Origin of the sequence: Streptococcus sp. SK643 (assembly GCF_000259505.1) — a bacterium.
GTDB lineage: Bacteria > Bacillota > Bacilli > Lactobacillales > Streptococcaceae > Streptococcus.
On record NZ_AJMM01000019.1, the window covers coordinates 1 to 55831 of the forward strand.

63 protein-coding genes, 2 pseudogenes and 2 other annotated features (1 of these 67 cut by a window edge) are annotated in these 55831 nt (G+C 39.2%); of the genes and pseudogenes, 54 read left to right on the forward strand and 11 right to left on the reverse strand.

Annotated elements, in window-relative coordinates:
• A pseudogene (locus HMPREF1117_RS12120) lies at window positions 1-88 on the forward strand (DUF6572 domain-containing protein); the annotation flags it as partial.
• 156 nt (window positions 89-244) lie between these two features.
• Here the strand turns inward: HMPREF1117_RS12120 and yidA are convergent.
• Together yidA and HMPREF1117_RS07140 are read right to left on the reverse strand one after the other, a co-directional pair.
• Window positions 245-1051: a sugar-phosphatase gene (gene yidA / locus HMPREF1117_RS07135; RefSeq protein WP_000023499.1), complete on the reverse strand. Its 807-nt coding sequence runs from the start codon at window positions 1049-1051 to the stop codon at window positions 245-247.
• A gap of 12 nt (window positions 1052-1063) precedes the next feature.
• Complete coding sequence (locus HMPREF1117_RS07140) at window positions 1064-2368, reverse strand: HD domain-containing protein (RefSeq protein WP_001003470.1); 1305 nt, start codon at window positions 2366-2368, stop codon at window positions 1064-1066.
• Window positions 2369-2439: 71 nt separating this feature from the next.
• Here HMPREF1117_RS07140 and HMPREF1117_RS07145 point away from each other — a divergent pair, with 71 nt between their 5' ends.
• Window positions 2440-2817, forward strand: a complete 378-nt coding sequence (locus tag HMPREF1117_RS07145; protein WP_007556979.1) for a DUF1934 domain-containing protein — start codon at window positions 2440-2442, stop codon at window positions 2815-2817.
• Window positions 2818-2844: 27 nt separating this feature from the next.
• Here the strand turns inward: HMPREF1117_RS07145 and HMPREF1117_RS07150 are convergent, their stop codons facing one another.
• Window positions 2845-3927 (reverse strand): DEAD/DEAH box helicase, encoded by a 1083-nt coding sequence (locus HMPREF1117_RS07150; protein ID WP_000850594.1) that lies wholly within the window; start codon window positions 3925-3927, stop codon window positions 2845-2847.
• The gene (locus HMPREF1117_RS07155) at window positions 3924-4901 is read right to left on the reverse strand and encodes a Gfo/Idh/MocA family protein (RefSeq protein WP_000915850.1); all 978 of its coding nucleotides are present in this window, start codon (window positions 4899-4901) and stop codon (window positions 3924-3926) included. Before HMPREF1117_RS07155 ends, HMPREF1117_RS07150 begins: the two co-directional genes overlap by 4 nt.
• Window positions 4902-5048: 147 nt before the next feature.
• On the opposite strand from HMPREF1117_RS07155, the gene HMPREF1117_RS07160 reads away from it, so the two are divergent.
• From HMPREF1117_RS07160 to HMPREF1117_RS07260, 21 genes are all read left to right on the forward strand, one after another.
• A complete protein-coding gene (locus HMPREF1117_RS07160) occupies window positions 5049-5735 on the forward strand; it encodes a YoaK family protein (RefSeq protein ID WP_001238351.1) in 687 nt (228 codons plus the stop codon).
• A 65-nt stretch (window positions 5736-5800) separates the two neighbouring features.
• Window positions 5801-5875: a sequence feature (ribosomal protein L21 leader region), on the forward strand.
• Window positions 5876-5910: 35 nt separating this feature from the next.
• Window positions 5911-6225: a 50S ribosomal protein L21 gene (gene rplU, locus HMPREF1117_RS07165; protein ID WP_000109141.1), complete on the forward strand. Its 315-nt coding sequence runs from the start codon at window positions 5911-5913 to the stop codon at window positions 6223-6225.
• Between the two features lie 15 nt (window positions 6226-6240).
• Entirely contained in the window at window positions 6241-6585 is a 345-nt protein-coding gene (locus HMPREF1117_RS07170) for a ribosomal-processing cysteine protease Prp (protein WP_000613707.1), read from the forward strand.
• 16 nt (window positions 6586-6601) lie between these two features.
• A complete protein-coding gene (gene rpmA / locus HMPREF1117_RS07175; protein WP_000916509.1) occupies window positions 6602-6895 on the forward strand; it encodes a 50S ribosomal protein L27 in 294 nt (97 codons plus the stop codon).
• A 318-nt stretch (window positions 6896-7213) separates the two neighbouring features.
• Window positions 7214-7618 (forward strand): DUF5301 domain-containing protein, encoded by a 405-nt coding sequence (locus HMPREF1117_RS07180; protein ID WP_000720924.1) that lies wholly within the window; start codon window positions 7214-7216, stop codon window positions 7616-7618.
• 272 nt (window positions 7619-7890) lie between these two features.
• Entirely contained in the window at window positions 7891-8799 is a 909-nt protein-coding gene (locus HMPREF1117_RS07185) for a LysR family transcriptional regulator (protein ID WP_001025699.1), read from the forward strand.
• Window positions 8796-9257: a signal peptidase II gene (gene lspA, locus HMPREF1117_RS07190; RefSeq protein WP_000745695.1), complete on the forward strand. Its 462-nt coding sequence runs from the start codon at window positions 8796-8798 to the stop codon at window positions 9255-9257. Before HMPREF1117_RS07185 ends, lspA begins: the two co-directional genes overlap by 4 nt.
• Window positions 9247-10137 carry an RluA family pseudouridine synthase gene (locus tag HMPREF1117_RS07195; RefSeq protein WP_000403185.1) on the forward strand — a complete coding sequence of 297 codons (891 nt, stop codon included), beginning with the start codon at window positions 9247-9249 and terminating at the stop codon, window positions 10135-10137. The genes lspA and HMPREF1117_RS07195 overlap by 11 nt, the downstream gene beginning before the upstream one ends.
• Before the next feature lie 109 nt (window positions 10138-10246).
• The gene (proB, locus tag HMPREF1117_RS07200) at window positions 10247-11356 is read left to right on the forward strand and encodes a glutamate 5-kinase (RefSeq protein ID WP_000875760.1); all 1110 of its coding nucleotides are present in this window, start codon (window positions 10247-10249) and stop codon (window positions 11354-11356) included.
• Between the two features lie 9 nt (window positions 11357-11365).
• Complete coding sequence (locus tag HMPREF1117_RS07205) at window positions 11366-12628, forward strand: glutamate-5-semialdehyde dehydrogenase (RefSeq protein WP_000255287.1); 1263 nt, start codon at window positions 11366-11368, stop codon at window positions 12626-12628.
• Window positions 12629-12631: 3 nt separating this feature from the next.
• Window positions 12632-13429: a pyrroline-5-carboxylate reductase gene (gene proC, locus HMPREF1117_RS07210; protein WP_000689688.1), complete on the forward strand. Its 798-nt coding sequence runs from the start codon at window positions 12632-12634 to the stop codon at window positions 13427-13429.
• Window positions 13430-13543: 114 nt separating this feature from the next.
• Window positions 13544-14182, forward strand: coding sequence for a dTMP kinase (gene tmk, locus HMPREF1117_RS07215; RefSeq protein ID WP_000033371.1), 639 nt, complete (start codon window positions 13544-13546; stop codon window positions 14180-14182).
• A complete protein-coding gene (locus HMPREF1117_RS07220; RefSeq protein ID WP_000808205.1) occupies window positions 14179-15069 on the forward strand; it encodes a DNA polymerase III subunit delta' in 891 nt (296 codons plus the stop codon). The genes tmk and HMPREF1117_RS07220 overlap by 4 nt, the downstream gene beginning before the upstream one ends.
• A 39-nt stretch (window positions 15070-15108) precedes the next feature.
• Window positions 15109-15426, forward strand: a complete 318-nt coding sequence (yabA, locus tag HMPREF1117_RS07225) for a DNA replication initiation control protein YabA (protein WP_000358230.1) — start codon at window positions 15109-15111, stop codon at window positions 15424-15426.
• Window positions 15427-15428: 2 nt separating this feature from the next.
• The gene (rsmI, locus tag HMPREF1117_RS07230) at window positions 15429-16307 is read left to right on the forward strand and encodes a 16S rRNA (cytidine(1402)-2'-O)-methyltransferase (RefSeq protein WP_001166909.1); all 879 of its coding nucleotides are present in this window, start codon (window positions 15429-15431) and stop codon (window positions 16305-16307) included.
• Window positions 16308-16441: 134 nt separating this feature from the next.
• Window positions 16442-17776 (forward strand): methylenetetrahydrofolate--tRNA-(uracil(54)-C(5))-methyltransferase (FADH(2)-oxidizing) TrmFO, encoded by a 1335-nt coding sequence (gene trmFO / locus HMPREF1117_RS07235; RefSeq protein ID WP_007557037.1) that lies wholly within the window; start codon window positions 16442-16444, stop codon window positions 17774-17776.
• 83 nt (window positions 17777-17859) lie between these two features.
• A complete protein-coding gene (gene pyrH, locus HMPREF1117_RS07240; protein WP_000070192.1) occupies window positions 17860-18597 on the forward strand; it encodes a UMP kinase in 738 nt (245 codons plus the stop codon).
• 8 nt (window positions 18598-18605) lie between these two features.
• Window positions 18606-19163 carry a ribosome recycling factor gene (gene frr / locus HMPREF1117_RS07245; protein WP_001262225.1) on the forward strand — a complete coding sequence of 186 codons (558 nt, stop codon included), beginning with the start codon at window positions 18606-18608 and terminating at the stop codon, window positions 19161-19163.
• A 59-nt stretch (window positions 19164-19222) separates the two neighbouring features.
• The gene (gene cvfB / locus HMPREF1117_RS07250) at window positions 19223-20077 is read left to right on the forward strand and encodes an RNA-binding virulence regulatory protein CvfB (RefSeq protein ID WP_001095459.1); all 855 of its coding nucleotides are present in this window, start codon (window positions 19223-19225) and stop codon (window positions 20075-20077) included.
• Between the two features lie 8 nt (window positions 20078-20085).
• Window positions 20086-20301, forward strand: coding sequence for a YozE family protein (locus HMPREF1117_RS07255; RefSeq protein WP_001232084.1), 216 nt, complete (start codon window positions 20086-20088; stop codon window positions 20299-20301).
• Between the two features lie 185 nt (window positions 20302-20486).
• Window positions 20487-21482, forward strand: coding sequence for a PhoH family protein (locus tag HMPREF1117_RS07260; protein ID WP_000658192.1), 996 nt, complete (start codon window positions 20487-20489; stop codon window positions 21480-21482).
• 55 nt (window positions 21483-21537) lie between these two features.
• Here HMPREF1117_RS07260 and ald read toward each other — a convergent pair whose 3' ends face one another.
• Window positions 21538-22650: an alanine dehydrogenase gene (gene ald, locus HMPREF1117_RS07265; RefSeq protein ID WP_000904694.1), complete on the reverse strand. Its 1113-nt coding sequence runs from the start codon at window positions 22648-22650 to the stop codon at window positions 21538-21540.
• Between the two features lie 170 nt (window positions 22651-22820).
• On the opposite strand from ald, the pseudogene HMPREF1117_RS12000 reads away from it, so the two are divergent.
• From HMPREF1117_RS12000 to HMPREF1117_RS07345, 17 genes and pseudogenes are all read left to right on the forward strand, one after another.
• A pseudogene (locus HMPREF1117_RS12000) lies at window positions 22821-22957 on the forward strand (GNAT family N-acetyltransferase); the annotation flags it as partial.
• Window positions 22954-23532: a hypothetical protein gene (locus HMPREF1117_RS07270; protein ID WP_000360253.1), complete on the forward strand. Its 579-nt coding sequence runs from the start codon at window positions 22954-22956 to the stop codon at window positions 23530-23532. The pseudogene HMPREF1117_RS12000 and the gene HMPREF1117_RS07270, both read left to right, overlap by 4 nt.
• Window positions 23529-24071, forward strand: coding sequence for a hypothetical protein (locus HMPREF1117_RS07275; protein WP_000760366.1), 543 nt, complete (start codon window positions 23529-23531; stop codon window positions 24069-24071). Before HMPREF1117_RS07270 ends, HMPREF1117_RS07275 begins: the two co-directional genes overlap by 4 nt.
• 11 nt (window positions 24072-24082) lie before the next feature.
• Window positions 24083-24646 (forward strand): hypothetical protein, encoded by a 564-nt coding sequence (locus HMPREF1117_RS07280; protein ID WP_000841645.1) that lies wholly within the window; start codon window positions 24083-24085, stop codon window positions 24644-24646.
• Between the two features lie 113 nt (window positions 24647-24759).
• The gene (locus HMPREF1117_RS07285) at window positions 24760-25773 is read left to right on the forward strand and encodes a hypothetical protein (RefSeq protein ID WP_000660857.1); all 1014 of its coding nucleotides are present in this window, start codon (window positions 24760-24762) and stop codon (window positions 25771-25773) included.
• Window positions 25760-26749, forward strand: coding sequence for a hypothetical protein (locus HMPREF1117_RS07290; RefSeq protein ID WP_000665663.1), 990 nt, complete (start codon window positions 25760-25762; stop codon window positions 26747-26749). Before HMPREF1117_RS07285 ends, HMPREF1117_RS07290 begins: the two co-directional genes overlap by 14 nt.
• A 190-nt stretch (window positions 26750-26939) precedes the next feature.
• Window positions 26940-27518: a GNAT family N-acetyltransferase gene (locus tag HMPREF1117_RS07295; protein ID WP_000443726.1), complete on the forward strand. Its 579-nt coding sequence runs from the start codon at window positions 26940-26942 to the stop codon at window positions 27516-27518.
• 58 nt (window positions 27519-27576) lie between these two features.
• Window positions 27577-28227, forward strand: a complete 651-nt coding sequence (locus HMPREF1117_RS07300; protein WP_000387307.1) for a helix-hairpin-helix domain-containing protein — start codon at window positions 27577-27579, stop codon at window positions 28225-28227.
• Window positions 28211-30451, forward strand: a complete 2241-nt coding sequence (locus HMPREF1117_RS07305) for a DNA internalization-related competence protein ComEC/Rec2 (protein WP_000942379.1) — start codon at window positions 28211-28213, stop codon at window positions 30449-30451. The genes HMPREF1117_RS07300 and HMPREF1117_RS07305 overlap by 17 nt, the downstream gene beginning before the upstream one ends.
• Window positions 30452-30522: 71 nt before the next feature.
• Window positions 30523-30654, forward strand: a sequence feature (ribosomal protein L20 leader region).
• A gap of 15 nt (window positions 30655-30669) precedes the next feature.
• Window positions 30670-31200, forward strand: a complete 531-nt coding sequence (infC, locus tag HMPREF1117_RS07310) for a translation initiation factor IF-3 (protein WP_000848180.1) — start codon at window positions 30670-30672, stop codon at window positions 31198-31200.
• A 32-nt stretch (window positions 31201-31232) separates the two neighbouring features.
• Window positions 31233-31433: a 50S ribosomal protein L35 gene (rpmI, locus tag HMPREF1117_RS07315; protein WP_001125943.1), complete on the forward strand. Its 201-nt coding sequence runs from the start codon at window positions 31233-31235 to the stop codon at window positions 31431-31433.
• Window positions 31434-31484: 51 nt separating this feature from the next.
• Window positions 31485-31844, forward strand: coding sequence for a 50S ribosomal protein L20 (gene rplT / locus HMPREF1117_RS07320; protein ID WP_000124833.1), 360 nt, complete (start codon window positions 31485-31487; stop codon window positions 31842-31844).
• A 173-nt stretch (window positions 31845-32017) separates the two neighbouring features.
• On the forward strand, window positions 32018-33682 hold the full coding sequence (locus HMPREF1117_RS07325; protein WP_000635021.1) for a molecular chaperone HscC: 1665 nt from the start codon (window positions 32018-32020) through the stop codon (window positions 33680-33682).
• Between the two features lie 13 nt (window positions 33683-33695).
• Window positions 33696-36329: a J domain-containing protein gene (locus tag HMPREF1117_RS07330; RefSeq protein ID WP_001028669.1), complete on the forward strand. Its 2634-nt coding sequence runs from the start codon at window positions 33696-33698 to the stop codon at window positions 36327-36329.
• A gap of 115 nt (window positions 36330-36444) precedes the next feature.
• Window positions 36445-36825 (forward strand): lactoylglutathione lyase, encoded by a 381-nt coding sequence (gloA, locus tag HMPREF1117_RS07335; protein WP_000157153.1) that lies wholly within the window; start codon window positions 36445-36447, stop codon window positions 36823-36825.
• Window positions 36826-37073: 248 nt separating this feature from the next.
• On the forward strand, window positions 37074-37874 hold the full coding sequence (locus HMPREF1117_RS07340; protein WP_001070088.1) for a dihydroorotate dehydrogenase electron transfer subunit: 801 nt from the start codon (window positions 37074-37076) through the stop codon (window positions 37872-37874).
• Window positions 37837-38823, forward strand: a complete 987-nt coding sequence (locus tag HMPREF1117_RS07345; protein WP_196793361.1) for a dihydroorotate dehydrogenase — start codon at window positions 37837-37839, stop codon at window positions 38821-38823. Before HMPREF1117_RS07340 ends, HMPREF1117_RS07345 begins: the two co-directional genes overlap by 38 nt.
• A 74-nt stretch (window positions 38824-38897) precedes the next feature.
• Here HMPREF1117_RS07345 and pavA read toward each other — a convergent pair whose 3' ends face one another.
• Window positions 38898-40553 carry an Rqc2 family fibronectin-binding protein PavA gene (gene pavA / locus HMPREF1117_RS07350; RefSeq protein WP_000006739.1) on the reverse strand — a complete coding sequence of 552 codons (1656 nt, stop codon included), beginning with the start codon at window positions 40551-40553 and terminating at the stop codon, window positions 38898-38900.
• Window positions 40554-40657: 104 nt separating this feature from the next.
• On the opposite strand from pavA, the gene ybeY reads away from it, so the two are divergent.
• From ybeY to HMPREF1117_RS07415, 13 genes are all read left to right on the forward strand, one after another.
• Window positions 40658-41155, forward strand: a complete 498-nt coding sequence (gene ybeY, locus HMPREF1117_RS07355) for an rRNA maturation RNase YbeY (RefSeq protein ID WP_000275149.1) — start codon at window positions 40658-40660, stop codon at window positions 41153-41155.
• A complete protein-coding gene (locus tag HMPREF1117_RS07360) occupies window positions 41136-41531 on the forward strand; it encodes a diacylglycerol kinase family protein (protein ID WP_000378162.1) in 396 nt (131 codons plus the stop codon). Before ybeY ends, HMPREF1117_RS07360 begins: the two co-directional genes overlap by 20 nt.
• Before the next feature lie 16 nt (window positions 41532-41547).
• Window positions 41548-42447 carry a GTPase Era gene (gene era, locus HMPREF1117_RS07365; protein ID WP_000143283.1) on the forward strand — a complete coding sequence of 300 codons (900 nt, stop codon included), beginning with the start codon at window positions 41548-41550 and terminating at the stop codon, window positions 42445-42447.
• Window positions 42448-42495: 48 nt separating this feature from the next.
• Window positions 42496-43320 carry a DNA-formamidopyrimidine glycosylase gene (gene mutM / locus HMPREF1117_RS07370; RefSeq protein ID WP_001114637.1) on the forward strand — a complete coding sequence of 275 codons (825 nt, stop codon included), beginning with the start codon at window positions 42496-42498 and terminating at the stop codon, window positions 43318-43320.
• Window positions 43320-43916 (forward strand): dephospho-CoA kinase, encoded by a 597-nt coding sequence (coaE, locus tag HMPREF1117_RS07375; protein ID WP_000516212.1) that lies wholly within the window; start codon window positions 43320-43322, stop codon window positions 43914-43916. Before mutM ends, coaE begins: the two co-directional genes overlap by 1 nt.
• Window positions 43917-43985: 69 nt before the next feature.
• Window positions 43986-44135: a 50S ribosomal protein L33 gene (gene rpmG, locus HMPREF1117_RS07380; RefSeq protein WP_033582123.1), complete on the forward strand. Its 150-nt coding sequence runs from the start codon at window positions 43986-43988 to the stop codon at window positions 44133-44135.
• A 39-nt stretch (window positions 44136-44174) separates the two neighbouring features.
• Window positions 44175-44408 carry a preprotein translocase subunit SecG gene (gene secG / locus HMPREF1117_RS07385; protein ID WP_000282514.1) on the forward strand — a complete coding sequence of 78 codons (234 nt, stop codon included), beginning with the start codon at window positions 44175-44177 and terminating at the stop codon, window positions 44406-44408.
• Window positions 44409-44495: 87 nt separating this feature from the next.
• Window positions 44496-46850 (forward strand): ribonuclease R, encoded by a 2355-nt coding sequence (gene rnr, locus HMPREF1117_RS07390; protein ID WP_000658725.1) that lies wholly within the window; start codon window positions 44496-44498, stop codon window positions 46848-46850.
• Window positions 46813-47280, forward strand: a complete 468-nt coding sequence (smpB, locus tag HMPREF1117_RS07395) for an SsrA-binding protein SmpB (RefSeq protein WP_001051750.1) — start codon at window positions 46813-46815, stop codon at window positions 47278-47280. The genes rnr and smpB overlap by 38 nt, the downstream gene beginning before the upstream one ends.
• 14 nt (window positions 47281-47294) lie before the next feature.
• The gene (gene tehB / locus HMPREF1117_RS07400) at window positions 47295-48155 is read left to right on the forward strand and encodes an SAM-dependent methyltransferase TehB (RefSeq protein ID WP_000413771.1); all 861 of its coding nucleotides are present in this window, start codon (window positions 47295-47297) and stop codon (window positions 48153-48155) included.
• Window positions 48156-48301: 146 nt separating this feature from the next.
• Window positions 48302-48943 carry an amino acid ABC transporter permease gene (locus tag HMPREF1117_RS07405; protein ID WP_000120836.1) on the forward strand — a complete coding sequence of 214 codons (642 nt, stop codon included), beginning with the start codon at window positions 48302-48304 and terminating at the stop codon, window positions 48941-48943.
• A gap of 9 nt (window positions 48944-48952) precedes the next feature.
• Entirely contained in the window at window positions 48953-49582 is a 630-nt protein-coding gene (locus HMPREF1117_RS07410; protein WP_000891751.1) for an amino acid ABC transporter ATP-binding protein, read from the forward strand.
• A 9-nt stretch (window positions 49583-49591) separates the two neighbouring features.
• Window positions 49592-50431, forward strand: coding sequence for an amino acid ABC transporter substrate-binding protein (locus HMPREF1117_RS07415; RefSeq protein WP_000182532.1), 840 nt, complete (start codon window positions 49592-49594; stop codon window positions 50429-50431).
• A gap of 60 nt (window positions 50432-50491) precedes the next feature.
• Here the strand turns inward: HMPREF1117_RS07415 and lysS are convergent, their stop codons facing one another.
• From lysS to HMPREF1117_RS07445, 5 genes are all read right to left on the reverse strand, one after another.
• A complete protein-coding gene (gene lysS, locus HMPREF1117_RS07420) occupies window positions 50492-51982 on the reverse strand; it encodes a lysine--tRNA ligase (protein WP_000102446.1) in 1491 nt (496 codons plus the stop codon).
• Window positions 51983-52270: 288 nt separating this feature from the next.
• Window positions 52271-52888, reverse strand: coding sequence for a histidine phosphatase family protein (locus HMPREF1117_RS07430; RefSeq protein ID WP_000780806.1), 618 nt, complete (start codon window positions 52886-52888; stop codon window positions 52271-52273).
• On the reverse strand, window positions 52885-53370 hold the full coding sequence (locus HMPREF1117_RS07435; RefSeq protein ID WP_001085892.1) for an aminoacyl-tRNA deacylase: 486 nt from the start codon (window positions 53368-53370) through the stop codon (window positions 52885-52887). Before HMPREF1117_RS07435 ends, HMPREF1117_RS07430 begins: the two co-directional genes overlap by 4 nt.
• Window positions 53370-54212 carry a DUF368 domain-containing protein gene (locus HMPREF1117_RS07440; RefSeq protein ID WP_000493313.1) on the reverse strand — a complete coding sequence of 281 codons (843 nt, stop codon included), beginning with the start codon at window positions 54210-54212 and terminating at the stop codon, window positions 53370-53372. The genes HMPREF1117_RS07435 and HMPREF1117_RS07440 overlap by 1 nt, the downstream gene beginning before the upstream one ends.
• Before the next feature lie 93 nt (window positions 54213-54305).
• A complete protein-coding gene (locus HMPREF1117_RS07445; RefSeq protein WP_001227598.1) occupies window positions 54306-55106 on the reverse strand; it encodes a GH25 family lysozyme in 801 nt (266 codons plus the stop codon).
• A 153-nt stretch (window positions 55107-55259) separates the two neighbouring features.
• Between HMPREF1117_RS07445 and glmU the strand changes: the two genes are divergently transcribed.
• A protein-coding gene (glmU, locus tag HMPREF1117_RS07450; RefSeq protein ID WP_000073748.1) for a bifunctional UDP-N-acetylglucosamine diphosphorylase/glucosamine-1-phosphate N-acetyltransferase GlmU crosses the window boundary here: on the forward strand, window positions 55260-55831 show its 5' portion. Its footprint extends 808 nt past the window's final position; 572 of the gene's 1380 nt are visible here — the first part of the coding sequence; it begins with the start codon at window positions 55260-55262; the stop codon falls past the right edge of the window.

The following is a 55831-nucleotide window of genomic DNA, read 5'->3' on the forward strand; positions in this document are numbered from 1 at the left end:
TGATAATGGACTAGCCTTTCTTGCAGCGGTTCAGAAGACATTGCATAATTCGGATATGAGTTTGAAGGTAGAATTGCCCGAGTTATAAAGTCTCCATTTGATATAACAGCTGTTCATTTTGTTTTTGTACTCTCAAGATTTTAGTGACTGTGCAACAGCCATTCAATTTATTAATTTACTCTTATTATGACATGTTCATACTAAAAACCGCTCAGCCGAGCGGTTTTCGTCTATTCTTACCTTTTTACAGTACCCATGTACGGATAGCATGGGCAACGCCAGATTCGTCATTTGTTTTAGTGATGTATTTGGCGATTTTTTTGATTTCTGGATTTCCGTTTTCCATGACTACAGGGTTGCCAACGACTTCCAGCATGGCACGGTCATTTTCCTCGTCACCGATAGCCATGGTTTCATCTTTGGTCAATCCTAGTTTTTCAGCTAAGTGAGTAATAGCTGAACCCTTATCTACATTCTTTTTAAGGAGTTCGAGGTAGAAAGGAGCTGATTTGTTGATAGAGTAGCGCTCGTAAAATTCGGCTGGTATCTTTTCAATTGCAGCATCCAGAATCTCTGGTTCATCGATAAACATACATTTGACAATTTCCTTGTCAGCCATTTCTTCAGGAGTGCGGTAGAAGATAGGCATGCTGACGAGGGTTGATTCGTGCACAGTGTATTTTCCGATATTTCTATTGGCAGTATAGATACCGTCCTTGGTAATAGCGTGCATGTGAACACCGAGTTTGCGACTGAGGAATTCCATATCCAGATAATCCTCATAAGTCAAGGATTCGCTGATAATCTCATGGCCGGTAGCAGTTTCTTGGACCAGGGCACCATTGAAGGTCACAACATAGTCACCCTCGTCTCTCAACCGCAAGTCGTCCAGAAGTTTGGCAACACCTGCGATAGGGCGGCCAGTTGCAATCACGATTTTGACACCAGCTTCTTTGGCATCTTGGATGGCGGAAAAGACTTCAGGAGTAATCTCCTTTTGACTGTTGACTAGAGTTCCGTCGATATCGACGGCGATTAGTTTAATACTCATAAATTTCCTCTTCTAGTTTTTATTTGGGGTAAAATGATCGTTCTCAATCAAGTGTAAAAATTGCTGGGTAATACTTGCAAAGATGCTGTTTTGATCCAACATTTCTTTTGGGAAATAGAAACGATTATCTCCGTGGCGACTACCAGCAAGGGATTGGACGATAGGAGATAGGCTAGAGAGTTCTGCCAGTTGACCATTTTTCTGTAAAATCTCAATCTGTGTCCGTGGATTTTCAGATTCGGGACGATAGATATCATAAGGGAGGTCAAAGTTCTTATGAATAGCAGTGTAGTAGGCAGGATCAAAGCCGATATCCTCAACCAATTTTCTCATGCTAGCGAGTTGGTCTTGATTCTCTTGTGAAAAGGTAATGGATTTAAAGACCTTGCGGTTGACAAAGCGTTGCGATAAGTCAGCTAATATCTTGTCAGGACTGGTCATCCAGAGTTGGAAGTAGGTGTTCATCACACCATCATCCAGAGCCAGATAGTCTGATAGAGTAACCTTTTTTTCAAAGAAAGGAAGGAGGTGCGGAGAAGTACGTGCAAAGAAGTCCTTGTTCGCAGGATAAAGTTCCTTAGCTCGTTTGAGGAGATTTTGAAGGAGGACCTCCATAGCGCGTGTTGCTGGGTGGAAATAAACCTGCATATACATCTGGTAACGACTGAGTACGTAGTCTTCGATGGCATGCATGCCGTTGTGCTGAAAGGCGATACCGTTTTCGACAGGACGAATGACTCGGAGGATTCGAGTCAGGTCAAATTCTCCATAGGATGCTCCTGTAAAATAGGAGTCGCGCAAGAGATAGTCCATGCGGTCCGCATCAATCTGACTGGAAATGAGCTGCACGACCTGCTTGTTAGGATAGGTATGGTCGATGACACTAGCTACTTTTTCCGGAAAATCAGGAGCTACTTGTAGCAGGACTTGGTGAATCTCTGTCTCAGGACTTTGAATAATCTCCTGAGTGATGGCTTCATGGTCTGTATCAAAGAGATTTTCAAAAGTATGGGAGTAGGCACCATGCCCAAGGTCATGTAGGAGAGCAGCGGTCATGGTCAAGAGAGACTCGGCAGGATCCCATTCATCTGGATATTTTTCTTCAAAAATCTCAGTGATACGTCGTGCAATCTCATACACTCCTAAACAGTGGGAGAAGCGGCTGTGCTCCCCACCGTGGAAAGTATAACTGGACGTACCCAGTTGCTTGATACGACGCAAACGTTGAAATTCTTTGGTATTAATCAAGTCATAGATGATATGATTATTGACATGGATGTAGTTGTGAACTGGGTCACGGAATACTTTTTCGTTCATATGACCATTATAGCAAAAAGCCAGAGTTTTTGGTAAAATAGTAGGACAAGAGAGAAGAAAGAGGACCTGATGTGAAGATTCGGATGCGAAATACCATTCAGTTTGATGAGCAGTTGGAAGTGATTGACCAGCTTTATGATGTAGAGTTAAGAGAAAAGGGCGATTATAGCTATCTACTTTTTTACAATGAAGAAAAGGAAAAAGTGGTACTCAAGTTTCATGAGGAAGAACTAGTCATGACTCGTTTTTCTAAACCCAATACCATCATGCGTTTTTTAAAGGGACAGGATAGTTTAGCCTATATACCGACACCGATGGGGGTTCAGGAGTTTATCATTGAAACCAGTCGCTATGAGCTTGAAGGGCAAAAGATTTACCTAGACTATCAACTGCAAAACAAAGAGGGGCTACCCTTTGCCAGCTATCGTTTAGAAATTACTTGGGGTTAATAAGAAAAAGGTTGGCGATAGCCAACCTTATTTGATATAGAGTTCTTGATTGTTTAAGATGATTTCACGTACACTTGTAAACTTCTTGAGTTTTTTTAGTTCTTCTGGATGAGTAATGAGAGTGATAACATAGCCGTCTTTACCCATACGGCCAGTTCGGCCAGCACGGTGAGTGTAGGTTTCCATATCTCTTGGGACGTCAAAGTTTATGACACATTCTAGGCTATCGATATCAATTCCACGTGCCAGAAGGTCAGTAGCAAGAAGTAGGGTTAGTTGCTTGTCCTTGAATTTCTCTAAAATGACTTTCCTGAACTTGACGTTGACATCACTCGCGAGAGAAACAGCCAAGACATCGCGATACTGCAGTTTTTCCTCTGCGCTACCAAGGTCGGACAAGCTGTTAAAAAAAACTAAACCACGGAAATCTTCAACATAAGCTAATTTACGGAGTAACTCAACACGGTTACGTTGTTCCACTTGCATGTAGAAGTGCTGGATATTGTCCAACTTTTGGTCAGAGAGGTCGATGGTGCGCGTGTTAGGTGCAATCTTTTCTTGATCAAACTTAGTTGTTGCACTCATGTAGACCAGTTGGTGGTCACGAGGTGCGTAGTGGGTAATTTTCTCGACAAAGTGAATCTGAGAATCATCTAGTAACTGGTCAAATTCATCCAGGATGATGGATTCCACATTCATCATCTTGATTTTTTTCAGTTTAATGAGTTCAAAGATACGGCCTGGTGTACCGATGAGAATTTCCGGTCCTTTTTTGAGGCGCTCAATCTGACGTTTTTGGCTGGAACCAGATAAGAATAGTTGGGGATTTAATCCGATAGCTTCTGCCCAAGTCTTAGTTACCTCAAAAATCTGTCCTGCAAGTTCAGTATTAGGTGCCAGAATAAGTAATTGTTGGGCTTTTTTCTTTGTCAGTCTGAGGAGACTAGGCAGGAGATAGGCTAAAGTTTTCCCAGTTCCAGTTGGACTCACTCCAAGAAGAGTTTCTCCTGCAAGGATAGGATCAAAAAGTTGGGTTTGAATGGGTGTGAATTCTTGGAATCCAAGTTGTTCACTTAGTTCCTGCCATTCGGTAGGTAGTTTGGTTTTCATTTTTCTGCCTCAAATCTAATGCCAGCTTTCTGGCGCATGCTATAAAGTAGGTGGTGGACATGTGCTGCATCGTTCAGCCAGTCTTGGTAGAGAGATTGATCAGGTTCTTTCATCATGTTTGCAAATGTAACGGCTTCCTCAATCATGGTGTGGGGTGCTTGCTGGATAGGAAGATGAATGTCATTTCCTTTATGGTCTGTAAAAATAGCAGAGCGGATATGCTCGATAGTGTTGAGGGTCAAGGTACCATCAGCACTATAAATCTCGCAAGGAAGATTAGAAGTGATATTTTTTCCAGTCTTGATATGAACTTGGAAGTTAGGGTAGAATAGAATCCCATCTCCGTTTAGGTCCATGCTGTTTTCAAGTTGTTGCCCTTGATAGGAGGTATCTAGAGCCTTACCAAATAGACGAACAGCTGCATAAATGGGGTAAATACCCAAATCCATGAGAGCACCACCAGCAAAACGGTCTGAAAAGACATTTGGGGTCTGTCCAGCTAACAAGTCAGGCATCTTAGAAGAATACTTGGCATAGTTAAAATCAGCCCCTAAAATTTGCTTGTCTGCCAAAAAGTTTTTGATAGTAGTAAAAGCTTTCTCGTGGTAATTACGAGCCGCTTCAAAGATGAAAGAGTGATGATCCTCGGCTGTTTGGACTAAATCTTGCCATTCTTCTGGTCTCGTAACAGCTGGCTTTTCAAGGATGATGTGCTTACCCATTTCAAGGGCGAGCTTGGCTTGAGCATAATGTAAAGAATTTGGACTGGCAATATAGACCACATCGAAGGAGCTAGCGAAAAAATCTTCTAGCTTGTTAAACAAGTGGACATTACTGTAGCGATTAGCAAATATTTCTGCAGTTTCTATCTTTCTAGAATAAACTGCGACAAGCTGGTACTCTCCACTAGCATGGGCAGCCTCTATAAAATGATGACTGATGGCACCTGTTCCAATAATTCCTAGTTTCAGCATTCTTTTCTCCTTTTTCTGGCAAATCCTTTCTTCATTATATCATAGAATAGATGGACTATCCAATTACTGAGGAAATATTTAAAATAGACTACGATTTTTTTTAGAAAATGGTAAAATAGAGAGATGACTAAATGAATTGGAGTGAAAATGAGATTATTACCAATAAGAAAAATATCTCGTCAGTCTAAAAGGCTAGCGCTTTTTTTGACCTTTTGTGCAGGATATGTGGATGCCTATACCTTTATCGTAAGAGGAAATACCCTAGTAGCAGGACAAACTGGAAATGTTGTCTTTTTATCTGTCGAGTTAATTCATAATAATGTATCAGATGTGAGAGATAAGGTGATGACACTGGTAGCTTTTATGATGGGGGTATTTTTCCTAACTTTTTATAAGGAAAAATTAGGAATTGTCAAAAAGCCAATTTTTTCTTTATTACCCTTAGCATTCTTGTCTATTATTATCGGCTTTGTTCCTTTGACAGTTGACAATATTTACCTAGTTCCTCCACTAGCTTTTTGTATGGGCTTGGTAACAACTGCCTTTGGTGAAGTATCGGGGATTGCCTACAATAATGCTTTTATGACAGGAAACATCAAACGGACCATGCTAGCTTTTGGGGATTATTTTAGGACCAAGCACACACCATTTTTACGTGAAGGGATTATCTTTGTAAGCTTGCTTTTGAGTTTTAGTTTTGGAGTCGTTTTTTCAGCTTATTTGACTATTTTTTATAATGAGAAGACTATCCTAGGTATTCCAATCATGATGAGTATTTTTTACTCTAGTATGCTTTTTGCGAATTGGAGAAAAAAGGTGAAAGAAAAAGAGTAAATTTAGGTTGTTTTTACTTGTATCAAATTAGAAGATATGCTATACTTGAAGAGTTGACTATGCACATTCCTGTGCAACCGCACGAACATCGTTTCTCTAAGTGGTTCGTCCCACGATGCTAGGCGAGTCTTCACAAAAAATACGGGGAAACCCCAAAAATCATAGGAGGTGCATAATGAGCACATACGCAATTATCAAAACTGGCGGAAAACAAGTTAAAGTTGAAGTTGGTCAAGCAGTTTACGTTGAAAAATTGAACGTTGAAGCTGGTCAAGAAGTTACTTTTAACGAAGTTGTTCTTGTTGGTGGTGAAAACACTGTTGTCGGAACTCCACTTGTTGCTGGAGCTACTGTAGTTGGAACTGTTGAAAAACAAGGAAAACAAAAGAAAGTTGTTACTTACAAGTACAAACCTAAAAAAGGTAGCCACCGTAAACAAGGTCACCGTCAACCATATACTAAAGTTGTCATCAACGCAATCAACGCTTAATTTTAAGGAGAACACATGATACAAGCAGTCTTTGAGAGAGCCGAAGATGGCGAGCTGAGGAGTGCGGAAATTACTGGACACGCCGGTAGTGGCGAATACGGCTTTGATGTCGTGTGTGCATCGGTTTCTACGCTTGCCATTAACTTTATCAATTCCATTGAAAAATTTGCAGGCTATGAACCAATCTTAGAATTAAATGAAGATGAAGGTGGTTATCTGATGGTAGAAATTCCAAAGGATATTCCTTCACACCAGAGAGAAATGACTCAGTTATTCTTTGAATCGTTTTTCTTGGGTATGGCAAACTTATCGGAGAACTCTTCTGAGTTCGTCCAAACCAGAGTTATCACAGAAAACTAACACGGAGGAAAACATTATGTTAAAAATGACTCTTAACAACTTGCAACTCTTCGCCCACAAAAAAGGTGGAGGTTCTACATCAAACGGACGTGATTCACAAGCAAAACGTCTTGGAGCTAAAGCAGCTGACGGACAAACTGTAACAGGTGGATCAATCCTTTACCGTCAACGTGGTACACACATCTACCCAGGTGTGAACGTTGGACGTGGTGGAGACGATACTTTGTTCGCTAAAGTTGAAGGCGTAGTACGCTTTGAACGTAAAGGACGCGATAAAAAACAAGTTTCTGTTTACCCAATCGCTAAATAAAAAGGTCCAGTGAACCTTTTTATCCCGAGCCTTAAAATATAAAGGCGAGGAAGCTAGAAGTAGCATAAATAAGGCTTTCCGAGTTTTCGGAGAGCCTGTTTTTTTGGTTTGGTATCCATATTGGTACCCATATTTTAAAACCTATGTAAGAAGCGAATTTGTCAGCTACTTTATCTGTTGTTGAAAAATTATAATCTAGTAGAATTTTTACAGTAATGAATTTTATAAGGGAATAAGATATTGCAAAAATTGCTGAGGTTTGATAGTATAATTATATCTTAGTAAGCTAGCAGAAATATGGAAAGGATGTGAACCTGTATGAAAAAAATTATCACAATTATAGTCTGTTCAATCTCCTTTCTTGTTCTATCTGCTTGTGTCAGTAAGAAAAAACTTATTCTTCCTGAACCTGAAACGATTTCTGTAATTTCTCTGCAGAAAAAAATCTCAGAAGATGTTAAAACAATAACCAAGGGAGAAGAAATTTCAAAATTGATTGAGGAGATACAGAAACAGTCAAAACCCACAACTTTAGAAAGTTTAAATGATCAACCGACAAATGATAAAGATTACATCATTATCAAATTCACTCATCAGAATGAAGAAAATGATAGTGTAGCCTATCTATATACTATGAAAGAAAAACAGTATATTGAACAACCTTATGTTGGGATCTGGGAGATAAGTCCAGATATAGCTAATAGGATTGAGGAGTTTTTCTAGTTGATTTATAGAATAAAAGAAATCTTTAGAGAGTTTTCTTGTATCAAATTATGGAAAATCGAATTTGTATCATGTTTTAAACGGTAAATCAAAAAGATTTGCTGTTTTTATTTGTTTGAAATGAAATGAGGACGGGAAAAAGATATCATTCTAATTCTTGTATTGGGTTGTTAGAGTCTCATTTGAGACTTGAAAAGTTCATGACTTTTTTCCTTTGTGGAAAGCTTCTGAAATATGATATAATGGACAGATAGAGAAGTTGGAGGTAGAAGATGAACATTCAACAATTACGCTATGTTGTGGCCATTGCAAATAGTGGTACTTTTCGTGAAGCAGCTGAAAAGATGTATGTGAGTCAGCCAAGTCTGTCTATTTCTGTTCGAGATTTGGAAAAAGAGTTGGGCTTTAAGATTTTCCGTCGGACCAGCTCAGGGACTTTCTTGACTCGTCGTGGAATGGAGTTTTATGAGAAGGCTCAAGAGTTGGTCAAGGGCTTTGATATTTTTCAAAATCAGTATGCCAATCCTGAGGAAGAAAAGGATGAATTTTCAATTGCCAGTCAACACTATGACTTTTTACCACCAACCATTACAGCTTTTTCAAAACGTTATCCGGATTACAAAAATTTTCGTATTTTTGAGTCTACTACCGTTCAAATTCTGGATGAAGTGGCACAAGGTCACAGTGAGATTGGGATTATCTATCTAAATAACCAAAATAAAAAAGGAATTATGCAACGGGTTGAAAAGTTAGGTCTTGAAGTCATTGAATTGCTTCCTTTCCATACTCATATTTATTTGCGTGAAGGTCATCCTTTGGCAAAGAAAGATGAACTGGTTATGGAGGATTTGGTTGATTTACCAACAGTTCGCTTCACTCAAGAAAAGGATGAGTATCTCTATTATTCTGAGAATTTTGTAGACACTAGTTCTAGTTCTCAAATGTTTAATGTGACGGATCGCGCTACCTTAAACGGTATTTTGGAGCGGACAGACGCTTATGCGACTGGTTCAGGATTTTTAGATAGTGATAGTGTGAATGGCATTACAGTTATTCGACTTAAAGATAATCTCGATAATCGCATGGTCTATGTTAAACGTGAAGAAGTCGAACTCAGTCAGGCTGGAACTCTTTTCGTGGAAGTCATGCAAGAATATTTTAATCAGAAGAGGAAATCATGAAAAAAAGAGGAATAGTAGCAGTTTTGATTTTACTCTTAATTGCCCTAGATCAGTTGGTTAAATCCTATATTGTCCAGCAGATTCCATTAGGTGAGGTTCGGACTTGGATTCCGAAACTTGTTAGTTTAACTTACCTTCAAAATCGTGGCGCTGCCTTCTCCATGTTACAAGACCAGCAGTGGTTCTTTGCTATTATTACATTGGTCGTCATGGTAGGTGCCATTTGGTATCTACATAAACACATGGAAGACTCAATTTGGATGGTGATTGGCCTAACCTTAATCATCGCTGGAGGTCTTGGAAATTTTATTGATAGGCTGAGTCAAGGCTTTGTTGTGGATATGTTTCACCTAGACTTTATCAATTTTGCGATTTTTAATGTGGCAGATAGTTATCTGACTGTTGGTGTGATTATTTTATTGATTGCAATGCTAAAAGAGGAAATGAATGGAAATTAAAATTGAAAGTGGTGGACTGCGTTTAGACAAGGCTCTGTCGGATTTGACAGAATTGTCTCGTAGTCTTGCTAATGAACAAATCAAATTAGGACAGGTCTTGGTCAATGGACAAGTCAAGAAGGCCAAGTACACTGTTAAAGAAGATGATATCATCACTTATCATGTGCCAGAGCCGGAGGTCTTAGAGTATGTGGCTGAGGAGATTCCGCTAGAAATTATCTACCAAGATGAGGATGTGGCTGTCGTTAACAAACCTCAGGGGATGGTTGTGCATCCGAGTGCTGGTCATACCAGTGGGACCCTAGTAAATGCCCTTATGTATCATATTAAGGACTTATCGGGTATCAATGGGGTTCTGCGTCCAGGAATTGTTCACCGTATTGACAAGGATACGTCAGGTCTTCTCATGATTGCTAAAAATGATGATGCGCATCTAGCACTGGCCCAAGAACTTAAGGATAAAAAATCCCTACGAAAATATTGGGCGATTGTTCATGGAAATTTGCCCAATGATCGTGGTGTAATTGAAGCACCGATTGGTCGAAGTGAAAAAGACCGTAAGAAACAGGCTGTGACTGCGAAAGGCAAGCCAGCAGTGACTCGTTTCCACGTCTTGGAACGCTTTGGCGATTATAGCTTAGTAGAGTTACAACTGGAGACAGGGCGTACCCATCAAATCCGTGTTCACATGGCTTATATTGGCCATCCAGTCGCCGGTGATGAAGTCTATGGTCCGCGTAAAACACTTAAGGGACATGGACAATTTCTTCATGCCAAGACTCTAGGTTTTACTCATCCGAGAACAGGTGAGACCATGGAATTTACAGTAGATATTCCAGAGATTTTTAAGGAAACATTGGAGAGATTGAGAAAGAATTAGACGTGATAAAAGGTTGAGATGACTTGTCTCGACCTTTTTCCTATCAACTCTTTTCTATTTCCTATCATTCATGTTATAATGGATAAATATGAAGAATCGGAGTGAGACTATGAAATACAAACGGATTGTCTTTAAGGTGGGGACTTCTTCTCTAACGAATGAGGATGGAAGTCTGTCACGTAGCAAAGTGAAGGTTATTACTCAACAATTGGCTATGTTACATGAGGCGGGCCATGAATTAATCCTAGTATCATCTGGAGCGGTTGCTGCAGGTTTTGGAGCCTTAGGATTTAAGAAACGTCCGACTAAGATTGCGGATAAGCAGGCTTCAGCAGCGGTAGGGCAAGGCCTTTTATTGGAAGAATACACGACCAATCTTCTCTTGCGCCAAATCGTTTCTGCACAAATCTTGCTAACACAGGATGATTTTGTGGATAAGCGCCGTTATAAAAATGCCCATCAGGCTTTGTCAGTTCTACTTAGCCGTGGTGCAATTCCTATCATCAATGAGAATGACAGTGTCGTTATTGATGAGCTCAAGGTTGGGGATAATGATACTCTAAGTGCCCAGGTAGCAGCAATGGTCCAAGCAGACCTTTTGGTCCTCTTGACAGACGTAGACGGTCTTTATACAGGAAATCCTAATTCAGACCCAACAGCTAAACGTTTGGAGCGAATCGAGACTATCAATCGTGAGATTATTGATATGGCCGGTGGAGCAGGTTCGTCTAATGGTACAGGTGGCATGCTAACAAAAATCAAAGCTGCCACTATTGCGACAGAGTCAGGAGTTCCAGTTTATATTTGCTCATCCTTAAAACCAGATGCCATGATTGAAGCAGCAAATGAAACTAAGGACGGTTCATTCTTTGTTGCTCAAGAAAAGGGACTCCGCACCCAGAAACAATGGTTGGCCTTTTATGCCCAAAGTCAAGGGTCCATCTGGGTGGATGAGGGTGCCGCAGAAGCTCTCTCTCAACATGGCAAGAGTCTACTTTTATCTGGTATTGTTGAAGCAGAAGGAGCCTTTTCTTACGGTGATATCGTGACAGTATTTGACAAGGAAAGTGGAAAATCACTTGGAAAAGGACGCGTGCAATTTGGAGCATCTGCTTTGGAGGATATGTTGCGTTCTCAAAAAGCCAAGGGTGTCTTGATTCACCGTGACGACTGGATTTCCATTACTCCTGAAATCCAACTACTCTTTACAGAATTTTAGAGGTAAACTATGGTAAGTACACAAGAACAATTTGAGCAGGTACAGGCTGTTAAGAAGTCGATTAATACTGCAAGTGAAACAGTGAAAAATCAGGCCTTGTTAGCTATGGCTGATCATTTGGTAAAGGCTACGGAAGATATCTTAGCAGCCAATGCTCTTGATATGGCAGCGGCTAAGGGTAAAATCTCAGATGTGATGCTGGATCGTCTCTATTTAGATGCAGGACGTATCGAAGCCATGGCAAGTGGGATTCGTGAAGTGGTGGTTTTGCCAGATCCAATCGGTGAAATTTTAGAAACCAATCAACTTGAAAATGGTTTGATTATTACCAAGAAACGTGTAGCTATGGGTGTCATTGGCATTATCTATGAAAGTCGTCCAAATGTGACGTCTGACGCAGTGGCTTTGGCTCTTAAGAGTGGAAATGCGGTTGTTCTTCGTAGTGGAAAGGACGCCTACCAAACTGCTCATGCTATTGTGAAGGCCCTAAAGAAAGGCTTGGAATCAACTACTATCCATCCAGAAGTGATTCAACTAGTGGAAGATACCAGTCGTGACAGTAGCTATGCCATGATGAAGGCCAAGGGCTATCTAGACCTTCTTATTCCTCGTGGAGGGGCTGGCTTGATTAATGCAGTGGTTGAGAATGCTATCGTGCCAGTGATTGAGACAGGGACTGGAATTGTCCACGTCTATGTGGACAAGGATGCAGATGAAGACAAGGCTCTGTCTATCATCAACAATGCCAAAACTAGTCGTCCTTCTGTATGTAATGCCATGGAGGTCCTTCTCGTTCATGAAGATAAGGCGGCAAGCTTCCTTCCTCGCTTGGAGCAAGTTTTGGTTGTGGAGCGTAAAGAAGCTGGGCTAGAACCGATTCAATTCCGTTTGGATGAGAAAGCTAGTCAGTTTGTATCTGGCCAAGCAGCAGAAGATCAAGACTTTGATACAGAGTTTTTAGACTATATTTTAGCTATTAAGGTAGTGGGCAGTCTTGAAGAAGCGATAGATCATATTGAAGCTCATAGTACTCACCACTCAGATGCAATTGTTACTGAGAATGCGGATGCGGCAGCTTACTTTACAGACCAAGTAGACTCTGCTGCAGTCTATGTCAATGCCTCAACTCGTTTCACAGATGGTGGTCAATTTGGACTTGGTTGCGAAATGGGGATTTCAACTCAGAAACTTCATGCGCGTGGGCCAATGGGCTTAAAAGAATTAACCAGTTACAAGTATGTTGTCGCTGGTAATGGACAGATAAGGGAGTAAGAAATGAAGATTGGTTTTATCGGTTTAGGAAATATGGGAGCTAGCTTAGCCAAGGCTGTTTGGAAAGCTAGAAATACTGACACGATTCTTCTTTCTAATCTAAGTCAAGATAAGGTTGATACTTTTATTGCTAGTTATGGAGGTCAGGCTTCTAGCAATGAAGAAATCTTTGCAGAAGCAGATGTGATTTTTCTAGCTGTCAAGCCAGCACAGATATCTTCTTTACTTACGGAATTTCAATATATTCTTGAAAAACGTCAGAGTCTGCTCTTGATTTCCATGGCAGCTGGTGTAAGGTTGGAAAAATTGGCTAGTCTTGTTCCAAGTCAGCATCGTTTCATTCGTATGATGCCCAACACTCCAGTTTCTATCGGTCAAGGAGTCATTAGTTATGCCTTGTCAGCTAACTGCCAAGTAGATGATAAGGAAGTCTTTTGTCAACTTTTACAACATGCCGGTCTCTTGTTTGAAATCAGTGAAGGCTTAATTGATGCTGCGACTGGTCTTGCAGGTTGTGGGCCAGCCTTTGTCTATCTCTTCATTGAAGCTTTAGCAGACGCAGGTGTTCAGACAGGATTACCACGAGAAACTGCTCTACAAATGGCAGCTCAAACAGTTCTTGGTGCAGGTCAATTGGTCCTAGAAAGCAAACAACATCCAGGTGTTTTGAAAGACCAAGTTTGTAGCCCTGGAGGCTCTACCATCGCTGGAGTAGCCAGTCTAGAAGCTCATGCTTTTAGAGGAATCGTGATGGAGGCAGTCAATAAAGCCTATAAACGAACTAAAAAATTAGGCAAATAAGAGGTGGAGAAATCTACCTCTTTTATGCTTCTTTGAAATCAGTGTCTAAAAAGATTTTCACAATATCTATTTTTTTGATAAAATAGAAGATAGTAAAAAAGAAATGAGTTTGTCATGTCAAAAGGATTTTTAGTCTCGCTTGAGGGGCCTGAAGGTGCAGGAAAGACCAGTGTTTTAGAAGCCTTACTGCCGATATTAGAAGAAAAAGGAGTTGAGGTTCTGACTACACGAGAACCAGGTGGAGTCTTGATTGGTGAGAAAATTCGTGAAGTGATTTTGAATCCAAATCATACGCAGATGGATGCGAAGACAGAGTTGCTTCTTTATATTGCTAGTCGCAGACAGCACTTGGTAGAAAAGGTATTACCGGCTCTTGAAGCAGGTAAGTTGGTCATTATGGACCGCTTCATCGATAGTTCCGTTGCTTATCAGGGATTTGGTCGTGGCTTGGATATTGATGCCATTGATTGGCTCAATCACTTTGCGACAGATGGCCTTAAACCCGATTTGACAATCTATTTTGACATCGAGGTGGAAGAAGGTCTGGCACGTATTGCCGCTAATAGCGATCGTGAGGTCAATCGTTTGGATTTAGAAGGCTTAGATTTACATAAAAAAGTTCGTCAAGGTTACCTTTCTCTTTTGGAGAAAGAAGGAGACCGTATTGTCAAGATTAATGCCAGTCTTCCTTTGGATCAAGTTTTGGAAAATACCAAGTCTGTCTTATTTGAAAGAATAGGATTACGTAAATGAAGCAAGAGCAACTAAAAGATTTGCAACCAGAGCAGTTTGACCGTTTTGTCCGTATCTTGGATCAAAATCAGCTCAATCATGCCTATCTGTTTTCAGGCTTATTTGGTGGCTTGGATATGGCAAAATTTTTAGCTAAAAGTCTTTTTTGTACTGATAAGGTAGGTGTTTTACCCTGTGAAAAATGCCGAAATTGTAAGCTGATTGAAGAGGGAGAGTTCCCCGATGTTACCATGATTAAGCCAATCAATCAGATTATCAAGACAGAACGCATTCGGGAATTAGTTTCCCAGTTTTCCCAAGCAGGGATTGAAAGTCAGCAACAGGTCTTTATCATTGAGCAGGCAGAAAAGATGCATCCCAATGCTGCTAATTCTCTGCTCAAGGTCATCGAAGAGCCTCAGAGTGAGGCCTACATTTTCTTCTTGACTAGCGATGAGGAAAAAATATTACCGACCATTCGTAGTCGGACCCAGATTTTCCACTTTAAAAAGCAAGAAGAGAAGCTCATCTTACTCTTAGAACAACTGGGACTGGTTAAGAAAAAAGCGACTCTTTTAGCTCAGTTGAGTCTATCTCAGGCTGAAGCAGAAAAGTTGATCAATCAGGCTAGTTTTTGGACCTTGGTCGATGAAAGTGAACGCCTGCTGACTTGGTTAGTGGCTAAGAAAAAAGAAAGTTATTTGCAAGTTGCCAAACTAGCTAGCTTGGCAGATGATAAGGAAAAACAAGATCAGGTTTTACGGATTCTTGAAGTTCTCTGTGGACAAGATATCCTACAAGCAAGAGTAAGAGTGATTTTACAAGATTTGTTAGAAGCCAGAAAGATGTGGCAAGCCAATGTTAGTTTTCAAAATGCCATGGAATATATGGTATTGAAAGAAATATAAACTCAAAAATGAACGATATAGAAAGGAAAGGGCTGATTTATGGATAAAAAAGAATTATTTGATGCACTAGATGATTTTTCCCAGCAATTATTGGTGACCTTGGCAGATGTTGAAGCTATCAAGAAAAATCTCAAGAGCCTGGTCGAGGAAAATACAGCTCTTCGCTTGGAAAATTCTAAGTTGCGAGAACGTTTAGGGGAAGTGGAAGCAAATACACCTGCCAAAGGAAAACATGTACGAGAAAGTGTGCGTCGGATTTATAAAGATGGTTTTCACGTATGTAATGATTTTTATGGACAACGCCGAGAGCAGGATGAGGAATGTATGTTCTGTGACGAGTTATTATACAGGGAGTAGGCATGCAGATTCAAAAAAGTTTTAAGAGTCAATCGCCCTATGGCAAGCTCTACCTTGTAGCAACGCCGATTGGTAATCTAGATGATATGACCTTTCGAGCTATCCATACCTTGAAAGAAGTGGACTGGATTGCTGCTGAGGACACGCGCAATACAGGACTTTTGCTCAAGCATTTTGATATTTCCACTAAGCAAATCAGTTTCCATGAGCACAATGCCAAGGAAAAAATTCCTGATTTGATTGGTTTTTTGAAAGCAGGGCAAAGCATTGCTCAGGTCTCTGATGCAGGTCTGCCTAGCATCTCGGACCCTGGTCATGATTTGGTCAAGGCAGCCATTGAGGAAGATATTGCAGTTGTCACAGTTCCAGGCGCCTCTGCGGGGATTTCTGCCTTGATTGCCAGTGGTTTGGCGCCACAACCACATATCTTTTACGGCTTTTTACCGAGAAAATCAGGTCAGCAGAAGCAATTTTTCGACTTGAAAAAAGACTATCCTGAAACACAAATTTTCTATGAATCGCCCCATCGTGTGGCAGATACGTTAGAAAATATGCTAGAAGTCTACGGTGACCGCTCGGTCGTCTTGGTCAGAGAATTGACTAAAATCTATGAAGAATACCAAAGAGGTATCATTTCTGAGTTATTAGAAAACATTGCCGAAACGCCTCTCAAGGGAGAATGCCTACTCATCGTTGAAGGTGTCAGTCAGGATGTGGAGGAAAAGGACGAGGAAGATTTGTTCGTAGAAATCCAAGCCCGCATCCAACAAGGAATGAAGAAAAATCAAGCTATCAAGGAAGTAGCTAAGTTTTACCAGTGGAATAAGAGCCAGCTTTACGCTGCCTATCACGAATGGGAAGAAAATCAAGAAAATGACTAAACAGGGAAGTTTGCCTTCTTCCCTTTTTTTGTTATACTAGTAGAAGAAAAAATTAGAAAGATTTGTGGGTGTCAAACAGTCCAGTGAGGTGTTTTGATATGGACTTACGTCCCACCCAAAGAGGTATTAGTGTCGTGTCTCAATCTTATATCAATGTTATCGGTGCTGGTTTGGCAGGTTCTGAAGCAGCCTACCAAATCGCAGAACGTGGTATTCCAGTTAAACTCTATGAAATGCGTGGAATCAAATCAACACCCCAGCACAAAACAGACAATTTTGCTGAGTTGGTTTGCTCCAATTCTCTTCGCGGTGATGCTTTGACTAATGCTGTTGGGCTTCTCAAGGAAGAAATGCGTCGCCTGGGTTCTATTATCTTGGAATCTGCTGAGGCTACACGTGTTCCTGCAGGTGGGGCGCTTGCGGTGGACCGAGATGGTTTCTCCCAAATGGTGACCGAAAAAGTAGCAAATCATCCCCTAATCGAAGTAGTACGTGATGAAATTACAGAATTGCCGACAGATGTTATTACAGTTGTGGCGACTGGTCCCTTGACTAGCGATGCACTGGCTGAAAAGATCCATGCCCTTAATGACGGCGATGGTTTCTATTTCTACGATGCGGCAGCGCCTATTATCGATGTCAATACCATTGATATGAGCAAGGTCTATCTCAAGTCTCGTTATGATAAGGGAGAGGCGGCCTACCTCAATGCCCCTATGACCAAACAAGAGTTCATGGATTTCCATGAAGCCTTGGTCAATGCGGAAGAAGCACCGCTTAATTCTTTTGAAAAAGAAAAGTACTTTGAAGGCTGTATGCCTATCGAAGTCATGGCTAAACGTGGTATTAAAACCATGCTTTATGGTCCTATGAAACCAGTCGGTTTGGAGTATCCAGATGACTACACAGGACCTCGTGATGGAGAATTCAAAACACCTTATGCGGTGGTTCAGCTTCGTCAGGACAATGCTGCTGGTAGTCTCTATAATATCGTTGGTTTCCAGACCCACCTTAAATGGGGAGAACAAAAACGTGTTTTCCAAATGATTCCAGGTCTTGAAAATGCGGAGTTTGTACGTTATGGTGTCATGCACCGCAATTCTTATATGGATTCACCAAATCTTCTTGAGCAGACTTACCGTTCTAAGAAACAACCAAATCTCTTCTTTGCTGGTCAAATGACGGGTGTGGAAGGCTATGTTGAATCAGCAGCATCAGGTTTAGTAGCTGGCATTAACGCGGCTCGTCTCTTCAAGGGAGAAAGCGAGGCTATTTTCCCAGAGACAACAGCGATTGGAAGCTTAGCTCATTACATCACCCATGCAGACAGCAAGCACTTCCAACCAATGAATGTCAATTTTGGAATCATCAAGGAGTTGGAAGGCGAGCGTATCCGTGATAAGAAGGCTCGCTATGAAAAAATTGCAGAGCGTGCCCTTAGCGACTTAGAGGAATTTTTAACGGTTTAATTTTTTTGAAAGAATTGCTCATGATACTATAAATATCTTAGAAATTGTGATAAAATAGGTAGGATAAAAGAAGGAGAGTGAAAATGTCGAATCCCAAGTATAAACGTATTTTAATCAAGTTATCAGGTGAAGCCCTTGCCGGTGAACGTGGCGTAGGGATTGATATCCAAACAGTTCAAACAATCGCAAAAGAGATTCAAGAAGTTCATAGCTTAGGTATCGAAATTGCCCTTGTTATCGGTGGAGGAAATCTCTGGCGTGGTGAACCTGCTGCAGAAGCAGGTATGGACCGCGTTCAGGCAGATTACACAGGAATGCTTGGGACTGTTATGAATGCTCTTGTGATGGCAGATTCATTGCAACAAGTTGGTGTCGATACGCGTGTGCAAACAGCTATTGCCATGCAACAAGTAGCAGAACCTTATGTACGTGGACGTGCCCTTCGTCACCTTGAAAAAGGTCGTATCGTTATCTTTGGTGCTGGAATTGGTTCACCTTACTTCTCAACAGATACAACAGCGGCCCTTCGTGCAGCTGAAATCGAAGCGGATGCTATCCTTATGGCTAAAAATGGAGTAGATGGTGTTTACAATGCCGATCCTAAGAAGGACAAGACAGCTGTTAAATTCGAAGAATTGACTCACCGTGACGTTATCAATAAAGGTCTTCGTATCATGGACTCAACAGCTTCAACCCTCTCAATGGATAACGACATTGACTTGGTTGTCTTCAACATGAACCAACCAGGCAACATCAAACGTGTCGTTTTTGGAGAAAATATCGGAACAACAGTTTCAAATAATATCGAAGAAAAGGAATAAGAAAGATTATGGCTAACGCAATTATTGAAAAAGCTAAAGAGAGAATGACCCAGTCTCACCAATCACTTGCTCGTGAATTTGGTGGTATCCGTGCAGGCCGTGCCAATGCAAGTTTGCTTGACCGTGTACATGTAGAATACTATGGAGTAGAAACTCCTCTTAACCAAATCGCTTCAATTACGATTCCAGAAGCGCGTGTTTTGTTGGTAACACCATTTGACAAGTCTTCATTGAAAGACATCGAACGTGCCTTGAATGCCTCTGATCTTGGTATCACACCAGCTAACGACGGTTCTGTGATCCGCTTGGTGATCCCAGCTCTTACAGAAGAAACTCGTCGTGACCTTGCTAAAGAAGTGAAGAAGGTTGGTGAGAATGCTAAAGTGGCTGTCCGCAATATCCGTCGTGATGCTATGGACGAAGCCAAGAAACAAGAAAAAGCAAAAGAAATCACTGAAGACGAATTGAAGACTCTTGAAAAAGATATTCAAAAAGTAACAGACGATGCTGTTAAACACATCGACGACATGACTGCCAACAAAGAGAAAGAACTTTTGGAAGTCTAAAAATAAACAGAAAAACTCAGTTGGCATTGCTGGCTGAGTTTTATTCGAAAGAAGGAAATATGAATACAAATCTTGCAAGTTTTATTGTTGGACTCATCATCGATGAAAATGACCGTTTTTACTTTGTGCAAAAGGATGGTCAGACCTATGCACTTGCCAAGGAAGAAGGTCAGCATACAGTAGGCGATACGGTTAAAGGTTTTGCCTACACAGACATGAAGCAAAAACTTCGCCTGACAACTCTGGAAGTGACTGCTACTCAGGACCAATTTGGTTGGGGAACTGTAACGGAAGTTCGTAAAGACTTGGGTGTCTTTGTGGATACAGGCCTTCCTGACAAGGAAATCGTTGTGTCACTCGATATTCTCCCTGAGCTTAAGGAACTTTGGCCTAAGAAGGGTGATCAACTCTACATCCGTCTTGAAGTGGACAAGAAAGACCGTATCTGGGGCCTTTTGGCTTATCAAGAAGACTTCCAACGTTTGGCTCGTCCTGCCTACAATAACATGCAGAACCAAAACTGGCCAGCCATTGTATATCGTCTCAAGCTGTCAGGAACTTTTGTTTACCTGCCAGAAAACAACATGCTTGGCTTTATCCATCCAAGTGAGCGCTACGCAGAGCCACGTTTGGGTCAAGTCTTAGATGCGCGTGTCATTGGTTTCCGCGAAGTAGACCGTACCTTGAACCTCTCCCTCAAACCACGTTCCTTTGAAATGTTGGAAAATGATGCCCAGATGATTTTGACTTACTTGGAAAGCAATGGTGGTTTCATGACCTTAAATGATAAGTCATCTCCAGACGATATCAAGGCAACCTTTGGCATTTCTAAAGGTCAGTTCAAGAAAGCACTTGGAGGCTTGATGAAGGCTGGTAAGATCAAGCAAGACCAGTTTGGTACAGAGTTGATTTAGGGAGACTTATGAGAAAATCATTTTACACTTGGCTCATGACTGAGCGCAATCCTAAAAGTAATAGTCCTAAAGCTATCTTGGCAGACCTAGCTTTTGAAGAGTCAGCATTCCCCAAACACACGGATGATTTTGATGAGGTGAGTCGCTTTTTGGAGGAGCATGCCAGTTTCTCTTTTAACCTAGGAGACTTTGACGCTATCTGGCAAGAATACTTAGAACACTAGCATTTATTCATTGGGATTGGGCTAGTAATTTCTCCATCCCTTTGCTATAATATAGTCATTCCGTTTATCTTTTATTACGTCGTTAACTTGCCTTGCCTAACCTTAGTTATGCCTACGACTCGTTGCCTAGTACTAAAAGCAAACGAAAAACTACTAAAAATAAAAGGATTAGAGAGGTTCTTTATTTGAAGGAACATTCAATTGACATTCAACTGAGTCATCCAGATGATCTGTTTCATCTTTTTGGTTCCAATGAACGCCATCTGCGTTTGATGGAAGAAGAGCTTGATGTGGTGATTCATGCTCGTACGGAGATTGTGCAGGTTTTGGGAGAAGAGTCTGCTTGTGAGGAAGCACGTCAGGTTATCCAAGCCTTGACGGTCTTGGTGAATCGTGGGATGACTGTTGGTACGCCAGATGTGGTGACGGCTATTACCATGGTTAAAAATGACGAAATCGATAAATTTGTCGCCCTTTATGAAGAAGAAATCATCAAAGACAATACTGGGAAGCCTATCCGCGTCAAAACCTTAGGTCAAAAACTTTATGTGGATAGTGTCAAACAGCATGATGTGACCTTTGGAATCGGACCTGCAGGGACAGGGAAGACCTTCCTTGCAGTGACCTTGGCAGTGACTGCCCTTAAACGTGGGCAGGTCAAGCGAATTATTCTAACTCGTCCAGCAGTGGAAGCAGGAGAGAGTCTAGGTTTTCTTCCGGGTGACCTCAAGGAAAAGGTAGATCCTTACCTTCGACCTGTTTATGATGCCTTGTATCAGATTCTCGGGAAAGACCAAACAACTCGTCTCATGGAGCGTGAAATTATTGAGATTGCACCCCTTGCCTATATGCGTGGACGTACCTTGGATGATGCCTTTGTCATTCTTGATGAGGCGCAAAATACGACCATCATGCAGATGAAGATGTTCTTGACGCGTTTAGGTTTTAATTCTAAGATGATTGTCAATGGAGATATCAGTCAGATTGACCTTCCGCGTAACGTCAAGTCCGGTTTGATTGATGCCCAAGAGAAACTCAAGAACATTCACCAAATTGACTTTGTTCATTTTTCAGCCAAGGATGTGGTTCGCCATCCAGTTGTTGCTCAGATTATCAGAGCTTATGAACCAGCACCAATTAAAAATGAAGAGCGTGAAGAAGTCCAAGAAGAAACAGAATAGCAAAAAAGAGCAGTTCAGGTGGAATTGCTCTTTCTTTTATCTGATAATTAGATTTTTATACTAGTTCATCAATTGGAGTATGGTTTTTATCAAGACCTTGGGCTACTGGAAGACTGGTTAAGTAACCTTGATAAGTAGTAACACCTTGGCGCAAGCCCTCATCCTCAGAGATTGCTTGTACAAAACCTTTACCAGCCAAAGCTTCGATATAAGGAAGAGTGACATTGGTTAGGGCAATGGTAGAAGTACGAGCAACCGCACCAGGGATGTTAGCAACGGCATAGTGGAGCACACCGTGTTTTTCATATACAGGCTCATCGTGCGTGGTCACACGGTCAGCTGTCTCGATAACGCCACCTTGGTCAACGGCAACGTCAACGATGACAGATCCTGGACGCATTTGTTGGACCATCTCATCTGTGACCAGTTTTGGAGCCTTGGCACCAGGGATGAGAACCGCTCCGATAACGACATCAGCATCTCGAACACTTGCTTCGATGTTGAATGAATTGGACATGAGAGTTTGAATTTGGTGGCCAAAGACCTCCTCTAAAAAGGAGAGACGTTTAGCACTGATATCAAGGATAGTCACTTGCGCTCCCAATCCTAAAGCGATGCGGGCAGCATGGGTTCCTACGACACCACCACCGATGATGGATACTTTTCCTTTAGGTACACCCGGTACACCGCCAAGTAGGACACCAGAGCCACCAGCTTGTTTGGTCAAGAAGTGAGCTCCGATTTGAACCGCCATACGACCAGCCACCTCACTCATAGGTACGAGGAGTGGTAATTGCCCTTGATCATCACGGACAGTTTCATAAGCGATACTTGTCGTTTTTGCTGCTAACATGGCTTCAGCCAATTTAGGAGCAGCAGCCATGTGTAAGTAGGTGAAGAGAAGCAGGTCGTCACGCAAGTAGGCATATTCAGAAGGTAATGGTTCTTTTACTTTCACGACTAACTCTGCAGCCCAAGCTTCACCAGCAGTAGCGACAATTTCAGCTCCTTGTTTTTTGTAATCTGTATCAGTAAATCCTGAACTGAGACCAGCATTTGTTTCTACAAGGACGCGATGACCGCGACCGACCAAACTATGAACACCAGCAGGTGTGAGGGCAACGCGGTTTTCATTATTTTTAATTTCTTTTGGAATTCCGATTAACATAAAGGTTAACTCTCTTTCTATAGATGCTAGGGGTTAAAGATAAGTGATCACATTTTTTGAAAAAATGTGATGATTTTATATGAAACCGCTTTAAATTGCAAGAAAAATTTATTTTAAGACCAATTTTATGCTATAATACTAGAAATATTTTTAGAAGTAGAGGTAAGAAAATGGAATCAATCTTTTTAAAACTAGCCAGTATCCAATAGTGGAGACTGTGCGTTTATTGCTTAGACCTGTAACTTTGGATGATGCGGAAGAAATGTTTGATTATGTCTCAGATAAGAAAAATAGGAGGTTCTCGTGGACAAAAATCAAATTATAAAGTTAAAGGACGTTGAATTTGTAGGAATTGCTAATTTTGAAGGGGAAACAGTGTTTTATGATAAGAAAACAGACAAGATGTTCTTAGGTCGTTCTAAAACAAAGTTTAAAGTGTCTCCTGTCGCTTTCTCGACAGGAGTAGCACTTATTCTTTATGTTCTTGTAAGAGAAGTAACAAAAGCTCAGGTATTCAGTGGTTTTTGGCCCTTGATTTTTGGTTTTTTTCTAATGATCATTGTCTCAAAACTCCTCTACAGACCAGCTTTGAATGAAGAATTAATTATTAGTCCTTTTGTGCTTTCAAACGTTGATATGATAACTTTTCTTAAAAATGAGAAGAAAAATATAGTTAAGAGCCATCTAATTATATTATTGGCATTCCTTCTTCCAGTGCTTTTTTCTATAGTTTATTTATTGACTTCTAATTTTTTGTTTTTGTTTTTAGCCATTTTATTTTTTATGTTCCCCCTATTGTTATTAAACACGAAACCAGTACAAAGATATAAAGTGATTCATATGTTAGACAAAAAATATTCCACTAAGGAAAAGGATTCATGAAAAAATATTTAAAAAATATGGTTCCGATAGGAACAATTGATAAAAATCCAGTTTATTTTGATAAAAAGGATTCTGGTTTATACATAGTAAGAAAAAAGACTTCTTTTTGGGAAACTGCTGGCAGTAGCTTGATCATGATTCTTTATGTCATAATTGGAAGAGTCAATTCCAAATACTATTTAACCATTCTGGGAAGATATCAATTTCTAATGATTGGCATCCTGATTTCCTTTATAATAGCCTTTGTTGTTTGTTATGTTACGTACCATCGTGAGAGGCAAGTTGAAAAACTTCAATTAGAGGAAAAAGCAATGAGAGACTTCGTGTTAAGAGAGCGAAAGAATGTCTTTTTTACCTATTTATCTCTTATCATATTCCCACTAATTATAATATTTTTTGCGAACCTCTTTATCACATATGGCAATCTTCCGTGGGGAGTTGTTTCAGTTTTATTTATGACTATGTATTTTATGTTCTTTTATAATAAAATATTCCAAAGAGGAAAAATCATAAATGGACTTTATAAAGCTTATAATTAAGAAAGATAATTATGAAAAGCAACACTAAAAATTTCGTTGCCCTAGGTATATATCAGGAAAAATCTGTCTACTATAACAATGAAAATCATCAACTTTTATATCCAACAAAGGATAAAGCTAATGGAGCAGCTACCATTACTGGTTACAGTTCAATTGCTCTTGTTTTATATATTGTTTTGAGAAGTATAAGTGAAGATGGGAAAGTACCAACAGATCTTCGTATACTGTCTTTAATCTTTGCTTATATTATCATTAGTATTGGTAGCAGTCTATTCCTTTATTATGTTTTAAACCGTGTCATTGAGTTAGAAGAATTTCGAATTGATTTAATAAACTATCAAAACTTTTTAAAGCAAGAAAAAAGGAATGTTTTAATATTATATATAACGATGCTCTGTTTTTTGATTATAGGAATAGTGACTGCTGCAATTTTTATAAGTTCGGGTAATTATATTAGTCTTGTATTAACTTTATCATCATATTTTATCGTATACACTATTTTAAATACCAAATTGATTAAACGCAGCATGATATTGAGACAGTTATACAAAGAATTAGAAAATAAAGATATTTGATTGGAAGATCGAGTTCTACAGATTTTTTTATTTATCGAATAATTAGAATAAGCTGATTAAGCTGTGTTTTTTAATTAAAAGGGCTTAAAGGTAGGTCAATTTAGGAGGTTAATGTGAAAGAAAAAACAGTGAAAGATGTTGAAGAATTAAATAAAGCATATTTTAAAAGTTTAGCGAATACTCGCGCATCTGCAAGTATGATGGTTATTTCATGGACAGGAGTATTTATATTATCTTTAATTATTTGGGTTTTTTCCTGGTATTTAAAAGAGGTTTTATCAATAAATCCATTAACTTATTGGTTTTTTGATCTTCTCATTTTCTTCTTACTTTATTTAATTGTTGCTTTTTTTATTCCATTAGCAGGAATGTTTGCATATAAAAGACAAATTTTAGCAACCTTTTCTCTGATGATGGTTTATATTGGAATATACTTTTCATTACAAATGATGATGCTGATAATTCTTGTAACATCAATCTCGACGAAGGAATTTTCGCTTGGATTCCCTAAGTATTCTCCAATTTTTATTCCATTTTTGTTAATTTCTACAGTTTGTGGCTTTATTTATCAATATTTCTGGTTAAAACGCCAGTTAAAAAAAGGTTTCTCTGTAAATAGGACAATGGGGAATTATTTTGCTAAATCTAATGCATATGGTAGAAACTCTCTTTACATCATTTTTGGACTTTCTATGTTGGCTGCCTTACTTTCAGGTAAATTGATACTTATTTTTGGAATTCTTGGAGCTCTTCTTTTCAGCTATGCATTTTCTCAATTGATTACAGAAGTCGCCTATCTTTTATATCTTAAAACTCAAAGCAAGGAATATTGGGAAGATGTACCTACGAAAAAAGAGACTTTTCGAGATTTATTTAAGGGTTTCAGTCTCAAGAAAGCTAAAATTCGTATTCCACTTGAGATTGTAGCTTTTGCAATATTATTAGGGATTATTAATTATAGTGGTTATTCAGATGAGAGCATTAAGCGACCTATTTGGCTTGTCTGGAGTGTCAAATTGTTCATCTATGCAATAGAACTGGATATTTTGGGAAGTTTTATTCTTTATGTTATAAAAAAAGTAAATACTAGATTCAAAAAAGGAAGAAAAAACAGTGAAAGAAGTTGAAGAATTAAATAAAGCATATTTTAAAAGTTTAGCGAATACTCGGGCATCAGCAAGTATGATGGTTATTTCATTTGCAGGAGCCTTCGCTTTGGAATTGTTTCTGCTTTTCCAATATTTTTATTTTGTTAAAGGCTACGGAATAAATCCTTTGGAAAATTACTTTTTTGATTTTGTTTTGATCTATGTTATTTATCTTGTCGTGGCAACCTTTATTCCGCTAGGAATGACATTTATTTATCGTAGACAGATTTTATCAACCATATTATTACTTTTATCTTATATAGGTATTTTTTTATCTTTGATACTTATATCTTATATTATTCTTGTTTATTCAGGGACTAATTTACAAGAATATAACGAACGTTCATTAAACGCCATTCCTTTTTTGTTAATCTGTACAGTTGTTGGTTTTGTTTATCACTATTTTTGGCTAAAAAGAGAGTTAAAAAAAGGTTTTTCTACCAATAGAACAATGGGTAATTATTTTACGAAGTCTAGTGCCCACAATAATAATTCTCTTCTCATTATTTTTACAGTTTCCATGCTAGGCGGTGTTCTTTCCGGTAAGTTTGCGCTAGTTTTAGGAATTCTAACAGCGGTACTTTTTAGCTATGGCTTCTCTCAACTCATCACAGAAGTCGCCTATCTTTTATGTCTAAAAACTCAAAGCAAGGAGTATTGGGAAGCAGAACCGGACGGAGAGGTCAGTTTTAGAAATTTATTCAGAAATTTATTTAAAGAATTTAGTCTGAAGAAAGCTAAAATTCGCATTCCTCTTGAAATATTTTTACTTCTTCTTATTATTTACATTGATGGGGGAAATGCCTACATCAATGTATTCATTAATCAAACACGTTGGCTGCTTTGGCTTATCAGACTATTTATAATCTTAATAGGATTGGATATTTTGGGAAGTTTTATTCTTTATGTTATAAATAAAGTAAATACTAGATTCAAAAAAGGAAAGAAAAAATGATGAATCTTCATTGTCAGTGGAACTCTGAATTATGTAATTATTGATTTTAAGAAACATTTAGAAATGCTTCCAAAGACCAGTACACTCTCTGCTCTAGAATCAGTTATCTGGTATTCTTTGTTCGCGCTTCTTGTTGTAACTTCTTTTTTATGCTAGGCTGGTAGAAAATATTTTTAAATGGAGGAGAAGTATGGAATCAATCTTTTTAAAACTAGCTCAGTATCCCATAGTCGAGACTGATCGTTTATTGCTTAGACCTGTAACTTTGGATGATGCGGAAGCAATGTTTGCCTATGCCTCGGACAGAGAAAATACGCGCTACACTTTTCCAGCTAATCAAAGTTTGGAAGAAACCAAAAATAATATTGCTCAATTCTACTTGGTCAATCCCTTGGGACGCTGGGGAATAGAACTAAAAAGCAATGGTCAGTTTATTGGAACCATTGACTTGCACAAGATTGATCCTGTTCTTAAGAAGGCAGCTATTGGCTACATTATCCATAAAAAGTATTGGAATCAAGGATTGACGACAGAAGCCAATCGTGCTGTGATTGAGCTAGCTTTTGAGAAGATAGGGATGAATAAGTTGATTGCCCTTCACGATAAGGACAATCCTGCATCTGGAAAGGTCATGGAGAAATCAGGCATGCGTTTTTCCCACGAAGAAGCTTATGCTTGTATGGATCAGCATGAAGAAGGCCGAATCATGACAAGAGTTCATTATGTCTTGACCAAGGAAGACTATTTTGCAAATAAAAAAAGCAGTTGAGAAGAAATTTTTGACTGTTTTTTCTTTCTCTTACGAATAATCTAAGAGAGGAGAAAAGATGGAAGCAATTATCGATAAAATCAAAGAGTATAAAATCATTGTTATCTGTACTGGTATGGGCTTGCTTGTCGGCGGATTTTTCCTGCTAAAGCCAGCTCCACAAACACCTGTCAAGGAAACGAATTTACAGGCAGAAGTTGCAGCTGTTTCCAAGGATTCATCGACCGAAAAGGAAGTGAAGAAGGAAGAAAAGGCAGAGCCACTTGAACAAGATTTAATCACAGTAGATGTGAAGGGGGCTGTGAAATCACCAGGGATTTATGACTTGCCGGTAGGTAGTCGGGTCAATGATGCTGTTCAGAAGGCAGGTGGCTTGACAGAGCAAGCAGACAGCAAGTCGCTCAATCTAGCTCAGAAAGTTAGTGATGAGGCTCTGGTTTACGTTCCAACTAAGGGAGAAGAATCAGCTAGTCAACAGGCAGGTTCTGGAGCGCCTTCTTCAACAAGCAAGGACAAGAAGGTCAATCTCAACAAAGCCAGTCTGGAAGAACTCAAGCAGGTCAAGGGACTGGGAGGAAAACGAGCTCAGGACATTATCGATCATCGTGAGGCAAATGGGAAATTTAAGTCGGTTGATGAACTCAAGAAAGTCTCTGGCATTGGTGCCAAGACCATAGAAAAGCTAAAAGATTATGTTACAGTGGATTAAGAATTTCCCTATTCCCCGAATTTACCTGAGTTTTCTGTTACTTTGGTTTTATTACGCTATTTTCTCAGCATCCTATCTTGCTTTATTGGGTTTCGTTTTTCTGCTAGTCTGTCTCTTTATTCAATTTCCGTGGAAACCTGCTAGCAAAGTTCTAGTGATTTGTGGAATCTTTGGTTTCTGGTTTCTCTTTCAAACTTGGCAACAGAGTCAAGCGAGTCAACATTTGGCGGATTCTGTTGAAAAGGTACGGATTTTGCCTGACACTATTAAGGTCAATGGTGATAGTTTGTCCTTTCGTGGTAAGTCTCGTGGACGCATTTTTCAAGTCTATTATAAACTCCAGTCCGAGGAGGAGAAAGAACAATTTCAAACTTTAACAGACCTTCATGACTTAGAACTAGAAGGAAAACTTTCGGAGCCAGAAGGGCAGAGAAATTTTGGTGGCTTTGACTACCATGCCTATCTGAAGACTCAGGGAATTTACCAGATTATCAATATTAAAAGAATCCAGTCACTTCAAAAGGTTAGCAGTTGGGATATAGGTGAAAACCTGTCCAGTTTACGCCGAAGGGCTGTAGTTTGGATTAAGACACACTTTCCAGACCCTATGAGTAACTACATGACGGGTCTCTTGCTGGGACATCTGGATACAGACTTTGAGGAGATGAATGAACTTTATTCCAGTCTAGGAATTATCCACCTTTTTGCCTTGTCTGGTATGCAGGTAGGATTTTTCATGGATGGATTTAAGAAACTTCTCTTGCGATCGGGCTTGACCCAAGAAAAGTTGAAATGGCTGACTTATCCCCTTTCTATTATTTATGCAGGGCTGACAGGATTTTCAGCATCAGTTATTCGCAGTCTTTTGCAAAAGTTACTGGCACAACATGGTGTTAAGGGCTTGGATAATTTTGCCTTGACGGTCCTTGTCCTCTTTATCGTCATGCCCAACTTTTTCCTGACTGCAGGAGGAGTCTTGTCCTGCGCTTATGCGTTTATCTTGACCATGACCAGCAAAGAGGGGGAGGGGCTTAAGGCTATTGCCAGAGAAAGTCTAGTCATCTCCTTAGGAATATTACCCATTCTATCCTTCTATTTTGCGGAATTTCAACCTTGGTCCATCCTCTTGACCTTTGTCTTTTCCTTTCTATTTGACTTTGTCTTTTTACCGCTCTTGTCTATCTTATTTGCCCTTTCCTTTCTCTATCCAGTCATTCAGCTGAATTTTATTTTTGAATGGTTGGAGGGAATGATTCGCTTTGTATCACAGGTGGCAAGTAGACCGTTTGTCTTTGGTCAACCCAATGCATGGCTTTTAATCTTATTGTTAATTTCCTTGGCTTTAGTCTATGATTTGAGGAAAAATATTAAAAGGCTAGCAGTATTGAGCATATTGATTACGGGTCTCTTTTTCTTGACCAAGCATCCACTGGAAAATGAAATGACCATGCTGGATGTTGGGCAGGGGGAAAGTATTTTCCTAAGGGATGTAACTGGTAAAACCATTCTCATAGATGTCGGTGGCAAGGCAGAATCTAATAAGAAAATCGAAAAATGGCAAGAAAAGGCGACGACCAGCAATGCCCATAGAACCTTGATACCCTATCTTAAAAGTAGAGGAGTAGCCAAGATTGACCAGCTAATTTTGACTAACACGGACAAGGAGCATATTGGCGATTTGTTGGAGGTGATCAAGGCTTTCCATGTAGGCGAAATTTTAGTGTCCAAAGGCAGTTTGAAACAGAAGGAATTTGTGGAAGAACTACAGGCAACTCAAACCAAGGTGCGCAGTGTGACAGCAGGAGAGAACTTGCCCATTTTTGGAAGTCAGTTAGAAGTCCTATCTCCTAGGAGAATTGGAGATGGAGGACATGATGATACCCTAGTTCTGTATGGGAAACTCTTGGATAAGCACTTTCTCTTCACAGGAAATTTGGAGGAAAAAGGAGAGAAGGATTTGCTGAAGCAATATCCTGACCTGGAGGTGGATGTTTTGAAAGCTGGCCAACATGGATCTAAAAAATCATCAAGTTCAACCTTTTTAGAACAGCTCAAACCAGAGATGACTCTCATCTCAGTTGGAAAGAGCAATCGGACGAAACTCCCCCATCAGGAAACTTTGACCCGACTGGAAACGATCAATAGCAAAGTTTTCCGAACTGACCAGCAAGGAGCTATACGCTTTAAAGGTTGGAATAGTTGGAAGATTGAAACGGTTGGCTAATGAGCAGAAACTTTTCAAAAAATAACTTTTTATGTTGACAAGGGCTAAAAAACTTGGTATCATATAAAAGTTGAGAAAAGCAGAAGTGAGAGCTTCTCGCCTTGTGACATTAAGTTGCCTGGCCCTACGGATGAAAAGTTTCTAAGAAACGCTATCATAACGTGCGGGCTTGTATATTTACGAGTCCGCTATTGTTTTTCTCTAATAAAACAAAAGAGGTGAAAACCATAGCAAAGCAAGACTTATTCATCAATGATGAGATTCGTGTACGTGAAGTTCGCTTGATCGGTCTTGAGGGAGAACAGTTAGGCATCAAGCCACTCAGTGAAGCGCAAGCTTTGGCTGATAACGCTAATGTTGACCTAGTGTTGATTCAACCCCAAGCCAAACCGCCTGTTGCAAAAATTATGGACTACGGTAAGTTCAAATTTGAGTACCAGAAGAAGCAAAAAGAACAACGTAAAAAACAAAGTGTTGTTACTGTGAAAGAAGTTCGTCTAAGTCCAACTATTGACAAGGGTGACTTTGATACAAAACTTCGCAATGCACGCAAATTCCTTGAAAAAGGAAATAAAGTTAAGGTATCTATTCGCTTTAAGGGTCGTATGATTACCCATAAAGAGATTGGTGCAAAAGTTTTAGCCGAGTTTGCTGAAGCAACTCAAGATATTGCAATCATCGAACAACGTGCTAAAATGGATGGACGTCAAATGTTCATGCAATTGGCGCCAGCAACTGACAAAAAATAATTGTCAGAAAGTTAAATAAAGGAGAAAAAATCATGCCAAAACAAAAAACACACCGCGCATCAGCTAAACGTTTCAAACGTACAGGTTCTGGTGGACTTAAACGTTTCCGTGCTTACACTTCTCACCGTTTCCACGGAAAAACTAAGAAACAACGTCGTCATCTTCGTAAAGCATCTATGGTGCATTCAGGAGATTACAAACGTATCAAAGCAATGCTTACTCGCTTGAAATAATAGCTTGACTGTAAGTAAACAATTCTAGGAAATATTTGGAGGAAATAAAACATGGCACGTGTTAAAGGTGGCGTTGTATCACGCAAACGTCGTAAACGTATTCTTAAATTAGCAAAAGGTTACTATGGAGCTAAACACATCTTGTTCCGTACTGCAAAAGAACAAGTAATGAACTCTTACTACTATGCATACCGTGACCGTCGTCAGAAAAAACGTGACTTCCGCAAATTGTGGATCACTCGTATCAACGCGGCAGCTCGTATGAACGGACTTTCATACTCACAATTGATGCATGGTTTGAAATTGGCTGAGATCGAAGTTAACCGTAAAATGCTTGCTGACTTGGCTGTTAACGATGCAGCAGCTTTCAAAGCTCTTGCAGATGCAGCTAAAGCAAAACTTGGTAAATAATAATTGATTGTTTCATTTTGCCTTATGCGGTGTTTACCGTAAAAGGCAGGATGAAACTTTTTTATTTTTCAATTAAACTTCCTTTTTAATGAAAGGATGACAGAAATTTTAAAAGAAAATAGAATATTTCATGTATAATAAGTTTATATAGAAATGTTTGGAGTTGTTTGAAAATGATAGTTGGTATTGATTTGGGAACGACTAATTCGTTAGTGGGTATCTATCAAGATGGTCAGGTTAAGTTGATTCCTAATGCTTTTGGTGAGTTTTTGACTCCTTCTGTTGTAGCCTTAGATGATAATGATGAGATTATTGTTGGAAAAATAGCTAAGGAACGCTTGGTTACTCATCCTGATAAGACGGTTTCACAATTTAAACGTTTTATGGGAACGAAACATGAATTAAAGCTAGGGAGTCGTACTTATAAGGCTGAAGAATTAAGCTCTTTTATAATAAGAAAATTGATAGATGATGTAGAAACCTATCTTGGAAAGGAAGTTGACGAAGTCATTGTAAGTGTACCAGCCTATTTTAATGATGCTCAACGCTATGCAACAAAACTTGCTGGGCAATTTGCAGGGGTTAAGATTGATCGTATTATTAATGAGCCTTCAGCAGCTGCTCTTGCTAAAAGATCAATGCTCAATCAAGAAGACCAATCGCTTATTGTCGTCGATTTTGGTGGTGGGACTCTGGATATTTCTGTTGTCGAGCTTTTTGATAACATTGTAGAGATTGTCTCTATCGCAGGAGACAATCGCTTAGGAGGAGAAGACTTCACGTCAGTCATTGCTGAGGAATTTTTAGTCGCCAACCAATTGAACAAGGAGGCAATTTCCCGTGAATTCTACGGTAAAGTCTTAGTCCAAGCTGAGAAGGTGAAATTAGAACTAAATAGCAAAGAAGAAGTGCAGATGGTAGTTCTTGATGAGGAAAAGGAATTTTCTTTAGTCTTAACTTATCAGCGTTTTTATGAACTATGTAAACCATTGCTAGTACGTGTTAAATCAGTGTTGGATCGCGCTTTATTAGATGCGAATAATAGTTATGTGACATCTAATCATTTTGTTCTTGTTGGCGGCACTTCAAAACTACGCTTGGTTCAAGATTTTCTATCCTATTGTACCAAACAAATTATGGAGGTATCTGTGGATCCTGATCTAATAATTGCTCGTGGTTGTGCTCTTCTAGCTGGAATAAAGGAACGTCAGGGAGAAATACGTGATTTGTTGCTTTCTGATATTTGTCCGTTTACTCTCGGTATTGAGATAGTTGGAGACCATTTTTCACCAATTATTGAGCGAAATTCTAGCTTGCCAGCTTCTCGTATTGAATATTATTCTACTTCTTATTTAGGACAGAGTCAGGTCAAAATAAGGATTTATCAAGGTGAGATGATGAAAGCATCACAAAACTTGTTCTTGGGTGAATTGGATGTTCCAGTACCTATTAATCATCAAATAAATGAAAGTTTTACAGTTCGATTTACATATGATTTAAATGGAATTTTGGATGTAGAAGTTAAAATTGACTCAACTCAGAAAGTCTTTAGTCGGGCTATCCTACAAGATAGTATTACTTTGACAGAACAGGAAATCAAGATTAAACAAGCTGAATTGTCTCGTTATAAGATTAATGCTCAAGAAACGGAGATTTACCAATTTTTGGTTGAGAAATCAAATCGTTTGTATGCTATGCTCTTGGGAAAAAGACGTAATGAATTAATGACAGCAACAATACAATTTGAAGAACAAGTAAATCAAGCTTCTATGTATCATCTTCCGAAAATCTACCAATCGTTCTCTCGTTACTTAGATCAAGTAGAGAGAGGACTATAAAAAGGGAGATACTATGAATATATGGGAAACCTTAGGTATAGAAGTAACTTCTGATATTAAGGTCATTCGAAAACGCTATGCTGAATTGGTTCGGCTTTATCATCCAGAAGACCAGCCAGAAATTTATCAACAAATTGTTGAAGCTTACAAAGAAGCTTTGATTTTTGCGAAATCTAGAAAAATTAGGTCTCAAAATAGTCATAGAAAAATAAGCACTATTCAAGAAGAAATATTGATTAATAAAGAAAAGCCAGAAACGTATAAGGCTACTCTTGATTTTGACAGCTTCAATGATACATTAAAGAATGACATAGAAGGGTCTAAAAAAACTAGTCTTAATTTCAGTGATTATAATGAATCAACCCTTATTTTTAAAAATACTTTAAACTTAGAAAATCTTCAATCAGATTATAAGAAAACAAAGCTTGATCTTGACTTTAGTGCCTTTAATGAAACAAATTATCTGATTCAAAATGCGATTGAAAGTATTATAGGAAATAAATCCTATACTTTTGAGGAGCAAGAATATCTGTGGTTCCAGTTATTTCATGACTTCAAATATGATCTGTTTACACTAAAAAGTGTCTTGGAAGAAATGAATGTTTTTATTTTTGAGAGACCTGAACAATTATCCTTGATCAAATTTTTAGTTGAGGAGTATATTCCTGATTTCCTTTATTGGCCTTACTATTATAGACTAAAGTATTGGAGAGTGAAGAGAGCCACTGTTAAAGATCAAGATATTTTATTTGAAGATGCTTTAAGCAAAAAGGAAAAGTTCTACGCTTCCTATCGTTTATGTCAGGCAATACTTGATAATCTGCAAAAAGCAAATCAAATCAAAACTTGGGTAGATTTTTTTAAGGAGCCTTTTTCTACAAGTACATTACTATGGCAATTAAATGATCGACATCAGATTTTTGAGAATGTTTTAGTACTTAGGTATATTTTAGAGAAAATAAGACCAGCATTGAGTGATTCAGACTATGAGTCCTATTATATGCTAGTTACACACTTAGAGGTATTGGAAAAAGACTTTTCTAAAACTACCAACATTTACCAATATTCTCTAGATAGTAGCGATGAGGTTGAAGTTGCTTTTTATCAGTTGATTTACTCTTGTAATCAGGATGATTCTATTCTTTTAGAAGATTTGACATATTTTTTTAAAAAAGTAAAAAACACATCTCTTATACTAGGTTTTCTAAAGAAAGTGGATGTTTATTCTTTAATCAATCGAAAAGCCTTATCCATCATTCTCCAAAATGTAGATTATCATAGTGTGACAGATTCCAATGAATGCTTGAAAAAATTAGAAATTTGGTCCAGAGTTCAGTCTTATTCTTCAATTGTGAAGGAGTGTGATTTAAATAATAAAGAAAGATTTGAACATTGGTATGAGGAAGTTTATCTATTTGTCGAAAATGTAACAACTAGTGATGAGCTTATAAATAATTGGAACATATGGAAAACATACCTTAATAAAAAAAACTATATTCTAGAGATTTTATTTGAACAGATATATAAAGCATATCATCGATTCACAGATGGAAAAGTTTTAAGGGAAGTTCTTAAAACTTTTCCTAGCTCTAAAATGGCTCCTCATATGATGACAGAAGAAACAGATCAAAAATTAGAAGAGATGTTAGTCTATGCTTTTGAAATCAATCGTCCAAAATCTCAATTATCCTATTCCTCTTGGAAGAAACGGCAGTTTATTATCAATAAAATTCTTCAGTTTGTCTTTGCTATTTTTACATTTTTTTGTTTGATTCAAAGCATCTACGATCAACCTGGATCAAATATCTGGGTAAATGCTGGTACAGTATCTCTTTTTTACTTTTATTTGATAAGTTTGAAACAAACACCTATAGATGAAGGAGTTTCTATATATGGAGTGACATCACCCCCATTATTAAATTTAAACATGTGGGGCATTGGAACATTATTCCTTGTTTTAGCTATTCCATCGTCACCTTTGGGCACTTTAGCTACTTTATCTTTCATTACTTTCTTTTCGCTCATTGACGGTTTTAAGATAAATCAAGGGATTGTTTGGACCTATTCCTTAAATAAACTGATTCCTGTTGGAATTTGTTTTTCTAGTGGTTTTCTTGTAGCTCTAGCAATTCGAAGTCCGCTAATTTCTGAACTAGTGATGAAGTATGTATTTTTTCTAATAATAGCTCTCGGCCTACTTACTTTTACAAAATATAGTCCAGGTTTTTCTCCTTTACTTAAGAAAATTTTCTTTTCCAGTATGATTGGTATCATAGTCTTTCAACTATTTCCTCTTACATATAGTCGTCTAAAACTCTTTAATCCTCTTACTTTAGGACATGAAACTCTTTTTTTAACAGTCATTATTTTAATAAATGCCATTGCCTTATCTTATTTTAGAAAGGAACAAAGTTTAATCATTGGAGTAAAAAAAGTTTTTATCATTTATGGATTACAGTTATTCATTTTTTTAGGACGGCTACTTAGGATTTTATTTGCACCTATATCTCCGTATAGTAAGGTTGACTTTGATAAAGATTTGTTGATTATAAATACTGAATATAACTTTTTCTTTCTTGAGGTCTTATTTATATTGATGATGTTTTTCCTAATTCGCAATATTTTAAAGGAAAGAAAAGTAAGTTAAGAGATAGTTTTATTTTTTGTTAGATTTGATAAGGATATTAGTTACGATCTAATTTCTAGATAAAGGATCAGAAAAAGGGTATAATAAGAAAATCAAAATGAAATAGGAGAAAAATATGGCTTCAAAAATGCTACACACTTGCTTGCGAGTAGAAAATCTTGAAAAATCAATTGCATTCTATCAAGATGCTTTTGGTTTTAAAGAATTGCGTCGCAGAGATTTTCCAGATCATGCCTTCACGATTGTCTATCTGGGTCTTGAGGGCGACGACTATGAGTTGGAGTTGACTTATAATTACGATCACGGTCCTTATGTGGTTGGAGATGGATTTGCTCATATCGCTCTAAGTACACCTGATCTTGAGGCTCTTCATCAAGAGCACAGTGCAAAAGGCTATGAAGTGACTGAGCCAAATGGTCTACCGGGAACTGCACCTAACTATTACTTTGTCAAAGACCCTGATGGATATAAGGTCGAAGTTATTCGTGAAAAATAATCTCATGAAGTCAAGTAGAATGTTCGTCTTCTACTTGACTTTTTTAATTTGAAAGAGTATACTAATAAAAATTTAACCTTTAAGGGGAGTCCAGAGAGACTCACAAGGTGTCAGATAAAAGAATAGTACAATTTTCTAGAGGAGACTTTTTGAGTGTGCTCTCTTGTGTTGTACGATTTTAACTGAGGCCTTGCAATAGCAAGGTCTTTTCTTTATCTGGTCCCCTTAAAATTTAAGGAGGAAAAGTCATGAATCCCACATGCAAAAAACGTTTGGGTGCCATTCGTTTGGAAACCATGAAGGTGGTTGCACAAGAGGAAATCGCGCCAGCGATCTTTGAATTAGTCCTAGAAGGGGAAATGGTTGAAGCTATGCGAGCAGGCCAATTTCTTCATCTGCGTGTGCCTGATGATGCTCATCTCTTGCGTCGCCCTATTTCAATTTCGTCTATTGATAAGGTTAATAAGCAATGTCGTCTCATTTATCGGATTGAGGGAGCTGGGACTGCTATTTTCTCAGCATTAAGTCAGGGAGATACTCTTGATGTGATGGGCCCTCAGGGAAATGGTTTTGACTTGTCTGACCTATATGAGCAGAGCCAGGTACTCCTCGTTGGTGGTGGGATTGGTGTTCCGCCCTTGCTTGAGGTGGCTAAGGAATTACATGCGCGTGGTGTGAAAGTAGTGACAGTTCTCGGTTTTGCTAATAAGGATGCTGTTATTTTAGAGACGGAATTGGCTCAATATGGTCAGGTTTTTGTGACGACAGATGATGGTTCTTATGGCATTAAGGGGAATGTTTCTGTTGTCATCAATGATTTGAACAATCACTTTGATGCTGTATACTCATGTGGGGCGCCTGGAATGATGAAGTATATCAATCAAACCTTTTATGACCACCCAAGAGCCTATCTATCTCTGGAATCTCGTATGGCTTGTGGAATGGGGGCTTGCTATGCCTGCGTCCTAAAAGTACCAGAAAGCGAGACGATCAGTCAACGCGTCTGTGAAGATGGCCCTGTTTTCCGCACAGGAACAGTTGTACTATAAGGAGAAAATTATGACTACAAATCGTTTACAAGTTTCTCTACCTGGATTGGATTTGAAAAATCCGATCATTCCAGCATCAGGTTGCTTTGGTTTTGGACAAGAGTATGCCAAGTACTATGACTTAGATCTTTTAGGTTCTATTATGATCAAGGCGACAACCCTTGAACCACGCTTTGGCAATCCAACTCCAAGGGTGGCAGAAACACCTGCTGGTATGCTTAATGCAATCGGTTTGCAAAATCCTGGTTTGGAAGTTGTTTTGGCTGAAAAGTTACCTTGGCTGGAAAGAGAATATCCAAATCTTCCTATTATTGCTAATGTGGCTGGTTTTTCAAAACAAGAGTATGCGGCTGTTTCTCATGGGATTTCCAAGGCGGCTAATGTAAAGGCTATAGAGCTCAATATTTCTTGCCCCAATGTAGACCACTGTAATCATGGACTCTTGATTGGTCAAGATCCAGATTTAGCTTATGATGTGGTGAAAGCAGCGGTGGAAGCCTCTGATGTACCAGTTTATGTCAAACTAACACCTAGTGTGACGGATATCGTCACCGTCGCAAAAGCTGCAGAAGATGCGGGAGCAAGTGGCTTAACTATGATTAATACTCTGGTTGGTATGCGCTTTGACCTCAAAACTAGAAAACCAATCTTGGCTAATGGAACAGGTGGGATGTCTGGTCCAGCAGTCTTTCCAGTAGCCCTTAAACTCATCCGCCAAGTCGCCCTAACGACAGACCTGCCTATTATTGGAATGGGAGGAGTGGATTCGGCAGAAACTGCACTAGAAATGTATCTGGCTGGAGCATCTGCCATTGGAGTTGGAACAGCTAACTTTACTAATCCATATGCTTGTCCTGATATTATTGAAAATCTGCCAAAGGTTATGGACAAGTACGGCATTAACAGTCTAGAAAATCTACGCAAGGAAGTCAGAGAGTCTTTGAGATAAGTTGCAATCAATCTGTTCTTGATTGTTTTCAGATTGTTAAGAAAGTAAACTAAAAATCCTGATTTCAAGTAAAATCAGGATTTTTTCATGGATGCAATTTTTTCTGGGTCTGGTGTGACACGGAGGGTCTTTTGTCCTGTGTAGGTTACAAAACCGGGTTTTCCACCAGTTGGTTTGTTGAGTTTTTTAACTTCAATCATATCAACTTGAACTAGGTTTGAAAGTCGGCCTTTAGAGAAATAAGCAGCTAGTTCAGCAGCATCCGTCTTGACTTCATCAGAAGGGGTGAGGTTGCCTGAAATTACCACGTGGCTTCCGGGAATGTCTTTGGCGTGGAACCAAAGTTCTTCCTTGCGAGCCATTTTAAAGGTTAATTCCTCATTTTGCAGGTTATTTCGTCCAACATAGATGATAGTTTTACCATCACTCGCTAGATATTGTTCTGGTTTTTTACGTTTCTGGATTTTCTCCCGTTGTCTTCTGCGGATAAAACCTGTTTGAATTAATTCTTCACGGATTTCAGCGATTTCTTCCAGTCCAGCTTGGTTGAGGACGGTTTCTACACTTTCCAGATAGAGAATGGTTGCCTTGGTTTCCTCAATCAGATCAGTCAAGTATTTGACAGCTTCTTTGAGTTTCTGGTACCGTTTGAAATAGCGTTGGGCATTCTGGCTGGGAGTCAAGGCCTTATCAAGCGCAATCATGATCGGTTGGTTGGTGTAGTAGTTGTCTAGGATAACCTGGTCTTGGTCGTTTGGCACTTGATGAAGGAAGGTTGTCAGCAATTCTCCTTTTTGGCGAAATTCTTCCGCGTTGTCTGTCGCCAGTAATTCTTTTTCTTGTTTTTTCAGCTTATGTCGATTTTTTTGAAGTTCATTTTCAACACGACGAATGAGTTCACTGGCTTGCTGTTTGACGCGGTCGCGCTCAGCCTTATCCTTATAGTAGGTGTCCAACAAATCAGAAAGACTGGTAAAAGGCTCTCCCACCTGATTTGCAAAAGAAACTGGACTGAAGGAAGTCTCAGTCAAGCATGGCTTAGTTTCTTGATTGAAAAAGTTACGGAAAGTAGATAATTTCTCACTAACCAGAATATTTTCTAATTCATTTGCCGTATCACGTCCCAGACCTTGAAAGAGGCTTTGAAGGTTTTTAGCTGTTGTTTCCTGTGTTTGCAGGGTTTCAAAGAGCTTTTCATCCTTGATCGTGAAAGGATTGAGAGATTCCGTGCTTGGTGGAGCGATATAGGTCGACCCAGGAAGCAAGGTGCGGTAGCTATTTTGTGAAAAACCAACGTGTTTAATAACTTCGAGGATTTTGTGACTGCTTTTATCGATCAGTAGAATATTGCTATGTTTCCCCATAATTTCGATAACAAGAGTAGCTTGGATATGGTCCCCAATCTCATTTTTATTGGAAACGGTGACTTCCACGATACGGTCATTTTCCACTTGCTCAATCGACTCAATCAGGGCACCCTGTAAATATTTTCTTAAAACCATGATAAAAGTCGAAGGTTGAGCCGGGTTTTCAAAGGTGGTTTGGGTCAACTGGATGCGTCCGAAAACTGGATGAGCAGAAAGGAGCAGGCGATGACTTTGGCGATTGCTACGGATTTGTAAGACCAACTCTTGATCGAAAGGTTGATTGATTTTCTGAATGCGACCATTGATTAACTCTCTTTGTAATTCTTTAATCATATGGTGTAAAAAAAATCCGTCAAATGACATCGTACTCTCCTTGTAATTGTATTCCATAGTATTATATCAAAAAGGTAGAATAAAATCATGGAAATATGGTATAATAAAGCCAAGTAAAGAGAATCGAGAAGCACATGTATATTGAAATGGTAGATGAAACTGGTCAAGTTTCAAAAGATATCTTGCAACAAACCCAAGAAATTTTGGAATTTGCAGCTCAAAAATTAGGAAAAGAAGGCAAGGAGATGGCAGTTACCTTTGTGACTAATCAACGTAGCCATGAACTCAACCTAGAGTACCGTGATACAGATCGTCCAACGGACGTCATCAGCCTCGAGTATAAGCCAGAATTGGACATTGCTTTTGATGAAGAAGATTTGATTGAAAATCCAGAATTGGCAGAGATGATGTCTGAGTTTGATGCCTATATTGGAGAGCTATTCATCTCTATCGACAAGGCTCATGAGCAGGCCGAAGAATATGGGCATAGCTTTGAGCGTGAAATGGGCTTCTTGGCAGTACACGGCTTTTTACATATTAACGGCTATGATCACTACACTCCGGAAGAAGAAGCGGAGATGTTCGGTTTACAAGAAGAGATTTTAACAGCCTATGGACTCACAAGACAATAAACGAAAATGGAAAAATCGTGACCTGATTTCCAGTTTAGAATTTGCTTTGACAGGTATTTTTACTGCTATCAAGGACGAACGTAATATGCGAAAACATGTAGTGACATCCCTTGTGGTTATCCTTGCAGGTTTTGTTTTTCAGGTTTCACGAATCGAATGGCTCTTTCTACTGTTAAGTATTTTCTTGGTGATAGCATTTGAAATTGTAAATTCAGCTATCGAAAATGTAGTAGATTTAGCTAGTCACTATCACTTTTCTATGTTGGCAAAGAAAGCCAAAGATATGGCAGCTGGTGCTGTGCTTGTAGTGTCGTTTTTTGCAGCAGTTACGGGTGCCCTTATCTTTCTCCCACGTATTTGGGATTTACTATTTTAAGAATTAAGAGGAAATTATGACATTTAAATCAGGCTTTGTAGCCATTTTAGGACGTCCCAATGTTGGGAAGTCGACTTTTTTAAATCACGTTATGGGGCAAAAGATTGCCATCATGAGCGATAAGGCGCAGACAACGCGCAACAAAATCATGGGGATTTACACCACTGAGAAGGAGCAGATTGTCTTTATCGATACCCCAGGGATTCACAAACCTAAGACTGCTCTTGGAGACTTTATGGTCGAGTCTGCCTACAGCACCCTTCGTGAAGTAGATACCGTTCTCTTTATGGTTCCAGCTGATGAAGCGCGTGGTAAGGGAGATGATATGATTATCGAGCGCCTTAAGGCTGCCAAGGTTCCTGTGATTTTGGTGGTGAATAAGATCGATAAGGTTCATCCAGACCAGCTTTTATCTCAGATTGATGATTTCCGCAATCAAATGGATTTCAAGGAAATTGTTCCTATCTCAGCCCTCCAAGGAAATAACGTTTCTCGTTTGGTAGACATCCTAAGTGATAACCTAGAGGAAGGTTTCCAGTATTTCCCAGCTGACCAAATCACTGACCATCCTGAGCGCTTCTTGGTTTCAGAAATGATTCGTGAGAAAGTATTGCACCTAACTCGTGAAGAGATTCCGCATTCTGTAGCAGTAGTTGTTGACTCTATGAAACGAGACGAAGAGACAGACAAGGTTCACATCCGTGCAACCATCATGGTCGAGCGTGATAGCCAAAAAGGGATTATCATCGGTAAAGGTGGCGCTATGCTTAAGAAAATCGGTAGCATGGCCCGTCGTGATATCGAACTTATGCTAGGAGACAAGGTCTTCCTAGAAACCTGGGTCAAGGTCAAGAAAAACTGGCGCGATAAAAAGCTAGATTTGGCTGACTTTGGCTATAATGAAAAAGAATATTAACCAGAGGTGGGCTCGTGCCTGCTTCTTGTTTTTAGAGAAGGAGGACTTATGCCTGAATTACCTGAGGTTGAAACTGTTCGTCGTGGTCTAGAAAATTTGATTCTTGGAAAAAAGATTTCTAGCATTGACATTCGCTATCCCAAGATGATTAAGACAGATTTGGACGAGTTTCACAAGGAAGTGTCTGGTCAGATTATTGAGTCAATGGGACGTCGTGGTAAATATTTGATTTTCTACCTGACAGACAAGGTCTTGATTTCCCATCTGCGGATGGAGGGGAAGTTTTTTTACTATCCAGACCAGGTGCCTGAACGCAAGCATGCCCATGTTTTCTTTCAGTTTGAAGATGGTGGGACGCTTGTTTATGAGGATGTACGCAAGTTTGGTACCATGGAACTGTTAGCACCTCAACTCTTGGAAGCTTATTTTGTTTCCAAAAAATTGGGACCAGAACCAATGGAAGAGGATTTTGATCTGCAGACCTTTCAAGCTGCACTATCTAAATCTAAAAAGCCTATCAAGTCTCATTTGCTAGATCAGACTTTGGTGGCTGGTTTAGGGAATATCTATGTGGATGAGGTTCTTTGGCGGGCTCAGGTCCATCCAGCTAGAACTTCTCAGAGTTTAACAGCTAAAGAAGTGACGGCCCTTCATGATCAGACCATTGCCGTTTTGGGGCAGGCTGTTGAAAAAGGGGGATCAACTATTCGGACCTATACCAATGCTTTTGGAGAAGATGGGACTATGCAGGATTTTCATCAGGTTTATGGGAAGACGGGACAGCCTTGTGCTCGATGTAGTGCGACTATTGAAAAAATCCAGTTAGGTGGACGCGGCACTCATTTTTGTCCTCAATGCCAAAGGAGGTACTGATGGGAAAAATCATTGGAATCACAGGTGGAATCGCCTCTGGAAAGTCAACTGTGACAAACTTTCTGAGGCAGAGAGGCTTTCAAGTAGTGGATGCTGACGCTCTTGTCCACCAACTACAGAAACCTGGTGGTCGTCTGTATCAGGTTTTGGTCAATCATTTTGGTCAGGACATTGTATCAAAAAATGGAGCACTCAATCGACCTCTCCTAGCTAATCTCATCTTTTCAAATTCTAAAGAGCGAGAATGGTCTAAGCGAACTCAAGGAGAGATTATTCGTGAAGAGTTAGCATCTTTACGAGACAATTTAGCTCAGCAAGAATCCATTTTTTTCATGGATATTCCTCTGCTTTTTGAGCAAGACTATAGTTCTTGGTTTGACGAGACTTGGTTAGTTTATGTGGATAGGGATGTCCAATTAAAACGTTTAATGAAAAGAGATCAACTATCAAAAGAATTGGCTGAAGCCCGTCTTTCAGCCCAGTGGCCGTTAGAAGAAAAGAAGGGCTTGGCAAGTCAGGTTATCGATAACAATGGAAGTCAAGACCAATTGCTAGCTCAGGTTAATTCTCTTCTTGAAAGAAGTGAGCAAGATTAAATCCATTTGTTTAATAAGTTTTTTTAATATAGTTGAACCAAAAATAAGGATAAGAGTAAAGGAAATCTCGTGCGTGTAAAAATTAATCTCAAATGCTCCTCATGTGGAAGCCTCAATTATCTAACTAGTAAAAATTCAAAAACCCATCCAGACAAGATTGAGGTTTTAAAGTATTGTCCCAAGGAAAGAAAAGTAACCCTACATCTTGAATCTAAGTAGATTTTATGGTAAAATAATAGGGATTTTAAGGAGTTTGATATGTATAACCTATTATTAACCATTTTATTAGTATTATCTGTTGTGATTGTGATTGCGATTTTCATGCAACCCACTAAAAACCAATCTAGCAATGTATTTGATGCCAGTGCAGGTGATTTGTTTGAACGAAGTAAAGCGCGTGGTTTTGAAGCCGTGATGCAACGTTTGACAGGGATTTTAGTCTTTTTCTGGCTAGCCATTGCCTTAGCATTGACGGTATTATCAAGTAGATAAGAAAAGAATGGGCAGGACTAGGTCTTTGCCTGTTTTTATTTTAAAATGATTATGGTTTACGCCAAATAAAAAATCTAGAAAGAAAACATGAAAGAAATTATAAAAGAATATTTACAAGATAAGGGACGAGTAACTGTAAATGAACTTGCCCACGAGCTCGGAAAGGACGGATCCAAGGATTTTCGTGAGTTGATTAAAACCTTGTCCCTCATGGAAAGAAAGCACCAGATTCGCTTTGAGGAAGATGGAAGTCTGACCTTAGAAATTAAGAAAAAACATGAAATCACCCTCAAAGGAACTTTCCATGCCCACAAGAATGGTTTTGGCTTTGTTAGTCTAGAAGGGGAAGAGGACGACCTCTTTGTTGGTAAAAACGATGTTAACTATGCTATTGATGGTGATATCGTTGAGGTTGTCATCAAGAAAGTTGCTGACCGTAATAAAGGAACAGCAGCGGAAGCTAAAATTATTGATATCCTAGAACATAGTTTGACAACCGTTGTCGGTCAAATCGTATTGGATCAGGAAAAACCAAAGTATGCAGGATACATCCGTTCGAAAAACCAGAAAATTAGTCAACCGATTTATGTTAAGAAACCAGCACTTAAACTAGAAGGAACCGAAGTCCTTAAGGTTTTTATCGACAAGTATCCAAGTAAGAAACATGATTTTTTTGTAGCTTCTGTTCTTGATGTAGTTGGACACTCGACAGATGCAGGGATTGATGTCTTAGAAGTTTTAGAGTCTATGGATATTGTCTCTGAATTTCCAGAAGCAGTCCTAAAAGAAGCTGAAAGTGTGCCTGATGCTCCGTCTCAAAAGGATATGGAAGGTCGTCTGGATCTAAGAGATGAGATTACTTTTACCATTGACGGTGCTGATGCAAAGGACTTGGACGATGCGGTGCATATCAAGGCCTTGAAAAATGGGAATCTGGAGCTTGGTGTTCACATCGCAGATGTTTCCTACTATGTGACTGAGGGTTCTGCCCTTGACAAGGAAGCCCTTAATCGTGCGACCTCAGTATATGTGACAGACCGTGTGGTGCCAATGCTACCAGAACGCCTTTCAAATGGTATCTGCTCTCTCAATCCTCAAGTTGACCGCTTGACTCAGTCTGCCATTATGGAGATTGATAAACATGGTCGTGTAGTCAACTACACCATCACACAAACGGTTATCAAGACTAGCTTCCGGATGACCTACAGTGAAGTCAATGATATCCTAGCAGGCGACGAGGAAAAGATACAAGAATATAAGAAAATTATTCCAAGTATCGAACTCATGGCCAAGCTTCATGAAACACTAGAAAGTATGCGTGAAAAACGTGGAGCCCTCAATTTTGATACCAACGAAGCAAAGATTTTAGTGGATAAACAAGGTAAGCCTGTTGATATCGTTCTTCGTCAGCGTGGTGTTGCAGAGCGCATGATTGAGTCCTTTATGCTGATAGCTAACGAAACAGTTGCAGAGCATTTTAGCAAGTTGGAGTTACCTTTCATTTATCGTATCCATGAGGAGCCTAAGGCTGAAAAGGTTCAAAAGTTTATTGATTATGCTTCAAGTTTTGGTATTCGAATCTATGGGACTGCTAGTGAAATGAGTCAAGATGTTCTCCAAGACATCATGCGTACTGTTGAGGGAGAACCTTATGCAGATGTATTGTCTATGATGCTTCTTCGCTCCATGCAGCAGGCTCGCTATTCGGAGCACAATCACGGCCACTATGGACTAGCAGCAGATTACTATACTCACTTTACCAGTCCGATTCGCCGTTATCCAGACCTTCTTGTTCACCGTATGATTCGGGATTACGGCCGTTCTAAGGAAATAGCAGAGCATTTTGAACAAGTGATTCCAGAGATTGCGACCCAGTCTTCCAACCGTGAGCGTCGTGCTATCGAGGCTGAGCGTGAAGTCGAAGCTATGAAAAAGGCTGAGTATATGGAAGAATACGTGGGTGAAGAGTACGATGCAGTTGTATCAAGTATTGTCAAATTCGGTCTCTTTGTTGAATTGCCAAACACAGTTGAAGGCTTGATTCACATCACAAATCTACCTGAATTTTATCATTTCAATGAGCGGGATTTGACCCTTCGTGGAGAGAAATCAGGTATTACCTTCCGTGTCGGACAGCAGATTCGTATTCGAGTTGAAAGAGCGGATAAAATGACTGGAGAGATTGATTTTTCATTCGTACCTAGTGAGTTTGATGTGATTGAGAAGGGCTTGAAACAGTCTAGTCGCAGTGACAGAGGGCGTGGTTCAAGTCGTCGTTCAGATAAGAAGGAAGACAAGAGAAAATCAGGACGCTCAAATGATAAGCGTAAGCATTCACAAAAAGACAAGAAGAAAAAAGGAAAGAAACCTTTTTACAAGGAAGTAGCTAAGAAAGGAGCCAAGCATGGCAAAGGGCGAGGGAAAGGTCGTCGCACAAAATAAAAAGGCGCGCCACGACTATACAATCGTAGATACGCTAGAGGCAGGGATGGTTCTAACTGGAACTGAAATCAAGAGTGTACGAGCAGCTCGAATCAATCTCAAGGATGGCTTTGCCCAAGTGAAAAATGGAGAAGTTTGGTTGAGCAATGTTCATATCGCTCCTTACGAAGAGGGCAATATCTGGAACCAAGAACCAGAACGTCGTCGAAAACTCCTGCTCCATAAAAAGCAAATCCAAAAATTGGAACAAGAGACCAAAGGGACAGGAATGACCCTGGTTCCCCTAAAAGTCTATATCAAAGATGGTTATGCCAAGCTCCTTTTAGGCCTAGCTAAAGGGAAGCATGACTATGACAAACGGGAGTCTATCAAACGACGTGAGCAAAACCGTGACATCGCGCGTGTCATGAAAGCAGTTAATCAGCGATAAAAAGAGGAATGAAGATGGAAAAACTAGTTGCCTATAAACGCATGCCCTTGTGGAATAAACAAACTATGCCTGAAGCTGTTCAGCAAAAGCACAATACCAAGGTTGGGACTTGGGGGAAAATTACTGTCTTGAAGGGAACTCTCAAGTTTATTGAATTGACAGAGGATGGCGAAGTTCTAGCTGAGCATCTCTTTGAAGCGGGGACTGACAATCCAATGGCACAACCACAAGCTTGGCACCGAGTGGAGGCTGTAACAGACGATGTGGAATGGTACTTGGAATTTTATTGTAAACCTGAGGATTATTTCCCTAAGAAATACAATTCTAATCCTGTTCATTCAGAGGTCCTAGAGGCAATGCAGACAGTAAAACCAGGGAAAGCCTTGGATTTGGGTTGTGGTCAGGGTCGAAACTCTCTCTTCTTAGCACAGCAAGGTTTTGATGTGACAGCTGTAGATCAAAATGAATTGGCCCTTGAAATTTTGCAAAGCATTGTGGAGCAAGAAGATTTGGACATGCCTGTTGGTCTCTACGATATCAATTCAGCCAGCATTGGGCAAGAGTATGATTTCATCGTTTCGACAGTTGTTTTGATGTTTTTGCAAGCAAACCGCATTCCTGCAATTATCAAAAATATGCAGGAGAAAACTACTGTTGGTGGCTACAATCTTATCGTTTGTGCCATGGACACCGAAGATTATCCTTGCTCAGTGAACTTCCCATTTACTTTTAAGGAAAGAGAACTAGCGGACTATTACAAGGACTGGGAATTGGTTAAGTACAATGAAAATCCAGGTCATCTGCACCGTCGTGACGAAAATGGCAATCGTATTCAACTACGGTTTGCAACTATGCTAGCCAAAAAGGTCAAATAATTTGAAAGAAGGTTGGGTAGATAATACTCTACCTTTTTCTTTTAAAATCTCATAAAAAATAACTATAAAAGATATTTTTTGCAAAAAAATTGGTAACATTGTTTATTTATGCTATAATAGGAACAATTATTTTTAGGAGGTGCAGTATGTCTTATTTGTTTGAGATATTACCGAGTTTATTGAGCGGTGCAAGCATGACTTTGCAGGTTTTTGCACTGGTCTTGATTTTTTCTATTCCCTTGGGCGTTTTGATTGCCTTTGCCTTGCAAGTCCATTGGAAGCTCCTCCATCATCTGATTAACATTTATATCTGGATTATGCGGGGGACACCCTTGCTCTTGCAATTGATTTTTATCTATTATGTGCTCCCAAGTATTGGGATTCGTTTGGATCGCCTTCCTGCTGCCATCATTGCCTTTGTTCTCAATTATACAGCTTACTTTGCTGAAATCTTCCGTGGTGGGATTGATACCATTCCTAAAGGTCAATATGAGGCTGCTAAGGTCTTGAAGTTCAGTCCTTTTGCCACAGTACGCTATATTATCTTGCCTCAGGTGACCAAGATTGTTCTTCCTAGTGTCTTTAATGAAGTCATGAGTTTGGTTAAGGACACTTCTTTGGTCTATGCTCTAGGAATTTCAGACCTTATCTTGGCTAGTCGAACAGCTGCTAATCGTGATGCTAGCCTGGTTCCGATGTTCTTGGCAGGAGCCATTTACTTGATTTTGATTGGGATTGTGACTATCCTTGCCAAAAAAGTTGAGAAGAAGTACAGTTACTATAGATAGGGGGCTGCTATGTTAGAATTAAGAAATATCAATAAGGGATTTGGTGAAAAGCAAATTTTGTCCAATTTCAGTCTAAAAATTCCTGAAAAGCAAATCCTGGCTATTGTAGGACCTTCTGGTGGAGGTAAGACAACTCTCTTACGCATGCTCGCGGGTCTTGAAACCATTGATTCAGGGCAAATTTTTTATAATGGAGAACCTTTAGAACTGGATGAATTGGAGAAACGAAATCTACTGGGATTTGTATTCCAAGATTTTCAACTTTTTCCTCATTTGTCAGTTCTAGAAAATTTGACCTTATCTCCTGTAAAAACTATGGGAATAGAGCAGGAAGAGGCTGAGAAGAAGGCGTGTGGTCTCCTAGAACAGTTGGGATTGGCAGGGCACGCAGACGCCTATCCATTCTCATTATCTGGTGGGCAAAAGCAACGGGTGGCCTTGGCACGTGCTATGATGATTGACCCAGAAATCATTGGCTACGATGAACCAACTTCTGCTCTGGATCCAGAATTGCGCTTGGAAGTGGAAAAACTAATCTTGCAAAATAGGGAACTTGGCATGACCCAGATTGTGGTTACCCACGATTTACAATTCGCTGAAAATATCGCGGATGAGATTCTCAAGGTTGAGCCCAAGTAGGAGGTGTTGATGACTAATAAGAAAGTTGTTTTAGTATTGGTTTCTCTCCTGACTCTCTTTTTAACGGCATGTACTCAGAAAGCTAGTGATCCAAAGCAGGATAACTGGGATAAGTATCAAGAGCAGGGGACCATTACTATTGGTTTTGACAATACCTTTGTTCCCATGGGTTTTGAAGAAAAGAATGGCCAATATACAGGCTTTGATATTGACTTAGCACAAGCTGTCTCTGAAAAATTAGGTTTTAAGGTTCAATTTCAGCCAATCGACTGGGATATGAAGGAGACGGAACTGCAAAATGGAACCATAGACGCCATTTGGAATGGCTATTCTGCCACTGATGAGCGCCGAGAGAAGGTTGCTTTTAGCATTCCTTATATGGAAAATCAGCAGGTTCTGGTTGCTAAGAAAAGCCAGCAGATTCATTCAGTAGAGGATATGAAGGATAAGACCTTGGGAGCCCAAGCAGGTTCCTCAGGATATTTAGATTTTGAAGCCCAACCAAATTTACTGAAAAATCGTGTCAAAGATCAGAAAGCCAATCAATACCAGAGTTTCAATGAAGCATTAATTGATTTGAAGAATGACCGGATTGATGCTCTGTTAATTGACCGAGTGTATGCCAATTATTATCTACAGTCTGAAGGGTTATTAAATGACTATCATGTTTTTCCAGCTGGTTTTGAAAGTGAATCCTTTGCAGTCGGAGTTAGACCAGCAGACAAAAGATTACTGCAAGCTTTAAACCAAGCTTTTGTTAAACTTTACCAAGAAGGGAAGTTCCAAGAAATCAGCCAAAAATGGTTCGGTGATGATGTGGCAACTAAAGAAGTGAAAAGTAGAGATTGAGTTTTCCTCAGTCTCTTTTTGCATCGAAAAATCCTCTGGCAAGTACCAGAGGATAAGAGATTATTTCATTGTTGGGAAGAGCAGTACATCACGGATAGTTGTTGTATCAGTGAGGAGCATGCAGAGACGGTCAATACCGATTCCCAAACCACCTGTTGGTGGCATACCGTATTCAAGGGCTTCGATATAGTCGTAGTCGATACCCGTTGCTTCATCGTCACCAAGTTCTTTGGCTTTAGCTTGGGCTTCAAAACGGCTAAGTTGATCGATTGGGTCGTTCAACTCAGTAAAGGCATTACCGTACTCCTTAGTCATGATAAAGAGTTCGAAACGGTCAGTAAAGCGTTCGTCTTCAGGATTTTTCTTAGCGAGTGGTGAGACAGCTACAGGATGTCCATAGACAAAGGTTGGTTGGATCAAGGTTTCTTCAACAAACTCTTCAAAGAAGGCATTGATAATGTGACCAACTTCAGTGTAGTGTTTCTCAACTGGAACTTTCTTCTCAGCAGCGATAGCTTTAGCTTCTTCAAAAGTCAAATCTTGCCAGAAGTCTACTCCAGTAATTTCCTTAATAGCATCTACCATGTGAACACGTTTAAATGGTTCATTGATTTTGATTTCAGTTCCTTGATAGTTAACTGGACCATCGCCTTTAACTGATTTAGCAGCGTGTTGGATAATGCCTTCAGTCAAATCCATGATATCTTGGAAGTCTGCGTAAGCTTGGTAAACTTCAATTGAAGTGAATTCAGGGTTGTGAGTAGCATCCATTCCTTCGTTACGGAAGATACGGCCAATCTCGTAAACGCGTTCCATACCACCCACGATAAGGCGTTTCAAGTGAAGCTCAGTAGCAATACGAAGTACCATGTCAATGTTTTGGGCATTGTGGTGAGTAATAAATGGACGGGCAGCAGCACCACCAGCCTCGTTGTGAAGAACAGGTGTTTCCACTTCAAGGAAACCTTTTTGATCAAGGTAACGACGGATTTCAGAGATGATTTTTGAACGAGTTACAAAACGATCAAAGCTTTCACGATTCGAAATCAAGTCCAAGTAACGTTTACGGTAGATAGTTTCAACGTCTGTCAAGCCATGGAATTTTTCTGGAAGTGGACGAAGCGCCTTAGATAGGTGTGTAATGTGAGTAGCCTTGATAGAAAGTTCACCCATATCTGTACGCATGACTTCACCTTCAACACCAAGGAAATCGCCAAGGTCCGCTTTTTTGAAGATTTCATAGTTTTCTTCACCGACAGCATCCTTACGAACGTAGATTTGAATTTGACCTTCGCGGTCTTGAAGGTGGGCAAAGCCGACTTTACCCTTACCACGTTTCGTTACCAAGCGTCCTGCGATAATAGCAGTTTCGTTTTTATCATGTAATTGTTCTTTATCGAGGTCAGCATATTTATCTTTTAATTCTTGTGAATTTGCAGTACGTTCAAAACGTTTTCCGAAGGGATCGATTCCTTGTTCACGGAGTGCAGCCATTTTTTCACGGCGAACGATCTGCTGGTCATTTAGTTCTTCCATATGTTCTGTTGACATGGGATCCTCCTAGTTTTACTCAAAATTGAATACGATGAGTCATTTTTTGCGATACTCCCATTTTATCATAAATAAGCAAGAAATTCACGGATAATCTTTAAAAACTAAAAAGAACTTGACGCTAATACTCTTCGAAAATCTCTTCAAACCACGTCAACGTCGACTTGCCGTATATATGTTACTGAATTCGTCAGTTCTATATACAACCTCAAAGCAGTGCTTTGAGCAGCCTGCGGCTAGTTTCCTAGTTTGCTCTTTGATTTTCATTGAGTATAAAATCAAGTTCTTTTATTGATAGGAAGTATCATTCCAAACTACAAGAGTAAAGTTTTCAAAATCGTCAGTCTCTAAAATGGTTAAACTAGCGTTTGCTAGGCCCCCATCTTTACGAAGAAGGGGTTCTTTATACCCTAGAAGAGTACGAAGGCTAGCAGTGAGATTAGCACCATGACCAACGATAAGGATTCTTTCGGCATCACTTTCTTTCAGAGATTTGATAAATTGAATGGTACGTTGAGTGGTACTATAAAGTGACTCTGCGCCAAACATTTTTGTGTTAAATTTTGCGAGATTAAAACGAAAAGCTTGGATTTGTTTGGGATAAATAGCTTCTAGAGTTGCGATTTTTAAACCTTCTAGTTTACCAAGCTGGCATTCACGAATATTTGGGATACTTTCCAAAGGGCATAATGTTTCAAGTTGACTTTGAATAATTTCCGCCGATTTCCGAGCTCTGGGTAAGTCACTTGCATAAATCTGGTCAAAAGGAATTTCCTTTAAATATTGACCAAGCTTTGTTAGGGTCTGAATAGATTCCTCAAGTAGAGGAGAGTCACCGCTGGCACCTTGAAAACGTCCTTCTTGGTTCCAGAGTGTGCGGCCGTGACGAACAAAGTAAAGTTTCATGACTTGCTCGCCTCCAAAATATCTGCAAAGTCTGCTTTAACAAAGGTGGCTAGTTCTTTTGGATTGATGATGATGCTATGACCAACTTCTCCGGCAGAGACAATCATTTTCTCCAATTTGAGAGCTGTTTCATCAATAAAGATTGGGTAATTGTGCTTCTGGCGAATACCGACAGGATTATTAGCACCGTGAATATAGCCTGTTGTTTTTTCTAAATCTTTTTGTGGAATCATGCTGACCTTTTTATTGCCAGAAATCTTAGCTAATTTTTTTTCAGCAAGGTGTTCTGTTATAGGAAGGATTCCGATGATGGGACCAGTCTTATCTCCAAGTAGAGCAAGAGTTTTAAAAATTTGGGAATGGTCATAACCTTGAGGAAGTTCTCCCTCGAGTGCATTTAATTGAATACCAAGGTGGTGAATTCCAGCTTTTGACAAGATTTGTTCCACTAATGTTTTTTTTATTTTTACTTTTTTTGCCATTATTTATATTTATCCTCCAATTTATTCATCCAAATACCAAGCCAGATGCCAAGAGCAAAGAAGAAGGCAATGAGAACATAACTGATTAAAGAAAGACCAGTGTATTGGATACTTTCAGCATTTCCTGCATTTGGAATCAAAATTAAAAGTGTACTAGAAAGGACAATGCCAATAATAAAATGATAGACACGAGAATGGTAATTGTTTAGAGCATAATCCATTAATTTTGAAAATACGATGAAAGTGGCTACCAATCCAATCCCGATAGGAAGAAAGGTACCAAATAAGTCAAAGGTTTTAAATCCAGCGAGCATAGGAGCATAAAGACCTAGGATCAAAAGTAGATTTGAAGGACTCAAGCCAGGAACCAATATACCTAGTGCAAGTAGAGAACCAGCTAAGATAAAGTTAAGAAAAGATGGATTTAAGGTTCCTACGACAAAGTTTAAGGCGAACAGACCTAGACCAGAAATAACAAAGGTTGCCCAAAACCATATTAAATCGATTTTATCTCTATCAGATTCGCGAGTAGACTCTTTTACTAAACTAGGAACAGTACCAATAATGGCACCAGCAAAACTCCACAAGACATAGACTTGGAAATTTTCAAGTAAATACTCAATCGGGAATGAAAATAAACCAATACCTAAAAGCATTCCAATGGCAACTGGAATAAAATACAGAACATTGTCTTTAAAGTCTTTAAAAGGGTGCGCTAAAAAGGCAATCATTCGTTCATAAATACCTAGTATTGCAGCCAACACTCCTCCTGAAATACCTGGTAAAATAAAACCGAGAGCGATGATAATCCCTTTAATAATTTGCTTTAACCATGAAAACATATGGTTCCTCCAACTATTTCAAATTCAAAAATTCTTATTATATTGTATCACAATATAAAACAAAAATAAAAAGCAAATGACGAACAAATGCTTTTATGGTTTTAAAAAGAGTTTTCTAAAGGTCTCTTCTTTATTCTTTGATGCAGAGATGACATTGATATCTAAATCGTGATCAAAACCTGCAATTTTTCCTCTAGAAGTATACTGGTGAATATCATAGTCTAAATCAGTTTTAGGAGTGGCTTCATAAAATCCAGAGTCTGAACCATAGGAAGGAATCCAAACTGATGAAAATTTTGAAGTATCAATACTGTGTTCTTCCATGAAGTATACACCAACGTAGATACCAATGTTTTTAGCACCTAATGATTCTAGCTTAGCACGGAATGCTTCAACGCCTTCATTCATATCAGACATTGTTTTTTCTTCAACATCTAACCAATAGTAACTTGGATTATATGGTGATGCAGCGTTATAAAAGCTTTCTGCAGCCTTTTCCATTTCTTGGATACTTTTACCTGCTACGTATGCGTAAACACCAACTGGAATATTGCGTTTTTGAAACTCACCTATGTGAGACTCAAATGCCTTATCAAGACCATTAATGTGTGCAGCATCATTTTGCTTCGTAGTCTGTGCCCCACTATGAACACGTACAATAGCAGCGGATATATTTTGTGAGAGTGTGTCATAATTGATTTCTTCGGGACGTTGCCAACCAGATACATCAATGATTGGTTTACTTAACTTTTGCAATGCCAGAGTTTCAATTTGGGCAAGGTTTGATTTTGTTTTTATAGAGTGATCTTCAAAACGAGGTCTATTTAGGATTAAAATGAAAATTATAATCCCGAAAAAACTAAATAAAATAAGTGGATTAATTTTCTTTCTCATACTTCATAATTTTACCTTAAATAAGAAAAAAAATCAAAAAAAACACTTAATATTGTGACAATAAAGGACTTTAGAGCATTTTTTTTATGAATAGAGCGGAATAAATTGAAATATGGTATAATAAAAGTGAATTTCTAGAGAAAAGAGAAAATTATGTCAAATTATGCCATTATTTTAGCAGCGGGAAAAGGTACTCGCATGAAATCTGATTTACCAAAAGTTTTACATAAGGTTGCTGGTATCTCTATGTTGGAACATGTTTTTCGTAGTGTGGGAGCTATCCAACCAGAAAAGACTGTAACAGTAGTAGGACATAAGGCAGAATTAGTTGAGGAGGTCTTGGTTGGACAGACAGAATTTGTAACTCAATCAGAACAACTGGGAACTGGTCATGCAGTTATGATGACAGAGCCAATTCTAGAAGGTTTGTCAGGTCATACCTTGGTTATCGCAGGTGATACCCCTTTAATTACGGGTGAAAGTTTAAAAAATTTAATTAATTTTCATATCAATCATAAAAACGTTGCGACTATTTTAACAGCTGAAACGGATAACCCATTCGGATATGGGCGTATTGTTCGAAATGACAATGCCGAAGTTATGCGAATTGTTGAACAAAAAGATGCCTCTGATTTCGAAAAACAAATCAAGGAAATCAACACTGGAACATATGTCTTTGATAATGAACGATTATTTGAAGCTCTAAAAAATATCAATACCAATAA

What these genes read in the sequence shown, in the direction of transcription:
- yidA (WP_000023499.1), bottom strand. Translation starts at nt 1,051, where the DNA reads ATGAGTATTAAACTAATCGCCGTCGATATCGACGGAACTCTAGTCAAC.
- HMPREF1117_RS07150 (WP_000850594.1), bottom strand. Translation starts at nt 3,927, where the DNA reads ATGAAAACCAAACTACCTACCGAATGGCAGGAACTAAGTGAACAACTT.
- lspA (WP_000745695.1), top strand. Translation starts at nt 8,796, where the DNA reads ATGAAAAAAAGAGGAATAGTAGCAGTTTTGATTTTACTCTTAATTGCC.
- HMPREF1117_RS07195 (WP_000403185.1), top strand. Translation starts at nt 9,247, where the DNA reads ATGGAAATTAAAATTGAAAGTGGTGGACTGCGTTTAGACAAGGCTCTG.
- proC (WP_000689688.1), top strand. Translation starts at nt 12,632, where the DNA reads ATGAAGATTGGTTTTATCGGTTTAGGAAATATGGGAGCTAGCTTAGCC.
- HMPREF1117_RS07295 (WP_000443726.1), top strand. Translation starts at nt 26,940, where the DNA reads ATGGAATCAATCTTTTTAAAACTAGCTCAGTATCCCATAGTCGAGACT.
- rnr (WP_000658725.1), top strand. Translation starts at nt 44,496, where the DNA reads ATGAAAGAAATTATAAAAGAATATTTACAAGATAAGGGACGAGTAACT.
- era (WP_000143283.1), top strand. Translation starts at nt 41,548, where the DNA reads ATGACATTTAAATCAGGCTTTGTAGCCATTTTAGGACGTCCCAATGTT.
- coaE (WP_000516212.1), top strand. Translation starts at nt 43,320, where the DNA reads ATGGGAAAAATCATTGGAATCACAGGTGGAATCGCCTCTGGAAAGTCA.
- HMPREF1117_RS07435 (WP_001085892.1), bottom strand. Translation starts at nt 53,370, where the DNA reads ATGGCAAAAAAAGTAAAAATAAAAAAAACATTAGTGGAACAAATCTTG.
- mutM (WP_001114637.1), top strand. Translation starts at nt 42,496, where the DNA reads ATGCCTGAATTACCTGAGGTTGAAACTGTTCGTCGTGGTCTAGAAAAT.
- HMPREF1117_RS07205 (WP_000255287.1), top strand. Translation starts at nt 11,366, where the DNA reads ATGGTAAGTACACAAGAACAATTTGAGCAGGTACAGGCTGTTAAGAAG.
- HMPREF1117_RS07275 (WP_000760366.1), top strand. Translation starts at nt 23,529, where the DNA reads ATGAAAAAATATTTAAAAAATATGGTTCCGATAGGAACAATTGATAAA.
- cvfB (WP_001095459.1), top strand. Translation starts at nt 19,223, where the DNA reads ATGAATACAAATCTTGCAAGTTTTATTGTTGGACTCATCATCGATGAA.
- HMPREF1117_RS07330 (WP_001028669.1), top strand. Translation starts at nt 33,696, where the DNA reads ATGAATATATGGGAAACCTTAGGTATAGAAGTAACTTCTGATATTAAG.
- HMPREF1117_RS07300 (WP_000387307.1), top strand. Translation starts at nt 27,577, where the DNA reads ATGGAAGCAATTATCGATAAAATCAAAGAGTATAAAATCATTGTTATC.
- yabA (WP_000358230.1), top strand. Translation starts at nt 15,109, where the DNA reads ATGGATAAAAAAGAATTATTTGATGCACTAGATGATTTTTCCCAGCAA.
- HMPREF1117_RS07280 (WP_000841645.1), top strand. Translation starts at nt 24,083, where the DNA reads ATGAAAAGCAACACTAAAAATTTCGTTGCCCTAGGTATATATCAGGAA.
- tmk (WP_000033371.1), top strand. Translation starts at nt 13,544, where the DNA reads ATGTCAAAAGGATTTTTAGTCTCGCTTGAGGGGCCTGAAGGTGCAGGA.
- HMPREF1117_RS07170 (WP_000613707.1), top strand. Translation starts at nt 6,241, where the DNA reads ATGATACAAGCAGTCTTTGAGAGAGCCGAAGATGGCGAGCTGAGGAGT.
- HMPREF1117_RS07345 (WP_196793361.1), top strand. Translation starts at nt 37,837, where the DNA reads ATGGCCCTGTTTTCCGCACAGGAACAGTTGTACTATAAGGAGAAAATT.
- HMPREF1117_RS07440 (WP_000493313.1), bottom strand. Translation starts at nt 54,212, where the DNA reads ATGTTTTCATGGTTAAAGCAAATTATTAAAGGGATTATCATCGCTCTC.
- smpB (WP_001051750.1), top strand. Translation starts at nt 46,813, where the DNA reads ATGGCAAAGGGCGAGGGAAAGGTCGTCGCACAAAATAAAAAGGCGCGC.
- HMPREF1117_RS07445 (WP_001227598.1), bottom strand. Translation starts at nt 55,106, where the DNA reads ATGAGAAAGAAAATTAATCCACTTATTTTATTTAGTTTTTTCGGGATT.
- HMPREF1117_RS07155 (WP_000915850.1), bottom strand. Translation starts at nt 4,901, where the DNA reads ATGCTGAAACTAGGAATTATTGGAACAGGTGCCATCAGTCATCATTTT.
- ald (WP_000904694.1), bottom strand. Translation starts at nt 22,650, where the DNA reads ATGTTAATCGGAATTCCAAAAGAAATTAAAAATAATGAAAACCGCGTT.
- HMPREF1117_RS07305 (WP_000942379.1), top strand. Translation starts at nt 28,211, where the DNA reads ATGTTACAGTGGATTAAGAATTTCCCTATTCCCCGAATTTACCTGAGT.
- HMPREF1117_RS07140 (WP_001003470.1), bottom strand. Translation starts at nt 2,368, where the DNA reads ATGAACGAAAAAGTATTCCGTGACCCAGTTCACAACTACATCCATGTC.
- pavA (WP_000006739.1), bottom strand. Translation starts at nt 40,553, where the DNA reads ATGTCATTTGACGGATTTTTTTTACACCATATGATTAAAGAATTACAA.
- HMPREF1117_RS07415 (WP_000182532.1), top strand. Translation starts at nt 49,592, where the DNA reads ATGACTAATAAGAAAGTTGTTTTAGTATTGGTTTCTCTCCTGACTCTC.
- HMPREF1117_RS07220 (WP_000808205.1), top strand. Translation starts at nt 14,179, where the DNA reads ATGAAGCAAGAGCAACTAAAAGATTTGCAACCAGAGCAGTTTGACCGT.
- lysS (WP_000102446.1), bottom strand. Translation starts at nt 51,982, where the DNA reads ATGTCAACAGAACATATGGAAGAACTAAATGACCAGCAGATCGTTCGC.
- HMPREF1117_RS07185 (WP_001025699.1), top strand. Translation starts at nt 7,891, where the DNA reads ATGAACATTCAACAATTACGCTATGTTGTGGCCATTGCAAATAGTGGT.
- HMPREF1117_RS07325 (WP_000635021.1), top strand. Translation starts at nt 32,018, where the DNA reads ATGATAGTTGGTATTGATTTGGGAACGACTAATTCGTTAGTGGGTATC.
- proB (WP_000875760.1), top strand. Translation starts at nt 10,247, where the DNA reads ATGAAATACAAACGGATTGTCTTTAAGGTGGGGACTTCTTCTCTAACG.
- HMPREF1117_RS07360 (WP_000378162.1), top strand. Translation starts at nt 41,136, where the DNA reads ATGGACTCACAAGACAATAAACGAAAATGGAAAAATCGTGACCTGATT.
- tehB (WP_000413771.1), top strand. Translation starts at nt 47,295, where the DNA reads ATGGAAAAACTAGTTGCCTATAAACGCATGCCCTTGTGGAATAAACAA.
- pyrH (WP_000070192.1), top strand. Translation starts at nt 17,860, where the DNA reads ATGTCGAATCCCAAGTATAAACGTATTTTAATCAAGTTATCAGGTGAA.
- HMPREF1117_RS07430 (WP_000780806.1), bottom strand. Translation starts at nt 52,888, where the DNA reads ATGAAACTTTACTTTGTTCGTCACGGCCGCACACTCTGGAACCAAGAA.
- secG (WP_000282514.1), top strand. Translation starts at nt 44,175, where the DNA reads ATGTATAACCTATTATTAACCATTTTATTAGTATTATCTGTTGTGATT.
- rplU (WP_000109141.1), top strand. Translation starts at nt 5,911, where the DNA reads ATGAGCACATACGCAATTATCAAAACTGGCGGAAAACAAGTTAAAGTT.
- HMPREF1117_RS07180 (WP_000720924.1), top strand. Translation starts at nt 7,214, where the DNA reads ATGAAAAAAATTATCACAATTATAGTCTGTTCAATCTCCTTTCTTGTT.
- HMPREF1117_RS07340 (WP_001070088.1), top strand. Translation starts at nt 37,074, where the DNA reads ATGAATCCCACATGCAAAAAACGTTTGGGTGCCATTCGTTTGGAAACC.
- rplT (WP_000124833.1), top strand. Translation starts at nt 31,485, where the DNA reads ATGGCACGTGTTAAAGGTGGCGTTGTATCACGCAAACGTCGTAAACGT.
- gloA (WP_000157153.1), top strand. Translation starts at nt 36,445, where the DNA reads ATGGCTTCAAAAATGCTACACACTTGCTTGCGAGTAGAAAATCTTGAA.
- rpmI (WP_001125943.1), top strand. Translation starts at nt 31,233, where the DNA reads ATGCCAAAACAAAAAACACACCGCGCATCAGCTAAACGTTTCAAACGT.
- HMPREF1117_RS07255 (WP_001232084.1), top strand. Translation starts at nt 20,086, where the DNA reads ATGAGAAAATCATTTTACACTTGGCTCATGACTGAGCGCAATCCTAAA.
- rsmI (WP_001166909.1), top strand. Translation starts at nt 15,429, where the DNA reads ATGCAGATTCAAAAAAGTTTTAAGAGTCAATCGCCCTATGGCAAGCTC.
- rpmA (WP_000916509.1), top strand. Translation starts at nt 6,602, where the DNA reads ATGTTAAAAATGACTCTTAACAACTTGCAACTCTTCGCCCACAAAAAA.
- HMPREF1117_RS07405 (WP_000120836.1), top strand. Translation starts at nt 48,302, where the DNA reads ATGTCTTATTTGTTTGAGATATTACCGAGTTTATTGAGCGGTGCAAGC.
- HMPREF1117_RS07160 (WP_001238351.1), top strand. Translation starts at nt 5,049, where the DNA reads ATGAGATTATTACCAATAAGAAAAATATCTCGTCAGTCTAAAAGGCTA.
- HMPREF1117_RS07410 (WP_000891751.1), top strand. Translation starts at nt 48,953, where the DNA reads ATGTTAGAATTAAGAAATATCAATAAGGGATTTGGTGAAAAGCAAATT.
- ybeY (WP_000275149.1), top strand. Translation starts at nt 40,658, where the DNA reads ATGTATATTGAAATGGTAGATGAAACTGGTCAAGTTTCAAAAGATATC.
- frr (WP_001262225.1), top strand. Translation starts at nt 18,606, where the DNA reads ATGGCTAACGCAATTATTGAAAAAGCTAAAGAGAGAATGACCCAGTCT.